Source organism: Micromonospora sp. CA-240977, from assembly GCF_050942285.1.
GTDB lineage: Bacteria > Actinomycetota > Actinomycetes > Mycobacteriales > Micromonosporaceae > Micromonospora.
Genome location: NZ_CP192055.1, coordinates 2216323 through 2273680, shown reverse-complemented (window position 1 = coordinate 2273680; position 57358 = coordinate 2216323). Strand labels below are relative to the sequence as shown.

Genomic DNA, 57358 nt, shown 5'->3' with positions numbered 1-57358 from the left:
ACACCGAGCGGGGCGGCGAGCAGCAGGTAGGCCAGGCTGGTCCCCACCGCGAGCAGTGGGAACCAGCGCAGACCGAGGTCCTCGCGGCGTTGCAGCAGCAGGTAGACGAAACCGTCGCCGATGGTGGCCAGCCCGAGCATCGCCGCGGCCAGCACGAGCCGGCGGGCCGGTCCCGCGCGGAGCAGGCCGAACGCCTCCCGGACGGAGACCGTCGGGTCGTCCGGGCCGTTCGTCGTCTGGTCGGCTGGACGTTCCCGGACGAAGAGCACGAGCACGACGACGGCCAGCGCGGCGACGCAGAAGCTGGTGACGAAGACCGCGTCGTACGACTGCCCGACGACCAACAGGACCGCGAACGCGGCGAGCGGTCCGAGGAACGCGCCGACGCTGTCCATGGCCCGGTGCACCCCGAACGCCCGGCCCAGCGCCTCGGGCGGCGTGGAGAGCGTGATCAGCGCGTCCCGCGGGGCGCTGCGCACACCCTTGCCGAGGCGGTCGACGGCGATGACGGCGCCGATCGCCGGTATGGACCGGCCGGCGAGCAGCAGGCCGAGCTTCGCGACCGCCGAGAGGGTGTAGCCGATGCCGGCGATCAGCTTGCGCCGCCGGAACCGGTCGGCGGCGAACCCACCGACGACCCGCAGGAGCGCGGTGGCACCGGTGTGGACGCCGTCGAGCACGCCGAAGGCCACCGGGCTGAGCTGTAGGCCCAGCACCAGATAGAGCGGGAGGACGGCGGCCACCATCTCGGCGGAGATGTCGGTGATCAGGCTGACCGTGCCGAGTGCGACGACGTTGCCGCTGACCAGCGCGAGCCGTCGACGTCGTGGCTCGGATCCGGGTGGGTCGGCGACCGGCCGGGAAACGGTCGAGAGGTACACGAGCATCTCCTCGGGTCGACAACTGCCGGTCAGCCATCGTCCGTACTCGTCGCGAAGGGCACAACGGACCGCGCGTGGCGGCCGGGCCAGGTGCGGGTGAACGTGCCGCGAACATCGAGGTGTTCGCCTGCCGGGACGCGGTGTTCATCCGCTTGTCGCCCGCCGGCTCATCGACCTTCCTACATTCCTTGGGCTTCACCCCCGCAGCAGAGGAGTCCTGGATGGACATTCGATTCCCCCGTCCGACGATCACGACGGGAGCGGTGCTGGTGCTCGTCGCCGCGACCGCCGCCGTCGTCGTGACCGGCGCCGACGCGGCGTCGGCGGCGAGCGTGACCTTCACGCCGGTCGCGGACACCTACGTCCAGAGTGACGCGGCCTCCACCAACTACGGCACGTCCACGCAGATCGTGGCCGACAACTCGCCCGTACGGCGCTCGTTCCTGCGCTTCACGGTGAGCGGTGTCAGTGGCACGGTGACCGGCGCCAAGCTGCGACTGCGCACCATCAGTGGCAACAGTGGCAGCGACGCCGGTGGCACGTTCCGCCGGATGTCCAACACGACGTGGTCGGAGACCGGCACCACCTGGAACAACCAGCCGGCCATCGACGGGGCCACGCTCGGCACCCTCGGCGCGGTCAGCGGCGACACCTGGTACGAGGTCGACGTCACGGCCGCCGTCACCGGCAACGGGACGTACAGCTTCGGCGCGACCTCCGCCAGCGGCGACGGCGCCTACTACGACACGCGGGAGAGCGGCGCGGACGCCCCGCAACTGGTGGTCAGCACCGGCACGACCACCACGCCACCCCCGTCCGGGGACCCGGTGTTCGTGGGGGCTGGCGACATCGCCGACTCCGGCTCCGGTGACAGCGCCACCGCGACGCTGCTCGACAGCATCCCGGGGACGGTCTTCACCACCGGCGACAACGTCTACGACAGCGGCACCGCGTCACAGTTCAGCAGCTACTACGAGCCCACCTGGGGTCGGCACAAGTCCCGCACCCGCCCGTCGCCGGGCAACCACGACTACAACACGTCGGGCGCGACCGGTTACTACAACTACTTCGGTACGTCCGCCGGCCCGAGCGGACGCGGCTACTACTCGTTCGACCTCGGCAACTGGCACGTCGTGTCGTTGAACTCGAACATCAGCATGTCGGCCGGCTCCACCCAGGAGCAGTGGTTGCGGGCGGACCTGGCCGCCAGCGGCAAGCCGTGCACGCTCGCCTACTGGCACCACCCGCTGTTCACGTCCAGCTCCAACCACGCGCCGTCGACGTCCACGCGTCCGCTGTACCAGGCGCTCTACGACTACAACGCCGACGTCGTGGTGTGGGGACACAACCACGTGTACGAGCGCTTCGCGCCGATGAACCCGTCCGGCGGCGCCGACACCAGCCGGGGTTTGCGCAGCTTCGTCGCCGGCATGGGCGGCGCGGGCCACTACGGCTTCGGCACCATCCAGCCCAACAGCGAGGCGCGCAACAGCTCGGCCTGGGGAGTCCTGAAGTTCACCCTGCACTCCGGCAGCTACGACTGGCAGTTCGTGCCGGTGGCCGGGCAGACCTACAACGACAGCGGCACCGGTACCTGCCACTGAGCGAGTGGTCCCGCTGCGCCCTCCCCGGCGCAGCGGGACCCCATCAGCACGGCTTTGCCCAGGCACCTGCCGATCGCCGTCAGGAAACCGCAGAAAACATCGAGCCGCTCCTGCCCCTGGAGCTCCCGCAGATCGACATCGAAGTCGATCTCATTTGCCGCATAGAACCGGAAGATCGCCAGGACATCCGGCGACGGCCAGACCCGAAGTTCCGGGCACTCGGCGCCAGCCGAGCGGGTCAACACGGCCGTCGCTGCGGGCAGCGGCAGCACCGCCGCGCCTTCGGAGTACTGGAACGGCCAACCCTGAGCGACGACGAGATCGAGGACCGACTGCCAGTCCTCCAGCGACGCGCCAGGCACGCAGACGTCCGGCAACGACCCCATCAACCCGGGATCGAAGAACCACCTGACGTCATCCCACAGCAGATCAGGCACCACGCCATCCTGCCCTCCCCATACCCCGACGCCGACCCGACACCTTGACGAACCCATAGGCCCCCCGGCCCCGCGACTGCCCAGCCCCGCGACTGGCCGGCCCCGCGACTGCCCGGCACTGGGCTGCGCTAGGCCGCAGGGCTGCGGGAGGCGCTCGCCGCGACAAGCCTCGGTTGTCTGTTCGGTTCCCTGTAGAGCTGCCCCAGATCTGGGGCACCGCCGCGAGTCCGGGCCACGAACACCACTCCCAAGCCTCACCGCAGCCCCGGGACGCAAGCACCACCACAGCCCTCGACGCAAGCACCACCGCACCCGACGCAAGCACCACCGCACCCGACGCAAGCACCACCGCAGCCCCAGGCACAGGCACAATCGCAGCCGGGCAATCCGGCGCTGGTCACCACCACAGCCGGACATCCAGCGCTGACCACCACCACAGCCGGGCGTCCGGCGCTGGTCACCATCGCAGCCGGACGTCCGGCGCTGGTCACCATCGCAGCCGGACATCCGGCGCTCGTCACCACCGCAGCCGGACATCCGGCGCTGGTCACCATCGCAGCCGGACATCCGGCGCTCGTCACCACCGCAGCCGGACATCCGCCGCTGGTCACCACCGCAGCCGGACATCCAGCGCTGATCACCACCGCAGGCCGTGGCCCATATCTGGGGCAGCTCTACAGTGCGCCAGACAGGTGGGTCCGACTCCGGCCAGGCTGCTCAGGCATCGGCATCGGCAACGGCAACGGCAACGGCAACGACGTCGGCAACGACGTCGGCCGACGTCGGCAACGGCACGGCGACGGCACGACATCGGCGCGGCGAGCCCCTGCCGCGCTCGCGACGGGCGGCGCGTGGCCGACCCTGTGGGGCTGGCATGCCGCGCACCGACACGTGCCCCTGTCCGCAGGGCGGGCAGGGGCACGCATACGTACCGTCGGGGCGTCAGCGGGCCGTGCCCGCCCGGCGCTTGTTGTAGACGTCGAAGGCGACCGCGACGAGCAGGACGAGGCCCTTCACCACCGACTGGGTCGACTGGTCGATGCCCATCAGCTGCATGCCGTTGCTCATCACCGCCATGATCAGACCACCGACCATCGCGCCCACCACGGTGCCCACCCCACCGGTGACCGCCGCACCGCCGATGAAGGCCGCGGCGATCGCGTCCAGCTCGAACATGTTGCCGGCGGCGGGCTGAGCGCCGTTCGACCGCGAGGAGTAGATGACACCGGCCACCGCCGCCAGGAAGCCCATGTTGACGAACATCCAGAAGTTGACGGTACGGACCTTCACCCCGGACAGCGCCGCCGCCGACAGGTTGCCGCCGATCGCGTAGACCTGGCGACCGAAGACGGTACGCCGGGTGAGCAGGCCGTAGACCAGCACCAGAACCGCCAGGATGATCAGCACGATCGGCAGGCCGCGGGCGTGCGCCAACTGCCACGCGAAGTACATGATGACCGCGCCGACCACCACGACCCGGGCGACGAACAGCGGGAACGACTCGACGGGCTGCTGGTAGCGGATGCGCGCCACGCGGGTGCGGAAGCCACTCACCGCGTACCCGGCCACGGCCACGGCGCCGATCAGCAGCGTGAAGGCGTCATAGCCCTGCCCGCCGAGCAGCCCGTTCAGGAAGCCCGCCGCCACCTTCTGGTATTCCGCCGGGAACGGCGACAGCGAGATGTTGTCGAGCACCCGCAGGGTCAGACCCCGGAACAGCAGCATGCCGGCCAGGGTCACGATGAAGGCCGGAATGCCGGCGTACGCCACCCAGAAGCCGTGCCAAGCGCCGACCGCGACGCCGACCGCGAGCGCGGCCACGACGCCGACCCACCAGGGATAGCCCTGCTGGATCACCAGGACGGCGGACACCGCGCCGGTCAGCGCGACGACCGATCCGACCGACAGGTCGATGTGCCCGCCGATGATCAGGATGACCATCCCGATCGCGAGCACCAGGATGTACGAGTACTGAAGGACGATGTTGGTGATGTTGCCGGGGCTCAGCAACACCCCGTCGGTCAGGATCGCGAAGAACGCGACGATGACGACCAGGGCGACGTAGATCCCGCTCTGCCGCAGGTTGTTCAACACCAGCGCCCGCAGGTCGTTCGTGCCGCTGTGCAGAGCGGCGGCGGGTGTGCTGTCCGAGGGTGTCGGGCTCTCCGTCGGGGGGGTCTTGATGCTGGTCACGCCACGAGCTCCTTGTCCTTGGTCATCAGCTCCATGAGGCTCTCCTGAGTCGCCTCGGCCACCGGCATCTCACCGGTGATCCGGCCGGCGGCGAGGGTGTAGATGCGGTCGCACATCCCGAGCAACTCCGGCAGCTCCGAGGAGATGACGATCACCGCCTTGCCGGCGGCCACCAGCCGGTTGATGATCGTGTAGATCTCGTACTTGGCACCGACGTCGATGCCCCGGGTGGGTTCGTCCAGGATCAGCACATCCGGGTCGGTGAACAGCCACTTCGACAGGACGACCTTCTGCTGGTTGCCGCCGGAGAGCTTACCGACCACCGCCATGACGCTTGTCGTGCGGATGTTCATCTCCCGCCGGCTGTCCTCGGCAACCTTGATCTCCTCGTTGCCGTTCACCCAGCCCAGGCGGGACAGCCGGTCCAACGCGGCGGCGGACACGTTGCGGCGGACGTCGTCGATGAGGTTGAGCCCGTACCGCTTGCGGTCCTCGGTGACGTAGGCGATGCCGTTGTCGATCGCCTCGGCGACGGTGCGCGCCTGCACCTCCTTACCGCGTACGAAGAGCCGGCCCCGGATGTCACGTCCGTACGACCGACCGAACACGCTCATCGCCAGCTCGGTGCGGCCCGCGCCCATCAGGCCCGCGATGCCGACGACCTCGCCGGCGCGGACGGACAGGGCGACGTCCTCGACGACCATCCGGTCCTGCACCGGGTGCCGCACCGTCCAGTCCTCGATCCGGAGGACCTCCTCGCCGGGGGACGACTCGCGGTCGGGGTAGAAGCTGTCCAGGTCACGCCCGACCATGCCCCGGATGATCCGCTGCTGGGTCACCTCGTCGGACCTCATGTCGAGGGTCTCCACCGCGCGCCCGTCCCGGATGACTGTGGTCGAGTCGGCGATGGCGGTGATCTCGTTGAGCTTGTGCGAGATCATGATGCAGGTGATGCCCTGGTCGCGGAGTGCCCGCAACAGGTCGAGCAGGTGAGCCGAGTCGATGTCGTTGAGGGCGGCCGTCGGCTCGTCCAGGATGAGCAGGCGCACCTTCTTCGACAGCGCCTTGGCGATCTCCACCAACTGCTGCTTGCCGACGCCGAGCTGGATGACCGGGGTGACGGGGTTCTCGTGCAGCCCGACGGACGCCAGCAGCTTGGCCGCTTCGGCGTTGGCCAGGTTCCAGTCGATCAGCCCGAGGCGGCTGCGCCGCTCACTGCCAAGGAAGATGTTCTCCGCGATCGACAGGTACGGCACCAGGGCAAGCTCCTGGTGGATGATGACGATGCCGTTGGCCTCGCTGTCCCGGATGCCACGGAACTGCATCGGTTTGCCGTCGAAGAGGATCTCGCCGTCGTACGAGCCGGAGGGGTAGACGCCGGACAGCACCTTCATCAGGGTGGACTTGCCGGCGCCGTTCTCACCGCAGATGGCGTGGATCTCCCCGCGGCGCACTGCGAGGGTGACGTCCTCCAGCGCGGTCACGCCGGGGAAGGTCTTGGTGATGCGACGCATCTCGAGGATGGTGTCGTCCATTGTCACTGTCCTCCGTCAGGTCTGGACACGGTACGCCCAGACGTCGGGCCCGGCGGCGACCGCCGGGCCCGACGATTGGCTTACTTCTTGGCCTGACCGGCGGCGACCTCTTCCGCCGTCCAGTAGCCGGAGTCGATCAGCGCGGTCTTGATGTCGTCCTTGTAGACCGTCACGATCGGGAGCAGGTACGCCGGGACGACCTTGACACCATTGTTGTACGTCTTGGTGTCGTTGGCCTGCGGCTCCTTCTTCTGCAGGAACGCCTCGGCGGCGTTCACGGCCTGGTCGGCCAGCAGGCGGGTGTCCTTGAAGACCGTGGAACTCTGCACACCGTCGTTGATCAGCTTGATCGACGCGATCTCCGCGTCCTGGCCGGTCACCACCGGGAGCTTCTTGGCCGCGGTGCCGTAGCCGGCGTTCTGCAGGGCGGTGATGATGCCCCGGGAGATGCCGTCGTACGGCGACAGCACGCCGTCGACCTTCGAGCCGTCGTTGTAGCTGGAGGTGAGCAGGTTCTCCATCCGCTTCTGCGCGGTCTCCTGCTGCCAGCGCAGAGTCGCCACCTGCTCGGGCGTGGTCTGCTTGGACTTGACGACAAGCGTGCCGTCGTCGACGAACGGCTTCAACGTGTCCATCGCGCCGCCGAAGAAGTACTGCGTGTTGTTGTCGTCAAGCGAACCGGCGAAGAGCTCGACGTTCAGCGGGCCCTTGGCCGTGCCCTTCGAGCCGTCCTTGTTCAGCAGGCCGAGACCGACGAGCAGTGCGGTGCCCTGGGCGACGCCAACCTTGTAGTTGTCGAAGCTGACGTAGAAGTCGACGTCCTTGCTGCCGCGGATCAGCCGGTCGTAGGAGATGACCGGGATCTTCGCGGAGGCGGCGGCCTGCAGCTGGCTGCTGAGGGCGGTGCCGTCGATCGCCGCGATGATCAGGACGTCGGCGCCCTGGGTGATCATCTGGTCGACCTGCTGCGACTGGGTGGGAATGTCGTCGCCGGCGTACTGGAGGTCGACCTTGTAGCCCTTCGCCTCGAGCTTCGACTTCACCGCGTTGCCGTCGGCGATCCACCGCTCCGAGGTCTGGGTCGGCATCGACACACCGATGGTGAGGTCGCCAGGCTTGGCGTCGCTCTTGTCGTCGCCGCTGCCCGCACCCCCGCCACTGCACGCCGCCATACTCAGCGTCAGCATCACGCCGCCGAGAGCAACCAGGAATCTCCTGCCCACGGGCTTCTCCTCTCTGGACTCCCCCGTCGAGTGCCGGGGCCAACTGTCACCTTTCGGGGTAGTGTTAGCGCTCACATACGGCACGTCAACACTTGATCCGAAATACCGGTGTCACGGTCTCGTAACGGAGATGTCCTGGCGCTCAAGGCCAGGGGTCGGAGCGGCCCGGACCTGGGCTGACGGCGGCGAACGACGACGTCGCCGACGGCCCCCAGCCAGGACCGCAGAACGGGCGACGGCCGGCTGACGCGACGGTGCCCGCGGACGAGGGGTGTCGTCCGCGGGCACCTGGTGAGCGGTCGGATCAGGTGGGCTGCCGCGACCTGGTCGGTCGACGGACCCGGTCGGTTATCGCTGCGTCCACCGTTGGTTCGCCGCTCCGGTGCAGGTCCAGAGGAGCACCGTGGTGCCGTTGGCCGTGCCGTTGTTGTTGACGTCGAGGCAGAGGCCGGACGGCGCGTTGCTGATCGTGCCGTTGGTGTTGATGGTCCACTGCTGGTTGGTTCCGCCGTTGCAGTCCCAGATCTGCGCCTTGGTGCCGGCGGTGGCGTTCAGGGGCGCGTCCAGGCACTTGCCGAGCGACTGCAGAGTCTGACCGCTGATGGTCCAGCGCTGGTTGGCGGCGCCGTTGCAGTCCCAGATCACCGGCTGGGTGCCGTTTGTGGTGTTGCTCGCCGGCACGTCGAGGCAGCGGCCGGAGGCGGCACTGGCGAACGCGGTCGACGTGGTCGGCGGCGGGGTGGTCGGCGGCGGGGTCGTCGGCGGGGTCGTTCCGCCACCGCTGACCCGGTAGACCACAGTGCCGTGCGCCGGAACGCTGGCGCTGATGGTGCCGCTGCTGGAGCTGGTGGCGCCGGACCACGCCTCCGTCAGCGTGAACGAGCTACCGGACTTGCCGGCGGCGGCGGCCGTCGTCGAGATCGTCGTCGTCGAGCCACCCTGGTTGAACAGGGCGACGGCGACGTCGCCGTTGGCCAGCCGCTTGGCGAGCACCCGGCGGGTGCCGTCGAAGGAGACCTGGGTCCCCTGCAATCCGAGCGAGTCCTGGTTGATCCCGATCAGGTTGGCGTTCTTCAGGATGGTCTGCGTCGCGGAGTTCATGTTCCGGACGTCGTTGCCGGCGATCAGTGGAGACGCCATCATCGCCCACATCGCGAAGTGGCTACGCATCTCCGTGTCGTTCATACCGCCGCGACCGACTTCCATCATGTCGGGGTCGTTGAAGCCGCCCGGCCGCGCGTACGAGGCCAGCGGAACGGTCACGTTGATGATGTTCTGGATGCCCATCGGGTAGCCGTTGGTCTGCCCGGTGTCCCACGCGTTGGTGATGTCCTCGGTGGTACGCCACATGTTGGCCACGTCGCCCCAGTTGCGCTGGGGGCCGGTCTTGGCGTGGATGCTGTTGGAGTTGATGCTGTAGACGATCGGTCGGCCGGTGGCGGCCAGCGCGTCACGCATCCGGGCGAAGGTGGTCACCTGGTCGCTGATGCTGCCCTCCGGGGAGCACCAGTCGTACTTGAGGAAGTCGACGCCCCAGGCGGCGAACTGGCGGGCGTCCTGCGCCTCGTGGCCGCGGCTGCCGGTGGCGCCGGGGTAGGAGTTGAAGTACTGCGCGCAGGTCTTGTCGACAGGCACCTGGTAGAGACCGAACTTCAGGCCCCGGGCGTGCAGGTAGTCGCCGAGCGCCTTCATCCCGCTGGGGAACCGGGTCGGGTCGCCCTGGAGGTTGCCGGAGCTGTCCCGGTTCGGGTTGAACCAGCAGTCGTCGACAACGACGTACTGGTAGCCGAGGTCCCGCATCCCGCTGCTGACGATCGCATCCGCCGACTGCCGGATCAGGGCTTCGCTGATGTTGCAACCGAACGAGTTCCACGAATTCCACCCCATGGGAGGAGTGCGTGCCACCCCGTTGTCCAGTGCCTGCGCCGCGGGGGCGCGGAGGCCGACCAGAGCGCCGGCGACCAGCACTCCGGCCGCTAGTACGCTCCCCCAGCGTCGACCTCGGGTGATGCGGTTCATCGAGCCTCCTTGTCGGTGGCGCCCGCCCGTGACTACGATCTGACTGGTGGGACGGAGGCTGGACGCCAATTCTTGTTAGCGTTAACAGAGACGTCCATCATGTTACGGTGAGATTTCACGAGGTTCAATACCTCCCCGCCAGTTGCATCGTTACCGGTCGATGGCAAATCACCCGGGCGGGATTGAGGCACGTCTTACCGACCGTGACGGCCCGTATTGCCACGAGGTGAGGTCGACGTCGAGCGCCGCCCCACCGGGAGCGCCGGGTGACGCTGGCGAGCGGTGGCCGGCGCCACGATCGGCGGCCGCCGGCTGGCCCGGCTGTCAGCGCTGCGGTGGCGCGACGCTCCCGCGGGCGACCAGGGTCGGGGCGATGGTCTGCCGCAGTGCCCCGCCGGTGCCCGACTCGATCTGGGTCAGCAGCATCTGCAGGCTCGCCCGCGCCACCGCGTCGAAGTCGGGGCGGACGGTGGTCAGCGGCGGGATGAAGTACGCGGCCTCCGGCACATCGTCGAAGCCGACCACGCTGATGTCGTGCGGCACCCGCCGGCCGAACTCGTGCAACGCCCGCAGCACGCCCAGCGCGAGATGGTCGTTGGCGGTGAAGACCGCCGTGACCTCCGGCATCCTCGCCAACATCTGCCCGCACTGGTAACCCGACGAGGCGGACCAGTCTCCCGGCATCAGCGGTGGCGGGTCCACCCCGGCCGCCAGCAGCGCCTCCCGCCAACCGTCTATGCGGCCGACGCTGTCGAACCAGTCGAACGGGCCGGAGACGTGCCAGACGGTGCGGTGGCCCGCGTCGAGCAGATGCTGGGTCGCCGCCCGGGCGCCGGCCACCTGGTCGACAGTCACCAATGGCACCGGCCGGCTCGGGTCACCGTCGACGGTGACCAACGGGACATCCTGCGGCAGGCGTTCCAGCGCCTCACCGGCCGACTCCACGGGCGCGATGACGACGATGCCGGCGACCCGGTGCGACAGGTGTCGCTCTACGGCGGCCGAGATGGAGCGGTGGTCGAGGTTTCGTACGCTGCCGACACTGACCGCGAAACCCTCTTCGGCGGCGGTCTGCTCCAACGCGGCCAACATCGATGCCGGACCGTAGAGCGTCGTGTTCTGCGCGACCACCCCGATGACCTGGGATCGACCGGTCACCAGGGCACGAGCGGCGCCGTTGGGGCGGTAGCCGAGCTCGGCGATCGCCGCCCGCACCCGAAGCCGGGTCTGCTCACGAACGTTGGGGTGCCCGTTGAGCACCCGCGACACCGTTTGGTGGGAGACACCGGCCAGACGAGCGACATCTGTCATCGCGGGACCGTGGACGGCCATTTCACTCTCCCCGCTACGTCTCCGGCCCGCGGCCCGTCGACGTCGACTGGAGCGGCCCGGCCCGATCCCCCTCGCTCAGCCACCACGCCGGTGCTGAATCCCAGGTGACCAGCGCTGAATCGCCGTTAGTCTACGCCAGCAACCGCCTCGAATACGGCATGGCTGTGGCCGGACTGTGGAACCTGCCGAAGCCGCACAACGCTTTTCCCACGCGGAGTACGCAGCCAACGAGCGTTGGGCGACGGGCCGCGGTGGTACGTCGACCCGCTCCACGCTCCTGGACAGAGCGTGGAGCAGGTCGACTGGAACATGACGTGGTGGCGCCGACTCCGCGTGCCGGGTGGGCAGACGCGTCGGCGCCACCGGTCAGACCGATCGCCGTGTGACTGGCGTCACGGTGTCGTCAGGTCGAATCGGCGGACCGTGACCGCGCCGCCGAGCGCCTGCGTTGCGTGGTTGAAGATGGCGAACCGGTAACCCATGAAGAACTGCCAGTTGTTCGCCAGGGTCAGGGCATTGCCGAACGAGGTGAAGTTGACCCCGTCCGTGCTGTACGAGAAGCGGGCCTGCCGGCCGGATCCGGGTCGGATGTCGGCGTTGGCCCGCAACCAGATCCGGCCACCGGAGACGGCGGTGCTCGCCACCTCACTGCCGGTGCTCGTGGTGTTCCAACTGCCGTCCATGGTGAGGCCGTTCTGCATCACCAGACGGGTGGATCCGTTGTCCCGCCGGACTCCGATCCACGCCGACGAGTTGCGCAGCACCGCCAAACCGGTGCGGTCACCGTCGCGCATCGTGGAGTAGTCCAGCTCGATGGTGGCCGTCGAGGTGGGGCCCTGGATCCGGTGGGTCAGCGTGTTACGCGCCTTGTACAGGTCGCCGGTGACGGTGGCGGTCTGCAGGTTCAGCCCGTTGTTCACCGACCACTTGCTGTTGTCGGGGTTGTGGTTCCACTCCCACTGGGGGCCGAGGGTGGTGCCGGCGAACGTGTCGGTGCCGGTGAGCGGCTTGACCGCACGCGGCGGCGCGGGCAGGTTCGGCTTCGGGTACGAGGTGCCCCACGTGCCGTTGACCGTCTGCAGCACCGGCCAACCGTCGCCGGTCCAGGTGATCGGGGCCATCGCCGGCATCCGACCACCGGGGTACGCGTCGACGAAGGACATGTAGTACCAGTCGCCGTTCTGGGTCTGCACCAGCCCACCCTGGTGCGGCACGCCGCCACCGGAGATCGGGCCGGGCAGGTTGAGCAGCACCTGGCGCTGCTCGTACGGGCCGAACGGACCGTTCGTCGACTTCAGGACGTACTGGCCGTTGGCCGGGCGGGTGAGCCAGATGTAGTAGGCGCCGTTGCGCTTGTAGAAGCGGGCGCCCTCCAGCGTGCCGATGCTCGACGGCGTGGTGTACACCTGCTGGGAGCGGACCTGGGACTTACCGTCCGCGGACAGCTGCGCGACGCTGATGGTGCTGTTGCCGTACGCCACGTACATGGTGTCGTTGTCGTCGATCAGCATCCCGGCGTCGTAGTAGCAGTTCGGGATGGTGGTGTGCTTGCTCCAGGTGCCGTCGACGGCGGACGCGGTGTAGATGTGGGTCTGCGCGAAGTCGATGCACCCGGCCCAGTAGTACGTCTTGTTGCTCGGCCGGTAGTTCAACGTCGACGCCCAGATCCCGTCGACGTACGCGTTGCCGCCGCTCATGTCGTACTTCGAGCCGAAGTCGAGCCGGGGTACGGAGTGCCCTGCGTACTCCCAGTTCACCAGGTCGTACGAGCGCAGCACCGGCGCGCCCGGCGAGTAGTGCATGGTGGATGCCGACATGTAGTAGACGTTGTCGACCCGGATGATGTCGACGTCGGCGAAGTCCTGCCAGACCACCGGGTTCGAGTACGTGCCGTTCGACGGGGGCGGCGTGGTGGGGGGTGGCGTCGTGGGGTCGGTCCCGCCGTCGACGCGGACGAGCTGCCACTGCTGGTTGGTGCCGTTCCAGTCGGCGTACTGCACGATGTTGCCACCGTCGGCGGTCGAGGCGCCCTGCACCTCCATCACCTTGTTGCTGTTGCGGTTGATCAGCCGGACGTAGCCGCCGTCCGAGTCGGCCAACCGGAACTGCTGGTTGGTGCCGTTGTTGTCGGACCACTGCACGATCGCCCCGCCGTCGGCGGTCGAGCGGCCCGAGACGTCCAGCACCTTGCCCGACAACCTCGACTTGAGCCGGTAGTAGCCGCCTCCGGAGTCGACGAACTGCCACTGCTGCTGGTTGCCGTTGTTACGGGTCCACTGGGTGATCCGCGCACCGTCGTTCGTGGCCATGTTGTACACGTCCACTGCCTTGCCACTGTTGCGGTTCACCAACACGTACCACGCGCTCGTGTCGACAGTTGCCGCTGACGCGGGCGACGAGGCGACGGCCGCGGCCGCGCCACCGACCACCAGCACCATCGCGGCGACGGCGAGTCTCGACAGCCACCCGCGCCGTCGTGGCGCACCCCGGGGAACCCGACCGATGGAAAGCATGATCCTCCTCTGCTGACGCGAACCGTGCGGTCTGGGTCGGCGTCCGCGGCACCGGGCGGGGTACCTAGCTGACCACGCCCGGCCATGTGATCGCTAACACCGATCGTCCGACCGTCGCGGTGACGAGGTGTCGAAACCGCGGGGTAGGACGCGCGCGCGGCCGGACCAGCCAACGACATCGACCATCTTGGCTATAGACTGTGAGCGATAACATGCTGTTCGTCAAGTCGTAACACAACCGCCCCCGTGGTCCTGCTGGCGCACGCGAACGGGTGGCCCACCCCGGCCCGCAGGCAGGGATGGACCACCCGTTTTCCGTACGCTTCGGACCGCGCGCGTCAGAAGCCGCGGGCCAGCCGGTAGTAGGCCTGGTTCCAGCGGATCTCGTCGGCGAAGCGGCGGGGGTTGGTGTCGGCGTCGATGACGACGAGCTCGGTACGGCTCATCTCGGCGAGGTCGTGCAACTCCTCCACACCGACCGCCTGCGACAGCACCGTGTGGTGCGGCGCCCCCGCGGTGATCCACGCCTCGGCCGAACCGGGCAGGTCGGGCCGCGGACGCCAGACGGCACGGGCCACCGGCAGCCGGCGCAACGGCTGCGGCGGCGCCACCACGTCGATCTCGTTGGCCACCAGCCGGAAACGCTCGCCCATGTCGGCCAGCCCCAGCACCACCGCCGGGCCGGGCGCGGCGTCGAACACCAGCCGGACCGGATCCTCCCGGCCGCCGATGCTCAGCGGGTGGATCTCCACGTTGGGTACGTCGGACGCGATGGTCGGACAGACCTCCAGCATGTGGGCGCCGAGCACCAACTCCTCGCCCGGGGTGAGGTCGTAGGTGTAGTCCTCCATGAACGACGTGCCGCCGTCCACGCCCACCGACATCGCCTTGAGCGTGTGCACCAGGACGGAGGTCTTCCAGTCGCCCTCACCACCGAAGCCGTAGCCGTCGGCCATCAACCGCTGCACGGCGATGCCTGGGAGCTGACGCAGACCGCCGAGGTCCTCGAAGTTGGTGGTGAAGGCCCGGAACCCACCCGCGTCCAGGAACGCGCGCATGCCCAACTCCAGGCGGGCCGCGTACCGCAACGAGTCGTGCCGATCGCCCCCGGCCAGCAGGTCGCCGACGATCCGGTAGGTGTCCTCGTACTCCTTGACCAGCTCGTCCACCTGCGCGTCGGTGACCTCGCCGACGACCTCGACCAGGTCGTTGACGCCGTAGGTGTTCACCGACACCCCGAACCGCAGCTCCGCCTCGACCTTGTCGCCCTCGGTCACCGCGACGTCGCGCATGTTGTCGCCGAAGCGGGCCAGCCGCAGCGACCGCATCGCCGACCAACCGAGCGCGGCGCGCGCCCACGCCCCGACCCGGGCCGACACCCGCGGGTCGCTGACGTGCCCGGCCACCGTCTTGCGGGCCACACCGAGACGGGTCTGGATGTACCCGAACTCACGGTCGCCGTGGGCGGCCTGGTTCAGGTTCATGAAGTCCATGTCGATGTCGTTCCACGGCAGCACCACGTTGGCCTGGGTGTGCAGGTGCAGCAGCGGCGTCTGCAACGCGTCCAGACCGGCGATCCACATCTTCGCCGGAGAGAAGGTGTGCATCCAGGCGATGACCCCGACCGCACCCTGGGCGGCGGCGTCCCGGCAGACCTGCAGAATCTCACCGCTGTTGGTCAGGACGGGCTTCCAGACCACCCGGGCGGGAATCTGCGGCGAGTCGTCGAGCGCGGCCGCGATCTGGCGGGACTGCTCGGCGACCTGCCGGAGCGTCTCCTCGCCGTACATGCCTTGGCTGCCGGTGAGGAACCAGATCTCGGGTTCGGTGTGTGGTGCCATGGGGTTGCCTTCCGCGAGAGGAACTGTCACTTGTAACGGATTCCGATGAGGCGCTGGAGGAGGATGAACGCGAAGAGCAGGCCGCCGATCACGATCTTGGTCCACCAGGAGTTGAGGCTCCCATCGAAGGTGATGAGGGTCTGAATCACGCCCAGGACCAGCACGCCCAGCACCGTTCCGAAGACGTAGCCCGCGCCCCCGGTGAGCACTGTGCCCCCGATGACGACGGCGGCGATGACGTCCAGCTCCATGCCGACGGCGATCAGGGGCGCCCCGGAGAGGGTGTAGAAGGACAGCAGGATGCCACCGATCGCGGAGCACAGGCCGCTGATCGTGTAGACGGCGATCCGGGTCCGCCCCACGGGCAGGCCCATCAGCAGGGCCGACTGGGGGTTGCCGCCGATGGCGTACACGTTGCGGCCCAACCGGGTGTAGGCAAGCACGTACGCGGCGACGGCGACCACGACGAAGGCGATCAGCACGCTGATCGACACGAAGTTGCCCCGCGGGTTACCGATCCGCTCCTGTGACATCGAGGTCCAGAACCCGTCGGTGATCGGGATGGACGAGCCGGAGATGAACGTGCACATGCCCCGGGCGAAGAACATCCCGGCGAGCGTGACGATGAACGGCTGGATCTCGAAGAAGTGGATGGCACAACCCATCAGCAGACCGAGCGTCGGGCCGATGAGCAGGGCGATGACGAGCACCAGCGCCGCCGGCATGCCGTCCTGTAGCAGCGCGGCCGACACCATCGCCGTCATGGCGACGACCGACCCGACCGACAGGTCGATGCCACCGGTGAGGATCACGAAGGTCATCCCCACCGCGACGACGAGCAGGAAGCCGTTGTCGATGAAGACGTTGAAGATGACCTGCACGTTGGAGAACGCCGTGTACTGCGACACCCCGATGCCGTACATGACAAGCAACAGGGCGAGCGTCGCCAGGACCGGTATCTGCTTCCTCGGCAGCCGGAACCGGGTCCGACCGGCGGTAAGCGTTCCAGTGGTCATGCCGGCACCTGCTCCTTCGGCTTGTCGGCGATGGCGGCGGGCGGCGACGCGCTGCGCCTGCGGCGAGCGAACCGGGCCCGGAAGGCCGGTGCCTGGATGAGGCAGACGGCGATGACGACGACCGCCTTGAACAGCAGCGAGGTCTGCGGCGAGATGTTCATGGCGTACACCGTGGTGGTCAGGGTCTGGATGATCAGCGCGCCGAGGATGGTGCCGCTCAGGAAGTATCGGCCGCCGGCGAGGGACGTGCCACCGATGACGACCGCGAGGATGGCGTCCAACTCCACCCAGAGGCCGACGGCGTTGCCGTCGGCGCTGGAGACATTGGCCGTCATCATGAAGCCGGCGACCGCCGCGCACACGGCGCTGACGACGTACGCGAGGAAGATGACGCGGCCGGAGCGGATGCCGGCGAGTCGGCTCGCCTCGGCGTTGCCGCCCACCGACTCGATGATCATGCCGAGTGCGGTGCGGCGGGTGAACGCGGCGACGAGCACTGCCGCGGCGAGGGCGATGAAGATGGCCAGCGGCAGGGTCAGCAGGTGGCCCAGCCCGATCGTGCGGAACGGCCCGGAGTTGATGGTGATGATCTGTCCCTGGGTGATCAGCTGGGCGAGGCCCCGGCCGGCCACCATCAGGATCAGGGTGGCGATGATCGGTTGGATCCCGATCACGGCCACCAGCACCCCGTTCCAGACGCCCAACACGAGCGCGACCCCCAACGCCATGGCGAGGGCGGTCAACACCACGGTGAGACTGTTCTGGTCGGGTTGCTTACTGATGTACATGCAGGCCATCGCGCCGCTGATCGCGCAGACCGAGCCCACCGACAGGTCGATGCCGCCGGTCGAGATGACCAGGGTCATGCCCAGCGCCACGAGGATCAGCGGCGCGCTCAGCCGCAGGATGTCGATCGGCGAGCCGTACAGGTGCCCGTCCTTGAGTTCGATGGACAGGAACCCGGGCCGGTAGATCGTGTTCGCGGCGAGCATGGCGACCAGCACGGCCGCGGGCCAGAACAGCCGGTGACCGGTGATCGTCCGGTAGCGGCTCACGGTGTCGCTCATCGGTCTGCCTCCTCGCGGTGGGATCCACTCGCGATGGTCTGCATGATGCGGTCGGCGGTGAGGCTCTCGTCGTTGGCGAGCTGCGCCACCATCTGCCGGTCCCGCATCACTGCCACCTTGTGGCTGAGGCGCAGCACCTCCTCCAACTCGGCGGAGATGAACAGCACCGCCATGCCACCGTCGGACAGTTGCGTCACGAGCTTCTGGATCTCGGTCTTCGCGCCGATGTCGATGCCCCGGGTCGGCTCGTCGAGGATCAACAGCCGTGGCTCGGTGATCAGCCACCGGGCCAGGAGCACCTTCTGCTGGTTGCCACCGGAGAGGTTGCGGACCGGCACCTCCGGGTCCGCGGGCCGGATGTTGAGTGCCTTGATGTACTTGTCGACAAGCTCGTCCTGCCGACGACGCGGAACGGGCCGCAGCCAGCCGCGGGCCGCCTGCATGGCGAGGATGATGTTCTCGCGGACCGACAGGTCGGCGACGATGCCCTCCGCGCGGCGGTTCTCCGAACAGAAGCCGACGCCGTGGTCGATGGCCTGCGCGGGGGTCCGCAGGCTGCTGGCCGTGCCGTCGACAGTGGCCTGACCGCCGTCGGTCCGGTCGGCGCCGAACAACAACCGCGCGACCTCGGTACGCCCGGAGCCCAGCAGGCCCGCCAGGCCCACCACCTCGCCGGCGTGGATGGTGAGGCTGAACGGCTCGACCGCACCCGCCCGGCCGAAGTTCGACACCGCCACCAGGGGGGTGCCCTCCTCCACCGCGGCCAGGTCCCGCCGGGAGTGCTCCTCGATGCCCTCGAGGACGTCGAGTTCCTTGCCGATCATCTTCTCGACAAGGGAGAGCTGGGGCAGCTCGGAGGTCAGGTACTCGCCGACGAGCCCACCGTTGCGCAGCACGGTGATGCGGTCCGCGATCTCGTAGACCTGGTCGAGGAAGTGGGTCACGAACAGGATCGCGATGCCCTCGTCGCGCAGTTGCCGCATGATGCGGAACAACTGCGCCACCTCGCCGGCGTCGAGGCTGGACGTCGGCTCGTCCAGGATCAGCACCCGGGCCTGGATGTCGATCGCGCGGGCGATGGCGACCATCTGCTGGATCGCCAACGAGTACGAGCCGAGCGGCGCGCTGACGTCGAGGTCGAGGTCGAGGCGGTCGAGCAGGGCTCGGGCGCGACGGCGGACCTCACCCCAGCGGACGGCGCCCAGCAGCCGGGGCTCACGACCGATGAAGATGTTCTCCGCCACCGAAAGGTTGGTGCAGAGGTTGACCTCCTGGAACACGGTGCTCACGCCGGCCGCGGTGGCCTGCATCGGCCCGGTGAAGGACACCGGTTCGCCGTCCAGGGTGATGGCGCCCTCGTCGGTGTCGTAGACGCCGGTCAGCACCTTGATGAGGGTCGACTTGCCGGCGCCGTTCTCGCCCATGAGGGCGTGCACCTCGCCGGGAAAAAGCCGGAAGTTGACGTCGTGGAGTGCGCGCACCCCGGGAAAGGACTTGCTGATCCCGGTCATCGTCAGGACCGGACGGCTATCCGTCATCCCATCAGACCTCTTCTGGGGGTTGTCGACGCGGATGGGCCGCTGCGCTCCCACCGCGCCCGCCCGGCCCTCCCTGCGGGAGGCTCGGGCGGGCGTGGCGCGGGTCATCGCGGGTCATGCCCGGTCCGTTCGGGTTTATGGGGCGACGAGGCGGGGCCGCCACGCGAGCGCGGCGGCCCCCCGACGTCGATCAGTACTTGCGGGTGGGCAGAGCCTCCTTGGCCTGCTCCTGGGTGAAGGTGGTCTCCTGGGTCTCGATCCGAGCCGGCACCGTCTCACCCGCGTGGACCTTCTTGGCCAGGTCCATCAGCTGCGGGCCGAGCAGCGGGCTGCACTCCGCGATGAAGTTGAACTTGCCGTCGGCGAGGGCCTGCATCCCATCCTTCACGGCGTCGACAGTGATGATGGTGATGTCCTTGCCCGGCACCTTGCCGGCGGCGGTGATCGCCTCGAGCGCACCCAGGCCCATGTCGTCGTTGTGCGCGAACAGCACGTCGATCTGCTTGTTGGCCTTGAGGAACTGCTCCATGACCTGCTTGCCACCGGCGCGGGTGAAGTCACCCGGCTGGGAGGCGATGATCTTCAGGTTCGGGTTGGCGGCGATCGCCTCGCCGAAGCCCTTCTTCCGGTCGTTCGCCGGGGCCGCACCGGTGTTGCCCTGCAGCTCGACGATGTTCACCGGGCCGGTGGCGGTCTTCTTCTGCTCGACCAGCCACTCACCGGCGAGCTTGCCCTCCTTGACGAAGTCCGAGCCAAGGAACGTCTTGTACAGCGACTTGTCGGCCGAGTCGACCGAGCGGTCGGTCAGGATGACCGGGATGTTGGCGTCCTTGGCCTCCTTGAGCACGGTGTCCCACCCGGACTCCACCACCGGCGAGAAGGCGATCACGTCAACCTTCTGCTGGATGTAGTTGCGGATCGCCTTGATCTGGTTTTCCTGCTTCTGCTGCGCGTCGTCGAACTTCAGCTCGATGCCCGCCGCGGTCGCGGATTCCTTGATCGAGGTGGTGTTCGCGGTACGCCAGCCGCTCTCCGCGCCGACCTGCGAGAAGCCCATCGTGATCTTGCCGTCGTCCTTGGTGCCGCCGCCGCCCGTGTCGCTGTTGCCGCAGGCCGCCATGCTGCCGACGAGCAGCACACTGGCGACGACCGTGGCAGCGCGCCACGGAGCGGAGTGCATTCGCATCTTTCGCATCGAATCTCCTTGGCTCGGTGTGGTGGGGAACCGCGCCAACCGCCGATGTGCAAGGAGCGGCGTACGCGGGTGTTGCGTGCTGCTACTTCGGGGTGGTGCAGACCGGCGGGTCGGGCTGGGCCGTGAAGGGTCAGGAACCTGCCGGTGGGACTTGTTGTCGACCGAGGAGGTGCTGGTGGCGGCCATCGAGGGCGTCGATGTCGGCCGGCCCGATCGGCGCCGCGGGTGAGCCGTGCCCGGCGAGCGTCTCGCGCGGCTCGCCGAGTGCGGTCACGCGACCACCTCCAGGGCGGACTCCTGCGTGGCAGCCTCGGTCTCGGCCGCCGCGTTGCGGATCGCCCGCAGGCGGAGCATCACGCCGTTGCCGCCGCGACCGAAGTGGTCGTGCAGCGTCCGGTACTCGGCGTACAGGGCGTCGTAGGCGCGCGCCCGGTCCGGATCCGGACGGTAGACGGCCTCGTGCACCCGACCCATCGCCTGCGACGCCTCGTGGATCGACGGGAACTCACCGGCGGCGACGGCGGCATGGATCGCCGACCCGAGCGCCGGCCCCTGCGCGGACGCGATGATGTTCAGCGGTCGCCGGGTCACGTCGGCGTAGATCTGCATCAGCAGCGCGTTGTTGGTGAGACCACCGGCGATCACCAGGTCGTTCACGGCCACCCCGGCCTCGACGAACGCCTCGATGATCATCCGCGTGCCGAAGGCGGTGGACTCCAGCAACGCCCGGTAGATGTCCTGCGGCCGGGTGGCCAGGGTCATTCCGACGATCATCCCGCTGAGGTCGTGGTTGACGAGCAGCGAGCGGTTGCCGTTCCACCAGTCCAGCGCGATCAGCCCGTGCGCGCCGACTGGTTGGCTCGCGGCCAGCTCGGTGAGCTGTTCGTGCGAGTCGATGCCGGCCGGGGCGGCGTGCTTGACGAACCAGCCGAAGATGTCGCCGACACCGCTCTGCCCAGCCTCGTAACCCCACGCGCCGGGGCTGATGCCGCCCTCCACGACACCGCACATCCCGGCCACCTCGGCGACCTGCGTGCCGTTGACGACGTGGCAGGTCGAGGTGCCCATGATCGCGACGAGTCGGCCGGGCTCCACGGCCTGCGCGGATGCCGCGGTGACGTGCGCGTCGACGTTGCCGACGGCCACCGCGATCCCCTCCGGCAGGCCGGTCCACGCGGCGGCCTCGGCGGTGAGCGCGCCGGCCCGGGCGCCGAGCGGCAGCAACGGACCGTCCAGCTTGGCCACGAAGTCGCCGAAGTCGGGGTTGAGCGCGGTCAGGAAGCCCTCGGACGGATAGTTGCCGTCCTGGAGGATGCCCTTGTATCCGGCGGTGCAGACGTTGCGGGTCTCGGTGCCGCAGAGCTGCCAGACGATCCAGTCGGCTGCCTCGACGAAGCGCTCGGCCCGGTCGTAGACCTCGGGATCCTCTTCCAGGATCTGCAGGCCCTTGGCGTACTGCCACTCGGCGGAGATCTTGCCGCCGTACCGGCCGATCCACGGCTCCGCCCGGTCGTGGGCCAGCGCGTTGATCCGGTCGGCGTGCGGCTGCGCGGCGTGGTGCTTCCACAGCTTGACCCAGGCGTGCGGCCGGTCGCGGAACTCGGGCGTCTCACACAGCGGGGTGCCGTCGGCAAGCGTCGGCAGCACCGTGCAGGCGGTGAAGTCGATGCCGATGCCGACCACCGCGGCGGGATCCACGCCCGCGGCGGACACCGCCGCCGGGACGGCGTACCGCAGCACGTCGCGGTAGTCGTCCGGGTTCTGCAGGGCCCAGTCCGGGGGCAGCGCTCGGCCTCCCGGAAGCGCGGTGCTGATCACGCCGTCGCCGTACTCGTGCACCGCGGTCCCCAATTCGGCACCATCACCGACACGGACCACCAGAGCTCGCCCGGACAGGGTGCCGAAGTCGACACCGACGACGTAGCGGTCGTCAGCTCCGTCCACACGGTTCATGTTCACCTCCACCGTTAACGGGGATAGTGTTAACGCTCACATCCAGCCTCGTCAAGACATCTAGGCGCAACAGCTCCGTAACGGAACGCGGAAGCCGGACCGACTCGGGCGCGTCGCCGGCGGACCGCCACAAAGCACGCGAATCCGGTGTCAGCCGCCGATCGGGCACTCGGGACGAGGGTCGGCGCCCGGACCGGGCGCCGGCCGGACACCCCTCGACGGGCCGGGCGACAGGTACGGCACCTCCCCCACCACGAGCCCCCCACCAGACGGCGGTGGCGGGCCGGCCCGGAATGATGTTGGCGATAACATCACCGATGCGCCGCGCTTCCGTGATCGGACCTATGGCACGGCCGCCGGTCGTCGCGATGGCTCATGGGCGAGCGCCCGTCGACGCGACAGGCTCATCTCGTGGCCCCGCGCCGGGCCGGTGTTATCGATAACATTCGACGTTTGGTGATGCCTGGACGCCGCCGGTGGGCCCGCCGGCCGGACGGACGGCGCGGCCGGGCCGAGGATCGATGTCGTGCCGCTACGCGCGGCCCGGCGCTGCCGACACGACCGGCGCGACCGGCGCGGACGGCGCGACCGGCGCGGACGGGTTGATCCACTCGCGTTCCTTGGAATCGGGGGGTCCGAGGAGCGGCAATGGGCCGACTTCACGAAACCCGAGTCGATCAAGCCGTCGCCACCACCGCCGGCCCGCGCCACCACCGCCGGCCCGCGCCGCGCACCGCCGGCCCGCGCCACCACCGCCGGCCCGCGCCGCGCGACCTGGACAGCCGGCGGCTCGGCCCCGTGGGCCGAGCCGCCGGCTGTCCGTCGCGATGGCGGGGACGTCGGGCGGGTGCCGGGATCAGGTGGCCCGACCGCGGTTGTACAGCGCCTTGGCCCAGAAGAAGCAGCCCACGCTGATGACGACGCACCAGACGACGGCGATGAGCCCGTTGGCGCCGATCCCGGTGCCGAGGAGCAGACCGCGGAGGGTCTCCATGACCGGCGTGAACGGCTGGTGGTCGGCGAAGAGCCGCACCGGCGCCGGCATGGAGTCGGTGGGGACGAACCCGCTGCCGAGGAACGGCAGGAGGATCAGCGGCATGGGGAGGTTGCTGGCCGTCTCGACACTGTCGCTCACCAGGCCGAGTGCGACAGACAGCCAGGTGAGGGCAAAGGTGATCATGGCGAGGACGCCGATCGCCGCGAGCCATTCGACCGGGTTGGCGGTGGGCCGGAACCCGACGAGCAGCGCCACGCCGGTGACGGCCGCGAGGCTGAGCAGGGTCTGGATCAGGCTGCCCAGCACGTGGCCGGTGAGCACCGACGGTCGGAAGATCGCCATCGTCCGGAACCGGGCGATGATGCCCTCGGTCATGTCCATCGCGACCGAGATGGCGGTGCCCTGCGCCGCGCTGACCACCGTGATGAGCAGGATGCCGGGGGTGACGTAGTTGGCGTACTGGGAGCGGTCGCCGGTCGGCCCGAGGCCGGCGCCGAGCGTGCCGCCGAAGACGTAGACGAAGAGCAGCAGGATGATGACCGGGATGCCGATGAGCAGGAAGGTCATCGACGGGTACCGCCGCATGTGCAGGAGGTTGCGCCGCAGCATGGTGCTCGAGTCGCGGACGGCGAGGGAGACGGTGCTCATCGCGCGGGGGCCCTTTCGTGGTCGGGTCGGCCGGCGCGGGAGTCGGGCTGACCGGTGAGGGTGAGGAAGACGTCGTCGAGGTCGGGGGTGTGCACGGAGAGCCCGGCCACGCTGATCGAGGCGCTGTCGAGTTGGTCGAGAAGCGAGCGCAGCGACCCGACCCCGCCGTCGCTCGGCACCTGGAGGGTGAGCGCCGCGTCATCCCGCCTGCCGGCCGCGAACGTCCGGGCCGCCGAGTCGAGCCCGTCCTGGTCGGCGAACTGCAACACCACGTGGCCGCCCGGGATGAGCCGCTTGAGCTCGCGCGGGGTGCCCTCGGCGATCAGCCGGCCATGGTCGAGGAACGCGACGCGGTCGGCGAGCTGGTCGGCCTCCTCCAGGTACTGGGTGGTGAGCAGGATGGTGACGCCCTCGGCGGCGAGCGCGCGGATGATGTGCCACATGGCCCGGCGGCTGCGGGGGTCGAGACCGGTGGTCGGCTCGTCGAGGAAGATCATCCGGGGCGTGCCGACCAGGGTCATCGCCAGGTCGAGCCGCCGCCGCATGCCGCCCGAGTACGTCGACACCGGCTTGCCGGCAGCCTCGGTCAGGTCGAACTGGTCGAGCAGCTCGGTGATCCGTCGCCGACCGACACCCTTGTCCAGGTGACACAGGTCGGCCATCAGGTTGAGGTTCTCCCGGCCGGTCAGCAGGTTGTCGACGGCGGAGAACTGACCGGTGACGCCGATCAGGTCGCGTACCGCGTCGGGCTCTCGGGTCAGGTCGTGGCCGAAGACGCGGGCGTTACCGCCGTCGGCGTTGATCAGGGTGGAGAGGATCTGCACCGTTGTGGTCTTGCCGGCGCCGTTGGGGCCGAGCAGTGCGAAGATCGTTCCCTCGGTGATCATCAGGTCGACGCCGTCCAGCACGACCTTGTCACCGTAGGACTTTCGCAGGTCGGTGGCGACGATCGCGGGCTTCGTGGAGCTGGTCATGGTCTCCTCTTTTGTGGTCGGGGTGCGGACGGGTCAGGCGCGGCGGATCATGATGTCGCCGTAGGAGGTGTGCGCCCGGACCTCGACCGTCTCGTCGGTCTGCGCCGGGCCGTCGGCCGTCTCCAGGGCGTTGTGCACGCGGCCGTGCTTCGAACTGACGTCGAGCCAGGCGGCGGTCCCGCGCCGGACGCCGACCTCGATGGCCCCGTACGAGGTGTTCAGCTCGATCGCCCCCCGGACGACCTCACCCAGCCGGACGTTGCCGTAGGCGGTGCGTGCCGTCACCGAGGCCAGCGGCGCGTCGAGGGTGATGTCGCCGTACGCGGTGTTGACCCGGACGTCGCCGCCACTGCGGCCGATCCAGCAGTCACCGGAGGAGTTCTTGATCTCGGCGGAGCCGTCGACCGCACCGATGCGCACCTTGCCGGACGAGACCTTCACCCGGGCCGAGCCCGCGACCCGCTCCACCACCACCTCGCCGTGGCTGCTGTCGATGTCCAACGGCCCGGTCTCGTCGAGCCGGATCCCGCTCCCGGTCTTGATCCGGCACTCGCCCAGCCGACCCTCGCAGCGGAACGCCGCCCAGGACGACTCGGCGTGCACTCGCGATCCGGCCGGCAGCTCGATCAGGACGTCGACCGACGGCCCCGAACCGAAGCCGTAGCGGCGCCAACTCTTCGACACCCGGATCAGTAGTTGCCCTGCGGCGTACTCGACGGTGGTCTGGTCGGCCGCGCTCACGTCGGCCTTGCTCGACGGGTCGCGGGGCCGCACCGTCACCATCGTGTCGGTGCGGTCGGTCGCCTTGATCCAGACATCTCCCACGGGCAGCTCGACCCGGACGGCGATGGGTTCTGGCGTGTCGAAAACAGGCATGGTGGTCTCCCGGAAGGGGGTCGGCGAATGTCGCCGCTGGTCAGCGGCGCGAAGACAACGGGGGTGCGGAGAGTTAGCGGGCCCAGCCGGTGACGTGCTGGCCGGAGCGCGGCTCCACCCGGCGGGGTGGGCGACGCTCCGTCTCGCCGGCGTTGACGGCCCCGGCGACGGCGCGCACCAGCCAGGCGTTGACCGAGAGGCCGGCCCGCCCGGCGGCCTCCTCGACGCTGGCCTTGAGGTGGTCGGGGAGTCGGAGGTTGATCCGCGAGGTGCCGCCCTCCTCCCCCTCGGGCGCGGGGGCCGGCGCGGACAGCGGCGGCGGGCCGCTGGCCGCACTCACCTCGTCGACCATGGGACTGGCCGGCGTCACCACGAAGTCCGGCTCGCGCCCCCGCAGCCGGACGTGCACCGAACCCGGCGCGAGGTCGCGGGTGATCTCGTCGGCGGCGTCGGACAGTGCCTCGAGCAACGTGAGGCGGGTCGCCGCCTCCAACTGGGCGAAGAGCCGCTCGGCAAGCATCCGGGCCTCGGGGTCGACCCCCTCCGCGGCCACGGCGAACTCGTCTCGCAGGTTCTCGACGTATGACCTCAGCTCCATGGCACCATCATGGCACCACTTTGGCTCAGAGTGCAACAGCCGTGGCTCAAGATGGTGCCGGCAGATCAGTCGCGCTGCGGGACGCCTGTCGCTTCCAGCTCGCCGAACATGCTCCGGACCAGGTGATTCGCGTCCTCCTGGGTCAGCCCGGTGGCCACCAGCAGGTCGCTGACCGTCGTCCGGATCTGCGCCACCACCACGGCACCGGAGAAGCCGACCCCCTCCCGGTAGGCATGGCCGGCCGCCCGGACCGCCCGCAACGCCTGCTCGCGTGCCCGGTTCGGCTCGACCGCGGCGGCGAACTGCCGCTTGAGCAACCGGACGGCCTCGGCGAGATCGGCCACCGCCCCCGGCAGCGAGTCCGGGACCGGTTCACCGTCCTCGATCAGCGTCACCGACCGACGGATCAGCGTTCCGCTGTTGCGCATCGCCCTGTCGATCGGCTCCGCCGCCTGCGCGTACCGGCTCACCGGGCCGCGCCGTTCGTGCCAGTGCAGCGGCGACAGGACGCTTGCCTCCCGCGCGCCCTGGGTCGCCTCGACGAACGCCTGCAACTGGCCCTTGTTCTGCCGCAGCTCACCTCGGGCGGTGCGGGCCCGGGCAGCGTCCCGCTCGGCCAGCGCGCTGGCGGTCGCGTCGAGTTGGTTGACGAGCAGATCCAACGCCGGCCGCGCGGCCCGGTTGAGCACCCGCAGCGGGTTCAGCGGCAACAGCACGGCGGTGACAAGCAGCGCCAGACCTCCCCCGACCAGCGCGTCCACGAACCGAGGGAACTCCAGATCACGGACGGACGGGCTGAGCGTGACGATCAGCACCGCCGTCGCCCCGGCCTGGACCACCACCGCCGCACTGCCCGCGAGGAACAACGCGACAACGATCGCGAGCACGACGATCAGGGCGAGCTGCCACCACCCGGTGCCGATCACCAGGAGCAGCAGGTCACCGATCAGCACCCCCACGGTGACCCCGATGATCAGCTCGACGGTACGACGGAGCCGTTGCCCGACGGACGCGGCGAGCGTCGACACCGCGGAGATCGGTGCGAAGACCGGCTGCGACACGTGCAACAGCTCGTGCGCCACGAACCACGCCAGCGCGGCGGCCAGACCCGCCTGCAGCGCCAGCCCGCCGATCGCCCGTACCCGACGCATCCGGTCGCGCAGCGTGAACATGGCGCGGTGCCAGAGCCGGACCACGATCGGAGCGCGGCTGTCCGCTCCGTGCCGACCGGCAGCGACCATGGCGGCACCTACCCCGCCAGCGCCCGCTCAATCCCCGCGCTGGTGGGTCGACACCCCCGCCGGAGAGTGCGCGGCGTCGACCGCGTCGGAGGTCGGGCCGGGGGCGACCGTTCCGGCGTAGGTGGGGCGCGCCGCGATTGAGGCCGCCCGACTCGGGTAGACCGCAGTCCGGGTGGCGACCCGGCACCGTGTTGGCAGGGCTGGCCTCGGGTGGATCGGGTGACATGGGGCTGCCGGGACGCCTCGGGGGGACCATCGGATGGATCAGCGCGGTTGAGCGGGCCAGACATCTCCGCCGGCATCGTGGAGCTGCGGGTGCACGGAGTCTCCGGCGCGAACGCCGAAGAGGTGCTGGACCTGCAACAGACCGCGCAGGTGGCGGGTGACCGCAGCGGAGGCTTCTACCGGCCGCGCCCCCGGTATTCGAACACGACGGGCCCGCACGGGGTGACGCTGGAGGCGTACCGCTGGGGCGATCTGCCCTCCGGGACCGTGGCCCGCGCCCTGGGGCTGGTCTTCCTGCTGCCGTTCATGCTTGTCAACGTGGCGATCTGGATGCGTCCCGCGAACGCCGGTTCGGAGGCGGTGGTCAGGTCGTTGTGCCGGGTGCTGGCGCTCACGCTCACCGTGTTCTACGTGCTCGCCATCGCCGGCGTCGCCCTGGATCTCGTCGGCTGGCAGTGTCTGAACTCGCCGAACTGCCTCGCCGGACGCAGTTGGCTGTCCTGGTTGAGCGGGCGGCCGGCCGGGCTGCGACTGGCGGTGCTCGCGCTGGTCCCGGCCACCGCGATCGGCCTGATCTGGCGCATCAGCAACCGCCCTGGGCGGACGTTCGAGGCGTTTCGCGCACCCGAGCAGGTCTCCGGGCATCGGCTCGGCGCGGTCGGTCAGTGGGGCGCCGAGCCGCTGGTCGGCCGGCTGCGCTCGATCCACGTCGCCGCCGCGTTCGCGACGCTGGACCTCACCCTGCTCCTGGCCCGGGTCGCCACCGGAGCCACCGCCACCGGCGTCGCGTTGACGGTGGCCACCGTGGTGGTCCTGGCCGCCTGCGTGGGATCGCTCTGCACTCCCCCGCTGATCGACCGGGCCGCCACCGATCGACGACTCGACGGGATCACCCAAGCGCTGCGGTCCACCTCCCTCGTCCTGACCGTTCTCGTGGTCGTCTACGTGCTGGCCAGCCCGCAACCGTGGGACGGACGCCACGAGCTGCCCGGCTACGACACGACAGTGGCCGGGCTGTTCGTGGCGCAGACGACGCTGCTGGCCGCCCTGGGCGTGGTGCTGCTCCGGCGCCGGGACCGGCGGCGGGGTGCGCCCCCACTGTTCGGGCTGGGTGGGCTCGCGATCGCGGCCGCCGGGATCAGCGTGGCGGTGGCGTACTCCGCCGAGCTGGTCTACCGGGCGGCGGACTTCCTCGACCGCGACGTGCCGACCGGTGCGGGCATCGCCGCCGGCCCACCCCGCGCGTACACGTGGGTGATCTTCGGCTTCCTGCGCGCGATCGTGATCACGCTGATCGTCGCCGGTCTGGTCATCGTGATCTCCCGCCGCGGCCGGCGTCGTGTCGCCGCGGCGATCGTCGCCCACGACTACCCGAACCCGCCGACGGAGGCGAGAACACGACTGCGACAGGTCCGCGACGCGATAGCCCGGGCCCGGTTCACCGAGAAACTGGTGCCACTGGCCGTGCTCTTCGGCTGCCTCGCCGGACTCGCCACGGCCACCACCACCATCGGCCTGCTGGGACAGTTCCCGAGCGACGTCGTCGAGCGAAGCGCCGGCTTGCCGGCGGACGCTGTCACCTTCGCCATCGCGTTCGGCAGCTGGCTGATCGCCGCGATCATCCTCGGTCTGATCATCGGCAGTGTCTTCGCCTACCGGACCGTCCCGTTCCGGCGACACGTCGGCGTCCTCTGGGACCTCGGCACGTTCTGGCCCCGGGCCGCCCACCCCTTCGCGCCGCCCTGCTACGCCGAACGCGCCGTACCGGAGCTGACCCGCCGGATCACGTACCTCGTCGAAAGCGGCAACGCCGTGCTGCTCACCGGGCACAGCCACGGTTCGGTCCTGCTCGCCGCGACGGTGCTCCAACTGCCGCCGGAGGTCGGCAGCCGGGTCGCCCTGCTCACCCACGGGTCACCGCTGCGTCGCCTCTACGCGCGGCTCTTCCCCGCCTACATCGACGAGGCGGCGCTGCACGACATCGGCCGCCGGGTCGGTTGGCGCTGGGTGAACCTGTGGCGCGACACCGACCCGATCGGCGGCTGGGTCTTCTCCGCCCACCGGTCACCCCGGGCTGCCCCGAGCAGCGACCCGGCGGACGCCGTGGACCGTCGACAGCGCGATCCCCGCGACGTGGTGACGCCGGCCAGCGACAGCGTTCCCCCACCCATCCACGGACACTGGCCGGACGAGGCGGACGAGTCGTTCATTGAGGCGGTACGGGAGTTGGCGCGGCGCCTCGCCGGGCCGGCGGACCCACCCGTCGCGCCCGGGTAGCGGGCCGGGTCACCCGGGCCGGGTCGTCCGGGAGCGCCAGTCGTCGAGACGCGTGGCGGCGATGCGGGCGCCGTCGGCGGGGACCAGCGAGCGTTCGCCCAGCGTGGCGCCGAAGTACCGGGCACCCGGGTCGGCCACCACCGACCGGGGATCCTGCTGGGACGCGAGGATGGATCGGCCCAGTTCGTCGAGGCGGAACTGCTCCGGCCCACCGACCTCGACCACCGCGTTCGTGGGCGCGCCGACCACGACCTCAGCCACCGCGTCCGCGACGTCGTCCGCCGCCATCGGCTGGATGAGGACCGGCGCGAGGTGCACGGTGTCGCCGTCCGTGGCGGCGTCGATGATCCCCTGGAGAAATTCGAAGAACTGCGTGGCGTGCACCACGGAGTACGGAATCCCGGCCGCGACGACGAGCTTCTCCTGGGCAACCTTCGCCCGCATGTACCCGCTGTCCGGGATCCGGTCGCAACCCACGATGGAGAGCGCCGCGTAGTGGCCCACCCCGGCCTCCGCCGCGGCGGCGAGGAGATTGCGGGTGGACGTCTCGAAGAACTCCAGCACGGCCGCGTCCTCGAACGACGGCGAGTTCGACACGTCGACCACGACATCCGCACCCGCGAGCGCCTCGGCCACACCCTCGCCGGTCAGTGTGTTGACGCCGGTCTTCGGCGACGCCGGCACCGCTTCGTGCCCCCGGGCACCGAGATTGTCCACGAGCTTGGAGCCGATGAGGCCGCTGCCACCGATGACGACGATCTTCATGGTCGAACACGTCCTGTCTGCGCTGGGTTGTCAGCCGCCGCCCACCAGTAAGACGGAAACCGTGCGCCGATGCAGGACAATCGCTGAAGTACGGATCCCCTCGTCCCCCTGGAGGTCGACGTGGCCGTGGTGTCCCATCCGGTGTTCGCCAGGGTGTACGAGAGGCTCAGCGTCGCCATGGACCGCGCCGGCACTGCGGAGTTCCGGCGGGACCTGGTCGCCGGCCTGTCCGGCCGGGTGATCGAGATCGGCGCGGGCAACGGCCGGATGTTCGCCCACTATCCGCCCTCGGTGACCGAGGTCGTCGCGGTCGAACCGGAACGCCGGCTGCGCGCCGCCGCCGAGCGGGCGGCACCGGACGCGCCGGTACCGGTCACGGTCGTCGACGGTCTGGCGGACGCCCTGCCCGCGGGTGACGGCGAGTTCGACGCGGCGGTCGTCTCGCTGGTGTTGTGCACAGTGCCGGATCAGGCGAGCGCCCTCGCGGAGGTCAGCCGGGTGCTGCGCCCCGGCGGCCAGTTGCGCTTCTTCGAGCACGTCGCCGCCGAGCGGCACAGCGGCCTGCACCGGGCCCAACGACTGCTCGACGCGACACTGTGGCCGAAGCTGTTCGCCGGCTGCCACACCAACCGCGACACGGTCGCCGCCATCGGCGCCGAAGGGTTCGTGATCGAGGAGTTGCGTCGGTTCCGTTTCCCGGCCACCAGCAACAGCCCGTCCGCACCCTGCGTGCACGGCCGGGCGATCAGGCCCGCGGCGGCACCCCAGCCCTGACCGCACGCGAACGGAAAATCGTTTGCCGCGGGCGACGGGCTGCACGAGAGTGACGGACATGACGTACTGACGGAACCACCCCCGCATCCGCCCCCGGTGACACCTCCCGGAGGGCGTGCCGTCGTCCGTTCCCGCGTCTGTGTGAGAAGTGAGCCTCCTTGCTCCAGCACCACTCCCCTCGGGAGTCCCTGCCCCCGTCCACCCCCGCCACCGTCACGGTGTTCGCCTCGGCCGCGAGCTGGATCGAGTCCGCCGCGCTCGCCCAGTGCCAGCAGGTTGCCGCCCTCGACGGCATGATCCACGTTGCGGCGATGCCGGACCTGCACCCCGGCAAGGGCGCGCCCATCGGCGCGGCCATGGCGTCGACAGTGCTCTACCCGTTCCTGGTGGGCTCCGACATCGGTTGCGGCATCGCCGTGTTCCCCATCAGGCTCAAGCGGGCCGTGCCGGAGCGCCTCGCCGCCCGGTTCCCCGACCTCGACCGCTCGCTGGACCCGGACCGGGACGCCGACGACCCGGCCTGGGCGGTCGTCCAGGGCGACGTCCCGGCCGGTCACCTGGACGGTCTCGGGACGGTCGGCCGCGGCAACCACTTCGTCGAGCTGGCGCGCGTCGACACCGTCCTCGACGCGCGCCACGCGAGTCGTCTCGGGCTCGACGCCGGCGATCTCGTGCTCATCGTGCACACCGGTTCCCGTGGTCTGGGCGAGCGGATCCTGCGGGCGCACACCGAGGCGCACGGCGCCGGCGCCGCTCCCGATCCCGCCGCCTACCTGACGATGCACGACGACGCCGTGCGTTGGGGTTCGCTCAACCGGCGGGTGCTGGCGGCCCGGGTCGCGTACGCGTTGGGCGCGGAGCCCACCGCACCGATCGTCGATCAGTGCCACAACCTGGTCGAGGTCCGGGACGGGGTCTACCTGCACCGCAAGGGCGCGGCGCCGGGCGACGGCCGCGACGTCCTGGTCGCCGGCACCCGAGGCACTGCCTCCTACCTGGTGGCCGCCCACGCGGGGCCGGAGGCCAACCACTCGGTGGCGCACGGCGCCGGCCGCAAGATGTCGCGCGCCGACGCCCTGCGGCGGGGCCGGGCCAAGCACACGGTCGAGGAGCTACGCCGTACGCCGGTGGGCTCGCTGGTGGTGTGCGGTGACCGCCAACTGCTGTTCGAGGAGGCGCCCACGGCGTACAAGCGCATCGAGCAGGTGATCGCCGATCTCGTCGAGCACCGGCTGGCCACCCCGGTGGTCAGCACGACTCCCCTGGTCACCTACAAGACGCCCGATCTCGGGTCCACCAGCCGAGCGCAGCGGCGGGGCCACCGCGACGGACGGGGCCGGTCGTGAGCGTGCTCCTGCTGCTGTCCGCCGGTCGTGGTCCGCGCGAGTGCGCCTGGGCACTGGCCCAGCTACTGCATCGGCTGACCGGAGCTGGCACCCGCCGGGGTCTGACGATCGACCAGGTTCAGGTGATGCCCGGTGATCGGCCCGGCACCTACCGCTCGGTGCTCATCCGGATCACCGGCCCGGACGCCGACGCGTTCGCCGCCTCGTGGACCGGAACGCTGTGCTGGCAGGCCCCGAGTCCGTACCGGGCGAGCACGGGTCGGAAGAACTGGTATGTCACAGCGCAGCCGCCGTCACCCGACGCGGCGCCGACGCCGTTCGCCGAGGCGGACGTCGACATCGTCGGCTGTCGTACCGGCGGTCCGGGTGGTCAGCACCGCAACAAGGCCAGCACGGCGGTCCGGGCGACGCACCGTCCTTCGGGCCTCGTCGTCGTGGTGGACGAGGAACGGCAGTTCAGCCTGAACCGCCGGGCCGCCCTGGAGCTGCTGCGGCAACGCGTCGAGCAGGGCGACGAGGCAGTCCGGCGGGCCGTCACCACCGCCCGGTGGCGGGTGCACGACGACCTCGTCCGGGGCGACCCGGTGCGGGTGGAACGTCCGGAGCCCCACCGACCGGGCCGCCGAGGGTAGCGATCCGGGTCAGACGTCCTTCACCGCGTCCGCGAACGCCTGCGGCGCCTCCTGGGGCAGGTTGTGCCCGATCCCGCCGCCGACGGTCCGGTGTTCGTACTGCCCGGCGAACTGCTTGCCGTAGACGCTGGGCTCCAGGTGCGGCGCGCCGTTGGCGTCGCCTTCCAGCGAGATGCTGGGCACCGTGATCTTCGGTTTCGCGGCCAGCCGCTTCTCCACCTCGTCGTACTGCGACTCGCCGGGGGCGAGGGCCAGCCGCCACCGGTAGTTGTGGATCACGATCTCCACGTGGTCGGGGTTGTCGAACGCTGCCGCGCTGCGGTCGAAGGTGGCATCGTCGAACGACCACTTCGGGGACGCGGTCTGCCAGATCAGCCTGGCGAAGTCGCGCCGGTTCCTGTCGTAGCCCTCCCGGCCGCGTTCGGTGGCGAAGTAGTACTGGTACCACCAGGCCAGTTCCGCCTTCGGGGGCAGCGGCACCTTGCCCGATGCCTGGCCGTCGATCAGGTAGCCGCTCACCGACACCAGCCCTCGGCAGCGCTCGGGCCACAGGGCGGCCACGACGTCGGCCGTACGCGCGCCCCAGTCGAACCCGGCCAGCTTCGCGGAGTCGATCTTCAGGGCGTCCATGAGTGCGATGAGGTCGAGCCCCATGGCTGCCGGTTCGCCGTTGCGCATCGTGTCGTCGGAGAGGAACCGGGTCGTGCCGTAGCCCCGCAGGTACGGCACGACGACCCGACAGCCGGCGTCGGTGAGCAGCGGCACGACGTCGACGAAGCTGTGGATGTCGTACGGCCAGCCGTGCAGGAGGATCACGGCGGGACCGTCGGACGGACCGGCGTCGACGTACCCGACGTTCAGGACCCCGGCGTCGACCTGTCGGACGTCCCCGAACGATGCCCCCGTGCCGGCCTTCGCCATTGAACCTCTCCTCGCGTCCCAGCCCGTCGGATGTGCTGGTCACGCCTCAATCTAGGAAGCCGCCGGGTGGGCGATCGGGGTTTGCCGGTGATCGGCCCCGGCCCGACCCGGACTGGCTAGGATGCACGTTGCGTCGCCCTGCGCGACTTCGACCGGGGAACGACCGTAGGGTGATGACATGGCTGAGCGACCTCTGACCCTGATGGCGGTGCACGCCCATCCCGATGACGAGGCGACCAGCACCGGTGGCGTCCTCGCCCGCTACGCCGCGGAGGGGATCACGACGGTGCTGGTGACCTGCACCGACGGGCGATGCGGTGACGGCCCGGGTGGGGTCAAGCCGGGCGATCCGAAGCACGACCCGGCCGCCGTGGTGGCCATGCGCCGGGCCGAGCTGGAGGCCAGCTGCGCGGTGTTGAAGGTCAGCCACCTGGAAACCCTCGGTTACGCCGACTCCGGGATGATGGGCTGGCCGACAAACGACCAGCCCGGCGCGTTCTGGACGACGCCGGTGGCGGAGGCGGCGGACCGCCTCGCCGAGCTGATCCGGCAGTACCAGCCGGACGTGATCGTCACGTACGACGAGAACGGCTTCTACGGCCACCCGGACCACATCCAGGCGCACCGGATCACCATGGCCGCCGTGGAGCAGACGGACATCCCGGCGAAGGTGTACTGGACCACCGTCCCGCGCACCGCGTTCGAGCAGTTCGGCCAGATCATGCGGGAGCTCGGCGTCGACTGGGATGAGCCGGACCCGGCGGCGGAGCCGATGCCGCAGCTCGGCCTGCCCGATGACGAGATCAGCACCTGGGTGGACACGAGCAGCTTCGGGGCGCAGAAGTTCGACGCCCTGGCCACCCACGCCAGTCAGACCGAGAACATCTTCTTCCTGCAACTGGGCCGGGAGCGGTTCACCGAGCTGATGGGGATGGAGACCTTCGTGCGGGTGCGTGACCGCACCGACGCGCCGACCCCCGAGGACGACCTCTTCGCCGGTCTGCGCTGACCGCACAGGTCAGCTCCCGTAGCGACGCCAGACATCGTCGGCCACCCGGTCGACGATGTCGGCGGCGCGGCTGCGGCACGCCGCCGGTCTCCGGAAGTTTCGCGGGCGTCTCCACGGTGCCCGCGCAGGTCATATGACGAATTTCCGGAAGTTTTCAGCGTTGACGCCCGGACATAGACGGCCTTAACGTTTCGAGCAGGTTTCCGGTCGCCGGCCGGAACTACCGGCCCCCTGCCCCGAGCCGGGGCGCCCGATCGCGAACCCCGCTCCCATCCGCCAACACCGGACCCGCACCTTCTTGATCGACTTCTGTCGATAAGTGGTCTGGAGAGGAAGGCACATGAAGCTGAGACAGTGGACCACCGTCGGCATGGTCGCCGCGGCGACCGTCGCGGCGCTGAACACGGTGCCCGCCACCGCGAGTCGGCCGTACGACCCCACGGCGCAGAGCCTCGGCGCCCTCGGCCTGCGCCACGGCCTCCAGGTCGGCACCGCGGTCAACATGGATGCCCTCAACGACGCCGCTGACCCGCAGTACCGCGCGTTGGCCTCCTCGGAGTTCACCTCGGTCACCGCCGAGAACGTGATGAAGTGGGAGGTCCTGGAGCCCACCCGCGGCACCTACAACTGGGCGGCGGCCGACCAGCTCGTCGATTTCGCCAAGCGCAACCGGCAGAGCGTCCGCGGGCACGTGCTGGTCTGGCACAACCAACTGCCCGCCTGGCTGACAAGTGGTGTCGCCGACGGCTCCATCAGCAAGCAGGAGCTGCGCGAGCTGCTGCGCAAGCACATCACCACGGTCGTCAACCGGTACAAGGGCAAGATCTGGCAGTGGGACGTGGTCAACGAGGCGGTCAGCGACCCCTGGGACACCCCGTCGACACTGCACTACAAGGGCTTCTGGGCGGAGAACCTCGGGCCCGGCTACATCGCCGACGCGTTCCGCTGGGCGCGGGCGGCCGACCCCAAGGCCCTGCTGTTCTACAACGACTACAACATCGAGGCGTTCGGTTCCGGCAACCCGGCCGACGACAAGACCCAGTTCGTCTACGACATGACAAAGGGCCTACTGGCCCAGGGCGTGCCGATCGACGGCGTCGGCTCCCAGGGCCACCTGGGCACCCAGTACGGCAACTTCGACACCCTCCAGGTGACCGCCGCGCTGAAGAAGTTCGGTGGGCTCGGCGTCGCCACCGCGTTCACCGAGGTCGACGTCCGCAGTCAGATGACCGCGGGCGTCCAGGCCGGCAACGCGGAGGAGATCAACCCCCGGTTGCAGGCGTCGGCGGCCAACTTCAGCGTCCTGATGAAGGCGTGCCTCGCCGTGCGCAGTTGCCTGTCGTACACGGTCTGGGGTTTCAGCGACAACCACTCCTGGGTGCCCGGCTGGTTCGACGACCCGCCGGAGGGCCTGGCCACGATCTACGACGAGAACTACCAGCCCAAGCGGGCGTACCAGGAGCTGAAGTCGGACCTGATCCTCGCTGGCCCGCCGTACGTCCTGCCGCGCAGCACACCCCGACCCCGCCGCTGACCCTCGGTCGCGGCCTACTCGACGGCGTGTCCGTCGACGTACGGCCGTGTGGGGCGCGGCGGAGCCCCACACGGCCGGTACGTCACCACGGTCGTCGACGTTCGACTCACGTTCAGCTGTTCCGCGTCGCCATACGGACGCCGTTGGAGTATTGATGCCGGTTCTACCTGCTTATTGATGGTGTTGGTGTAACCATAGTGGGCGTGGGAACTGCGAAAACTGCCATGCCTGCGATCTCGCCGCTCACCGGCGATCCAATCAAGCGGGCCGATGCCGAACGGCTAGCGGGGGTGCTGAAGGCCTTCGCCGATCCGGCGCGACTGCGGCTGCTCAGCCTGATCCAGTCCGCGCCGGAAGGTGAGGCGTCCGTCAGCGACCTCACCGGGGCGCTCAACCTGTCCCAGCCGACAGTGAGTCACCACCTGCGGATCCTCACCGAGGCTGGCCTACTCGAACGCGACAAGCGGGGGGTGTGGGCCTACTACCGCCTGGTGCCCTCGGCGATCGCCCAGATCGCCGACCTGTTGACGCCGCCCCGGAAGCGGGCGACGAAGAAGAGCCGCTGACGCCTCACATCCGCTCCGGGGTTCGGATGCCGAGCAGGTGCAGCCCCTGCCGCAGCGTCCGGGCCGTCAGCTCGGCGAGCAGCAGGCGGCTCTCCCGCAGTTCGTCCGGTGCCCGCAGCACCGGGCAGCGCTCGTAGAACGCGTTGAACGCGGTGGCGAGCCGGTGCAGGTAACCGGCGAGGTGATGGAACTCGAGGCTCCGCTCCACCTCGCCCACAACGGCGGCGAAGCCGAGCAGCTCGACCGCGAGCGCCCGCTCCGCCGGCAGCGTGAGCACGAGGGGCGTGTCCGGCCGCGCGGTTGTCCCGGCGCGCCGGAACACCGACCGGATCCGGGCGTACACATACTGGAGGTACGGCGCGGTGTTGCCGTCCAGGGCGAGCATCCGCTCCCAGTCCAGGACATAGTCCTTGGTCCGATCAGTTGACAGGTCGGCGTACTTGACCGCGCCGATCCCCACCGCGCGACCGATCTCGGCGGCAGCTTCGGCATCCAGCTCCGGATTTCTCCGCCGGGCCAGGTCCGTGGCTCGGGTCACCGCCTCCTCCAGCAGCCCGGCCAGCTTCACCGACTCGCCAGCCCGGCTGCGCAGCATCCGCCCGTCGCCGCCGAGGATCGACCCGAAACCCAGATGTTCGGCCCGGGCCGGCGGAGACAGCCAACCGGCCGCCCGGGCGACCGCGAACACCATCGCGAAGTGCTGCCGCTGCGGCAGCCCGACGACGTACAACAGCCGGTTCGCGCCCAGTTCACCGACACGCTGCCGCAGCGCGGCCAGATCGGTGGCCGGATAGCCGTACCCCCCGTCGCTCTTGCGGACGATGAGCGGCACCGGCTCGCCGTCCCGGCCGCTGAACCCGACCGGGAAGACACAGTCGGCCCCACCGCTGGGCACCAGCATGCCCAACCGGCCCAGGTCGTCGACGACCCCCGCGAGCAGATCGTTGTAGGCGCTCTCGCCCCGGAAGTCGCCCTCGGACAACGTCACGTCGAGCAGGTCGTAGACGGTCAGGAAGTACCGCTCGGACTGCGCCACGAGCAGCCGCCACAACCGCAGCGTCCGCTCGTCGCCGCCCTGCAACGCGACCACCCGCAGCCGCGAGCGTTCCCGGAACGTCTCGTCGGCGTCGAACTTCACCCGCGCCGCCCGATAGAAGCCGTCCAGGTCACCCATCGACAACTCGTGCGCCGCACCGGACTCGCCGAGGTCGGCCAGGTGCTCGATCAGCATGCCGAACGGTGTCCCCCAGTCACCCAGGTGGTTGACCCGCACCACCCGGTGCCCCAGCCAGTCCAGCAGCCGCACCGCCGCGTCGCCGATGACAGTGGAGCGAAGATGCCCGACGTGCATCTCCTTCGCCACGTTCGGAGCCGAATAGTCGACCACCACGGTCTGCGGGGCCGCCGTCACCGGCACGCCGAGCCGGGCGTCACCGGCCAGCCCGGAGACCATGTCGGCAAGTGCCGGGTCGGCGACGGTGAGGTTGAGGAACCCTGGCCCGGAGACCACCGCCGACACGCAGACGTCGTCGAGCACCGCGTGTTCCAGCACCTCGGCGGCGATGTCGCGCGGCGGACGGCCGAGCCGCCGGGCCAGCGCGAGCGCCGCGTCGGATTGGAAATCCGCCCGCGGAGAGCGCCGCACGAGCGGATCAACCGGTCCGCCGGCCACCGCGGAGAACGCCGGTGCCAGCCGGTCGGACAACAACCTTTCAAGATCCATGAGTACGCCGATCTCACTCGGACCCGCGCTGTCAGGCGGGCCTCTGACGACAGGAGATGCGGGCGGACCGAGGACGACCAGCGCACGACCGGCGGCTCGATCCGCCGGTCGCAGGAAACAGGTCAGCGCAGGCGGGCGACGGATCGCCGGCGTCGCCGCGCACCGACCTGGACGTCATCCGACGCTCCGGTGCACTGGGCGATCACGCTGGTCATGCGGGCAGCTTAGCGGGCCGGCGGGTGTGTCGACATCCCGATTACCACCGCCCGGATGAGCGTCCGGCGGCCACGAATCGTCGTTTGGGACGGTACGCCACCGGGAACTGCCTCGACATCGACGAAGGGTGATCATGAGCCGACACACACCGCTACCGCCCGCCCGTACGCGACGCGTGCTCGCGCTGATCCCGTTGCTGGGCACCATGACACTTGCCACCGCCTGCACCACCACCGCGAACCCGCCCGGGTCGACCCCGTCGAGTGCGGCGTCGACATCCGCAGCGGTGGACCCGACGGGCCAGCCCTCGCCGAGCGTGAGCGCGAGCGGCCAGGCGGTCATCCCGACGTCAGCGTTCGTCGAATTACCGCCCGAGCTGCGGAAGTCTCCGCGTCGCACGGTGCCGGTCGAGGAGGCCCTGCCGAAGCTCTGCGGTAACGAGTTCGGCACCGGGGGCCGCCAGGTCACCGCCGCCGCGGCGATGACAGTCACCTACAAGGGGGCCGACGACGGTCCCTCCTACACGCCCCAGGGGATGGTCCACCAGACCATCTTCACCTTCGCCGGCACCGGGGCCACTGACTACCTGGCCCGGCTGCGCACCGACCTGGAGGCGTGTCCCTCCTACCAGCAGTCCGGGAACCGGGCGACAGTCAAGACCGAGGCTCTGCCCGGCGTCGGCGACGAGGCGCTGCTGCTGACCCGGACGTGGCCCAACACGAACCCGAACGGAGAACACACGGGCGGCAACGGGTCCAGCCAGATCGCGGTGGCCCGCGTCGACACTGTGGTGACGGTGTTCAACGACCAGGGGTGGGAGGGCTCCAGCGGCAATCCCGCGGTTGTGGACCGGGTCGTGCGTGACGGCGTGCGAGCCATCGACGCCTGGCAGGGATAGTCCCACCACGGCCGCCGGCGCGGGGTCGATCCCCCAGGTCTTCGGCGCGTCCCGCACCGGGACACGTTCGATCGTCGCGATGCCCGCGCCGGAGGCCTGCCGCCAGACCGACGGGTAGCTCCCCCGGTGCGATGATCCGGCCCGTGACTGCCTCGCCCTCCGACCCCCTCGACCTTCGCGGCGTGCGACGTGCCTACGACACCGTCGCCGAGGACTACGCCACCTGCCTGCCGGACACCCGCGCCGAAGCCCCACTCGACCTCGCCATGGTCGACGCGTTCGCCGAGGCGGTGACGGCGGGCGGCGACACTCGAGTCCTCGACGCCGGGTGCGGCCCGGGGCGGATGAGCAGGTACCTCACCGATCGTGGGTGCCTGGTGCAGGGAGTCGACCTGTCGCCGGGCATGATCGTCAAAGCGCGACGTGACCACCCCGACCTGATGTTCGCCGTGGGCTCGTTGACCGCCCTTCCCTACCCGGACTCCCAGTTCGCCGGCGTCCTGCTGTGGTACTCCACAATTCACACACCTCCCGCCGGGCAGGCACGCGTCTTCGCCGAGGCGGCTCGGGTCCTTCGGCCCACGGGCCACCTGCTCGTCGGCTTTCAGGCCGGCGAAGGTACGCGCGACCTGTCCGGCCCCTACCGCCGCCGCTTCGGCCACGAGATCCACCTGACGCGGCACCGGTACACGGCGGACCAGGTCGCCGCCGAGATCGAGGCCGCCGGCCTGCGGGAGGAGTGCCGCCTGGTGCGGCGGGCTCGGGGCACCGAGCGGGACGATCAGGCGTTCCTGCTGGCCACGACCCGGCAAGTCAGCGGTTGACGGCCACGGTCCGGCCGAGGTCGACGTTCACCACCGGGACGATCGCGCCGACGACGCGGAACCCACGCCGGGGCCGTTCGCCGATCGGATAGCTGTCCGGCGGCCGGGGGCGGCGGGTGTACGTCGGATGCCCGGAGAGACGACTGTGACGGTACGCCGACCCGGACGCGTACCTCCCGGGTTGTGGGCCGATCGGCAACTCCGGCATGACGACTCGGGTGCGCTGCGCTACCTACGCTGCCACCGGTAGCCGTCACACCGTCGAAGGGAACCGTGATGTCCGTCCGTCTTCTGCTTGTCGCCGCCGTAGCCGCTCCGCCCGCCGGGATCGAGTTGGCCGCCCACGCCTCGGTCCAGCCGACCGCCGCCACGGTTCTCACAATGAGCTCCGGACGACTCGGCGCGAGCGTGGGCGTCCTGTTGGGGCTCGCAGGCGTGGTCATCGGTGGACTGGCCCTGGCCCGCCCCACCAGTCGGGTCGGCACCGGCTCCGGGCTCGGCGGGGCCGTCCTCGCCCTGGCGGCGGGGCTGGTCGGGGTGGCGCTCGGTGGGCTGGTGGTGGCCACCTCCGACGGCGGCGTCGGTACGGGTAACGGGCTCGGCGGGGCCTTCGTGGCCCTGGCGGTCGGGCTGGTCGGTGTGGTCCTCGGTGGACTGGCTCTGGTCCGGGCCCGCCGCAGTGCCCGACTGGCCGCCTGAGGTCGTGCTCAGGAGCGGGTGAGCCAACCGGGCACGGCCAGACCGGACTCGTAGGCGAGGATCACCAGCTGGGCGCGGTCCCGGACCTGTGTCTTGGTCATGATCCGGCTGACATGCGTCTTGGCGGTGGCCGGGCTCAGCACCAACCGCGCGGCGATCTCGTCGTTCGACAGGCCCGCGGCGACCAGGGCGAGCACCTCGCGCTCCCGGGTGGTGAGCACACTCAGTCGCGGCCCGGGGTCCGGATGTGCGGCCCGCGCGCTGAACTCGGCGATCAACCGGCGGGTGATCGACGGCGCGATCAGCGCGTCGCCACGGGCGACCACACGCACCCCGTGGATCAGCTCGGCCGGCTCGGTGTCCTTGACCAGGAAGCCGCTCGCGCCGGCGCGCAGCGCACCGTAGACGTAGTCGTCCAGGTCGAACGTGGTCAGGATGATCACGCGGGCCGCGCAGGTCGCGACGATCTGCCGAGTGGCGGCGAGGCCATCCAGGACGGGCATCCGGATGTCCATGAGGACGACCTCCGGACGCAGCTGAGCGGCGAGCCGCACCGCCTCGGCGCCGTCGGCGGCCTCGCCGACCACCTCGATGCCATCCTCGCCGTCCAGGATCGATCGGAAGCCGGCGCGGACCAGAGTCTGGTCGTCGGCGAGCAGCAGCCGGATCATGCCGGCTCCCCCGCCGTCGTCGGACCCGACCGCAGCGGCAGTCGGGCGCGGACCCGGAAGCCGCCGTCCGGCTGTGCGCCAGTGGTCAGTGAGCCGCCGAGCGCGCCGGCGCGCTCCCGCATGCCGATGATCCCGCTGCCCGGCGCGCCGGGGGTGGCGGTGCCGTCGTCCTCCACCTCCACCAGCACGTCATCACGGTCGGGTCGCACCCGGACCACCGCGGCGGTGGCGCCCGCGTGCCGGGCCACGTTGGTGAGGGCCTCCTGGACGATCCGGTACACCGCCAGGTCGACCTCCGGGGGCAGCGACCTGATCTCGGCAAGTTCGGTGCTGATCGTCAGTTCGGGTCGTCCGGCCGTCCGGATCAGATCGCCGAGGCGATCGAGGCCGGGGCCCGGCCCGGTCGGCGCCTCGCCCTCCCGCCGCAGTACGCCGAGCGTCGTCCGCAACTCCCGCAACGTGTCCTTGCTGGTCTGCTTGATCGCGGTGAGCGCCTGCTCGGAGCGGGCCGGGTCCGGCCGGTGCAACGCGGCACTGGCCTGCACGTTGATCAGCGAGAGGTGGTGGCCGAGGGCATCGTGCAACTCGCGGGCGATGCGCAACCGCTCCTCCGTGGCCCGCCGCCGGGCCTCCTCCTCCATCCGCTGCTCGGCGACGACAGCGCGGGCCTGCGCTTCGGCGAGGTAGGCCCGGCGGTTGCGGGTCACGCCGACGATCACCGCGACGAGCCAACCGGCGTGCAGCAGCGTCGCCCCGTTCATGGTGTCCGGGGATCGGTTGTCGCTGTCCGCGGCGGCGAAGGCGATCACCGAGGCGAGACCGAGACCGATGGCGATCCAGAGATGTCCCTCGTCGACAACTGTGTAGAGCGCCACGACGAAGACCAGCATGATCGGGCCGGGCGTGTGCAGCAACGCCCCGTACGCGCCGACGGCGGCCAGCGCCACCACACCCACCGGCACCGGATGACGGCGGCGTACGCACAGCGCGGCGGAGGAAGCGAGCACCACAAACAGGGCGGTCCACTCGGCGGCGGTGTCGATGCCGCGCGACTGCACCACCAGGCCGACGAGGGCGATCAGCCCGACGGCGAGCACCACTGCGACATCCGCCGTCCGGCCACGCCATCGCGCCCCTGACATACGCCGAAGCCTAGCCTCCGGCCGGCCGGCGGACGAACGCCCGAACCGTCGGACGTCGCCGGTGGACGTACCCCTCGTCCTGGCGTCGCTTCTCACCGGGAGGGGGCGGCGTCCTGGTGCGGAAGCGGCGGCCGCCCGGTCAGGTTGGCGTCGTAGCCGGCGGCTTGGAGGGCGAACAGCTCGGCGTATCGACCGCCGGTGGCGACAAGATCGTCGTGGGTGCCGGCCTCGACCAGCCGGCCGTGGTGCAGGACGAAGATCCGGTCGGCGTGGCGGACGTTCGCGAGCCGGTGCGTGATGAGGATCGTGGTGGCTCGGCCTCGGCGGTCGCGGATGGCCTGGAACAGCGCGTCCTCGGCCCGGGGGTCGAGGGCGGAGGACGGCTCATCCATGATCAGCAGTTCGGCGTCGCGCAGGAACCCGCGAGCCGCGGTGATGCGTTGCCACTGCCCACCGGAGAGGTCCTGGCCTCTCGCGAAGGTCCGGTCGAGCAGCGTCTCGTACCCGTGCGGAAGCTCGTTGATCATGTCATGGGCGACCGCGCGGGCGGCGGCGGCCTCGATGAGGTCCTGCCGGGCCTCGGTGTCGACGTCGCCGATGGCGATGTTCGTCGCCGCGGTGAACGGCCACTTGTGGTATTCCTGCGTCACCACCGCGATCCGGGCCCGCAGCCCGGCGACGTCCCAGTCCGCCAACGGTCGACCGTTCCATTCGATGCCGCCCTCGGAGGGCGCCCGCAGGCCGGCGATCATCGCGGCGAGGGTCGTCTTGCCCGACCCGTTCTCCCCGACGAACGCGACAGTCTGGCCGGCGGTGATCCGCAACGTGACGCCGTCGACGGCCGGGGTGTCCCGGTCGGGATAGCGCAGGCTGACCTCGCTGACTGTCAACTCCCGCAGCCGTTGCGGACTGGCCGCGGCCGACTGTCGCGTGGCGTCCGGCAGGTAGGCGTCGGCACGGGTCATGAAGCCGGTGTAGTCGCCGAAGTGCTGACCCTCGGTGTAGACGTGATCGACCTGGAAGGTGGCGATGGCCAGGGACCGCTGCGCGGACTGGACCGCGATGACACAGGTCGCCGCGGCGGCGAGCGGGATCTGCCCGTCCAGGAGCAGCAGGCCGAGCAGGACGTAGACGGTGCCGGTGGCGAGGCCGCCGATGATCGCCCCGACCGTGGTGGTCGTGGTGACCCGACGGGCCAGGGCGAGCTGGATGTCGGTCTCCACCTGCATCACCCGGTCGTACTGGTCAAGGAGAAAACCGCGCAGCCCGTACGACCGCAACTCCGGGGCCGAGGCCCGTTCGGCCATCAGCTTGTGCAGCAGCCACAGTCGACGCCGGCGCACCGATCCGGCGGTGTAGGTCTGGTACCGCAGGTGCCCGGCCCGCAACGACGCCCACGCGTTGGGCACCGTGGCCACCAGCAGGGCCAGCAGCAGCAGCGGGTGGATGATGACGACGGCCGCCGCCACGGCGAGCAGCCCGGCCAGCCCGGCGAGCAGGTTCATCGACGCCTGCACCAGCCCGATCGTCGACTCGGTGCCCCGCGATGCGCGTTCCATGTCATCGGCGAACGCGTCGGCGTCGAACGCCTCCAGCCGTACCGCGGTGGACACCTCGAACAGTCCCCGCTCCACCTCGCGGCTCACCCGCGGCGTCAACCCGTTCTGCGCGTACCCCGTGGCGATGCCCATCCCCGCGCGCAGCGCGACCGCCGCCGCCAGCACGGCCAGGGCGGGCATCGCGGCCCGCACCTTGTCGGCGGTCGGCCCACCCGCGAACAACTCCACAAGTACCCGCTGCGTGGCCAGCAGGCCGAAGGCCGCCATCACCCCCGCGCCGAGCGTCGCCGCGGCCACCACGCCGGTACGGAGTCGGTCCGCGCGCCAGCTGATGCCCAGAGCTGTCCGTACGAGCCTGGGCAGCTCAGCGAAGACGGCGAAGACACCGGCCTCGGCCCGCGCCCGCACCCCCGTCTCCCACCACATCTCCCGCAGCTCGGGCAACACCGACTCGGTGCTGGCCGGGCCGGGACGGTCCGCCCGGGTGCGGTGGGCCGCTGCGGCGGCGGTCTCGGTCATGGTCGTACCTCCCGGGGCGCGCAGCCGTAGCCAGCTCCACCTGGACAGCGGATTGGCGGGTTCCTGGAGGATTGGACCACCCGACTGTCGCTTTCGGCAATCGCCTGAACACTGTCGGTCATGACATTCCCCGGCTTCCGTCGGCCCTCTCGCACCGTCGGACCCTCATGCCACGATGCGGCTCACCTCACGACAGGGAGTCGGCGACATGGCCACGGCGATTGTTCGAGACGAGACAGCCACCGGCAAGGCGATCGACACGTGGCCGATGACCGGCCTTCCGGATCGCATCTCCGCACGGGAGCTGGTCCGGTTACGGGTTCGCGAGGAGGTCGCCCGATTCAACGCGCACCGGCCCGACCACTTCCGAGGGTTGATCCAGCCGACCGACGCGGAAGCGACGCTGAACGGCTACCGGGTCGCCCACGGCAGGCGGCTCGACTGGGAGCGGCAGGCGGACGCCGCCTGCGCCGCCTTCGAGCGCAACGGTTTCGTGCTGCTCGTCGGCGACCGCCAGATCGAAGACCTCGACGAGGAGATCGACCTGACCGCCGATCCGGACGTGGCCTTCGTCCGACTCGTCGCACTGGTCGGCGGCTGACATGGACGACTGGACGGCGGCCCTGCCCGCGCTGACCGACACGGATCGACGACAGGTGGAGGCCGGGCTCACCGAGGCCGATGCCCGGATCAGGGCCGTGCTGCACGTCGCGAGCACCTACCACTGGGGATCGTCGGTGACCGAGGTGCCGGAGTGGAAAGCCGTCGCGTCGTGGCCGGTCGAGCAACGCCGTAGCGCCGCGCTGGCCATGCACCTGGAATCGTGCACGGGTTCGATACCCACCGCACTCAACGACGTGGTGCGGAGCCTGGCCGACGGTGACCTGCCCTGGACCCGGTCCGACCTCGTGTGGTGCCTCGACGTGGCCGGGCGGGGCTGGGGATACGAGGACGGCGCCCACCTGGAGCTGCCGGCCACGATCGCCGCACGCCTGACACCGGCCGAGTTGGTCGACCTGGTACCGACCCTCGATGCCCTCATGAGTGAGCTGGTCCACGACCAGTTCATCGCGGTGGAGGCACGGCGGCGTGCGGTCCGGTTGATCGGCCAGGCGATCGACCGCGCCACCGGCACTGGCCTGCCGACCGGGCTGTTCCACAACGGAGACGAATTCGGTCCGCTCGTGCGTGCCGAGATGGTCGCCGCCCTCGGCGCGCCGGGCGTGCCGGAGTTGCTGACGCACTGCGCCACGCTGGGCCGGCCGGCAGCGCCTGTGACATGGCAGCGGCGCCTCGACGAACTCCTCGCCGGCACACCGGGCGCTGCCGAGGTCGTCCGGTCGGTCCTGGAAGCATTCGTCGCCTACTGCGGGCCTCTGCACGACGATGCGGACCTGGTTGTTCGCGGGCTGGTCTGGGCGCTGTCCCGGCAGCCCGACGAGCGGGCGACCGACCTGCTGGCACGGGTCACCGCCGCTGCGGCAGCAGCCCCGCGCGAGGCGTCCGGCTTCCCCCACGCCCAGAAGACCGCTCTGGCGGCCATAGCGCTGCTCGCCGGGCGCACCGGCGAGGTGCCGGTACGCACGCTTGCGAAATTGGCGGTCACGGTCCGAAACAAGGCGGTGCAGAGCCGGGTCCAGGGCGCACTGGCCCGCGTCGGCGCCCTGCGCGGGTGGTCCATGAGCGAGGTGCTGGAACTCGCCGTCGACGACCACGGGCTCGGCCCCGACGGCCGGCTGTGCACGGGGATCGGGCCGTACGAGGCGACAATCGAGGCCACGGGAGACAAGGCGCGACTGGCCTTCACCCGGGACGGCAATCCGCTCAGGGGCGTCCCGGCCCCGATCCGGGACGCGTACGGCCACGAGCTTCGGCAGTTGCGCGACCTCGTCAAACGCGTGGGCGCTTCGTTGGCCGCCGAGCGCCAGCGGGCGGAAGGGCTGCTGTCAGAGGAGCGCACCTGGTCGTACTCGGACTGGTCGTCCCGATACCTCGAACACCCGATCACCGCTGCCTACGGACGGCGCTTGGTGTGGGAGACCAGCACCGACGGCCAGCGATGGACGGCAGGTCTGCCCCGACACGACAGCGACGGATGGACGATCGCCGATCGGCAGGGCCGGGCCATTCCCGACAACCTGGTGAGACTCTGGCACCCGGCCCGCGCGACGACGGACGAGGTGCTCGCCTGGCGCGAGCACGTCCTCGCCATCGGCCTGACGCAGCCGTTCAAGCAGGCATTCCGAGAGGTCTATCTGCTCACGCCCGCCGAGGAGCGGACGCACGCCTATTCCAATCGGTTCGCCGCGCACATCCTGCGCTACCGGCAGGCGAACGCCCTCATGCGCGCGCGGGGCTGGCAGGCCGGATACCTCGGCACCTGGGACGGCGGCTACGAGAGCGAAGCCACCAAACCCTTCGGCGGTGGTACGTGGCGGGCGTCGTTCCACCACCAACTGGTCGAGAACGCCGACGAACGCCGCTACGACGTCGAGTTCTGCTCCACCGACCAGGTTCGTTTCGCCCGCCGCGACGGCGTGGCCTGGCAACCGACGCCGGTCGTCGACGTGCCGCCGCTGGTCTTCAGCGAGGCCATGCGTGACGTGGACCTGTTCGTCGGCGTCACGTCGATCGCCACCGATCCGGAGTGGGCCGACCGCGGCGAGGACCGCTTCCACGCCTATTGGCGCAGCACGGCCAGCGCGGCGCTGAGCCAGTCGGCCGAGGTGCGCCGGGACGCGTTGGCTCGACTGCTGCCGCGCCTGACCATCGCCGACAGGCTGCACCTGGGCGACCGCTACCTGCAGGTCCGCGGCAACGTCCGCGACTATCGGATCCACCTCGGGTCGGGCAACATCCTGATGGCACCTGACGACGTCTACCTGTGCGTCGTCGCGGGGCGCGACCGCACCGGTCGGCTACACCTGCCGTTCGATGACGACCCCATGCTGTCGACGATCCTGTCCAAGGCGATCATGCTCGCCGCGGACGACACGATCACGGACCCCACGGTGTTCCGGCAGCTCGCCAGATGACGTGATCAGCCCTCGTCCGGCGCGTCGAGGCGCGCTCGCAGCGCCGCCGCGATCTCGCCGGCCGCGGCGATCTGCTCCGGTGTGAGGGCGTCGACGAAGAGTTCACGAATGGCGCGCAGGTGGGGAAATGTCGCGTTGCCGAACGCCTCGGCTCCGGCCGCGGTGAGCAGCACCTCCGCCCCCCGGGGGACGGTCGGGCACTCCTGGCGGCGGATGAGGCCGCGTCGTTCCATCCGCCCCAGGTGGTGGGAGAGTCGGCTCCGCTCCCAGCCGATGTGCGCCGCGAGCGCGGACGAGCGCATCGACTGGTCCGACGCCTCGCTGAGCGCGAGCAGTACGGCGTAGTCGCCGGTCGAGAGGGCGGAGTCACCCTGGAGGCGGGATTCGAGCCGGGAACTCAGCGCCGCCGTCGTCTCGATGAAGGCCCGCCAGATCCGCAGCTCCTCCGCCGTCGGCAGCTGGCGTCCTCCCCGCCGGGCAGGTGTGGTCTCCGTCATCTCATTCTCCCGGGAATTGACGTGTCAATCGCCAAGTTAGCATCATTGACACGTCAACCGGTAGGTCCGTTCCGCGGGTCGCCGACGGGGAGCCGAGGAGGACACGATGACAGCTACAGGTTTCGAACTGGGGCTCAACTCGTTCGGGGAGGTGGCCACCGACGGCGACCGGGTCCTGAGCGACGCCGAGACCGTGCGGCTCCTCGTGGACGAGGCACGACTCGCCGAGTCGGTCGGACTCGACGTGTTCAGCCTCGGTGAGCACTACCGGGAGGGCCACAACGACTCGGCGACACCGGTGTTGCTCGCGGCAGCGGCGACGGCGACCGAGCGGATTCGCCTCGGCACCTCGGTCACCGTGCTCAGCACGAACGACCCGGTACGCCTCTACCACGAGTTCGCCACCCTCGACGCCGTGTCGAACGGCCGTGCCCAACTGGTCCTCGGACGCGCGTCGGCGACCGAGTCGTTTCCGCTGTTCGGCTACGACCTTGCCGACTACGAGCGGTTGTTCGAGGAGAAGCTGGACCTCTTCCTGCGGCTACAACGCGACGAAACGGTCACCTGGTCCGGAACGGTGCGCAGCCCGCTGACCGGGCAGCGCCTGCACCCCCGGATGCGGCCCGGCGGCATCCCCACCTGGATCGGCGTGGGGGGCAGCCCGAACTCGGTGGTCCGCGCCGCCCGGCACGGTCTCCCGCTCATGCTGGCGATCATCGGTGGGCGACCCCAGCGGTTCGCCGGCCACGTCGACCTCTACACCAAAGCGCTCGACCAGTTCGGGCATACCCCGCAGCCAATCGGGCAGCACTCACTCGGCCTTGTCGCAGACACCGACGAGGAGGCGGTGGAGACGTGGTGGCGATACTGGCAGCCGGTCGCGGCGGCGCTCGCCGCGGAACGCGGCTTCTACAAACCGGACCGCGCGCGCTACGAGGCGGAAATCGACAACGGAGCGCTCTTCGTCGGGTCGCCCGAGACGGTGGCGCAGAAGATCGCCACGGTCGCCCGCGACCTGCGGCTGAACCGCTTCGACCTGAAGTACGACATCATGCACCTGCCCCGCGAGGCACGCGCGCGCACCATCCAACTGCTGGGCAGTGAGGTCGCGCCGCGGGTCCGGGAGCTGCTGGCGAAGGAGCCCACCCATGTCTGATCTCTTGTTCGGCCTCGACACGTTCGGCGACGTACCGCAGGACGACGCCGGCAAGCTCGTCTCCCACGCCGCGGCGATCCGCCAGGTCGTCGACGAGGCGGTGCTCGCCGACCAGCTCGGCGTCGACGTCATCGCGTTGGGCGAGCACCACCGGCCGGAGTACTCGGTGTCGACGCCGGAGACGGTGCTGGCGGGCATCGCCACCCGTACCTCACGGATCCGGCTGGCCTCCGGGGTGACAGTGCTGAGTTCGGACGACCCGGTCCGGGTGTTCCAGCGCTTCGCCACAGTCGACGCGCTGTCCAACGGCCGGGCCGAGGTCATTCTCGGTCGCGGCTCGTTCACCGAGTCGTTCCCCCTCTTCGGCTACGACCTGCGCGACTACGACACGCTGTTCGAGGAGAAGATCGAGCTGTTCGTGAAGCTGCTCGACGAGAAGCCGGTGACCTGGAGCGGCACCCTGCGGGCCCCGCTGGAGAACGCCGACGTCTTTCCCAAGACCGAGTCGGGTCACCTGGACACCTGGGTCGGCGTCGGTGGCTCACCGCAGTCGGTCGTCCGCACCGCCCAGTACGGCCTCCCGCTCATGCTCGCCATCATCGGTGGCGCCCCCGAGCGGTTCGCGCCCTACATCGACCTGTACCGCCGGGCGGCCGACCAGCTCGGCACCACCGCGCACCCGGTCGGGATGCACTCGCCCGGCTTCATCGCCGACACCGACGAGGAGGCCAAGGAGATCTACTGGCCGCACTACCGGGTCATGCGGGACCGGATCGGCAAGCTGCGGGGGTGGCCGCCGATCCGCCGCCAGGAGTTCGACTCCGAGGTGGAGAGCGGTTCCCTCTACATCGGCTCACCCGAGACGGTGGCCCGCCGGATGGCCCGCGCGATCAGCAGCCTCGGTGTCGGCCGGTTCGACCTCATCTACTCGGCCGGGGCGCAGCCAGCGAGCGCCCGGATGCGCGCCGTGGAGCTGTACGGCTCCAAGGTGATCCCCATGGTCCGCGAGTTGCTTGCCTGATCAGCACGTCAGAACCGAAAGGACGACATGAACGAGAACGACCGGAGCCGGCCTGCGACCCTCGGTGTCCTCGGGGCCGGCAAGGTGGGAACGGTGCTCGCCCGGCTCGCCGTCGCGGCCGGCTACCGGGTGTTGGTAGCCGGCTCCGGCGACCCGGCGAAGATCGCGCTCACCGTCGAGGTGCTCGCTCCAGGGGCGGCGGCCACCACGGCGGTCGACGCGGTGGCCGCCGCTGACATCGTCATCCTCGCCCTGCCGCTGGGGAAATACCGCAGTGTTCCCGCCGAGGCACTGCGCGGCAAGCTCGTCGTCGACGCGATGAACTACTGGTGGGAGATCGACGGCATCCGCGACGACCTCACCGACGCGCGTACCTCGTCGAGCGAGATCGTCCAGGCGTTCCTGTCCGGGTCCCGGGTCGTGAAGGCGTTCAACCACATGGGCTACCACGATCTCGAGGACGGGGCGCGGCCGACCGGAACGCCGGACCGCAAGGCCATCGCGATCGCCGGCGACGACGCCACTGATCTCGCCACGGTCGCCACCCTGGTGGACGCGCTGGGCTTCGATCCGGTCGTCGCCGGCCCCCTGGCCGAGGGGGTACGACTCGAACCAGGCAGCGAGCTGTTCGGCGCGAATGTGAGCGCCGACGAGGTGCGTGCCATGCTCGACCGCTTTCCCGAGTCGGAGCGGGGACGGACCATCGCCGCGGCCCGCGCCTCGGCGCCGGACGCGGCGGTCTAGGCCGGCGCACAGCCTCCCGCAGCGGCCCGCTCGGCGGGGCCGAACCGATCAGGAATCAAGAAGCCCCCGAGGTGCCGTCCGGCCTAACCTTTTCCCAGGTCGCCGGCATCCTGCCGGGCCTGGACGAGAGGGAGCCCGACAATGTCCGCGAACACCGCCACGACCACCTCCGACGGCTTCAGCGCGGAGGAGCGGGCCGCGATGAAGGAGCGTGCCGCCGAACTGCGCGCCGAGGGCAAGAAGGGTGCCAAGAAGGCCGACGGGTTGGACGCGCTCCTCGACCGGATCGCACAGATGGCGCCGGACGATCGTGCGCTCGCCGAGCGCGTCCACGTGGCGGTGACCGCCGCCGCCCCCGAGCTGTCGCCGAAGACCTGGTACGGGATGCCCGCCTACGCGAACGCCGACGGCAAGATCGTCGTCTTCTTCCAGGACTCCGGCAAGTTCAACTACCGGTACTCGACACTGGGCTTCCAGGACGCCGCCAACCTCGACGACGGCGACCTGTGGCCGGTGGCGTACGCGCTGCAGAAGTGGAGCCCGGCCGTGGAGAAGAGGGTCGTCGAGCTGGTGCGGGCGGCAGTCTCCTGACCGTCGCCCGCCCGGTGCCGGGCGGCCGACAGAACGCCGAGCGGGTCACCGTCCCCGACCGCCGGGCACCTATGGTTCGTACATGTCGATCACCGATCACGCGCTGGCCATCGCGGCGGCGGAGGCCGGAGCCGCTGTCGTCCGCTCGCAGTACGGCTCGTCGCTGGCACGCTTCATGAAGACCGCTGACGACTTCGCCACCACCGCGGACGTCGAGGCGGAGAAGGCCATCCTCGACGTCCTGCGCGCCGGACGCCCGCACGACGGCGTGCTCGCGGAGGAGAGCGGGCGCACCGGCGCCGGCGAGAACGGACGTACGTGGTTGGTCGACCCGTTGTGTGGAACGGTGAACTACGCCGTGCGGAACATGCTGACCTCGGTCAACGTCGCCCTGCGGGCGGAGGCACGGGTCCGCGTGGCCGCCTCGGCGGACCCGTTCGCCAGTGAGGTCTTCTGGACCGACGGCATCGCCGCGTATGCCCGGCGTGGTGGCGTCGACGAGCCGCTCACCCCGTCGGCCGAGTCGCGACTTGTCGACGTCAATCTCGACCCGCCGTTTCCCCACCGGCACGCCTTCCTGGCCGCCCGGATGCTCGCTGACGACGGGTTCATCGAACAGTTCCGCCCACGCGTCGTCTCCACCACGCTGGCCGTGGCCTGGGTGGCCGCCGGTCGCCGCGCCGGCTACGTGACGGACGGCGAGCGGCTGTGCGACAGCGTCCACTTCGCGGCCGGCATCGCCCTCGGTCAGGCTGCCGGTTGTGTGGTCACCGGGATCGATGGCAGGCCGGTTCACCCCGATGGGAAGGGTCTTGTCGTCGCCGCCGACGAGCGGACGCACGCGGCCCTGCTGACCCTCATCCGCCGGCAGGGTTGACCGTCCTCGGTATTCGGTTCTAAAAGCGGCGGTCGGGCCGGCCTACGACCGCACGTCCAGCCATGCGCCGCGGATGGCGTAGCGGGCCGAGCTCGACCCGCCCTTGACATGAAGCTGAGTTCAGGTTCTAGCGTGCCCATGTCGATCACGTTGCGGCCCGGAAGGCGGACGGGCGGCGGAGCTGTCCGGCCGGACGTTCGTCACCTCCGCACTGCTGTCGGAAGGACTCTGATGCACCTGCCACGCCTACGTCGCCCACGCACCGTCGCGAGCGCACACTGCGATCTCCCCTGCGGCGTCTACGACCCGGCCCAGGCCCGGATCGAGGCCGAGTCGATCAGGGCGATCGCCGAGAAGTACCAGGCCAGCACCGATCCGGAGTTCCGGACTCGGTCGTTGATCATCAAGGAACAGCGCGCCGAACTGGTCAAGCACCACCTCTGGGTGCTGTGGACCGACTACTTCAAGGCACCGCACTTCGAGAGGTACCCCGAGCTGCACGGTCTGTTCAACGAGGCCACCAAGCTGGCCGGTGCCGGCGGCGCGAAGGGCAGCGCCGATCCGGCGGTCGCGGAGCAGCTGCTCGGGAAGATCGAGGAGATCTCGAAGATCTTCTGGGAGACCAAGCAGAGCTGACCAACCGCCGGGGGTGTTCGGTCCACTGTGGAAGCCTCTGCATCGACAACCCACCGAACGCCTGAGGTGGCTCGCTGCGCGGGCGGAAGCGACAGGGTCTGCCGCTCCTGTCCGCGCCGGCTGTCAGACGAGCAATTCCGCACCCTGGCTTGCGCTGCGGTCGGCAGCCGGCGTGACCGTCGGTCACCTGCCTGGGGGGCGGATGCGGTAGTGAGCGATATACCTCAGAGTCATATTCATACCTCTGAGGTATATCGCTCACCAGCGTCCTGAGTCGGGATGTCTAGCTGGCGTACGCCTCGAACTCGCCGACCCGCGGCGTACCACTCGAGCTGTTGATCTTGAAATTGATCTTGCTGAGCGCGGTTGAGGGGAAGGTGATGGCGCCCGCCCCGCTACCGGAGGCCAGGACGGCCCCGTTGTCGTTGTTGACGAGCTGCCAGGCCCCGATGGAGCCCTGGGTCCCCGACGGCTCACGGATGACCACCCGGGACACCCGGGTCGCGGAGCCCCACTTGATCGAGATCGTGCCCGTCGATCCGGACGGCGACCAGTAGGTGCTGATCACGCCGTCGCGCACGTTGCCGTAGCTGGTTCCGCTGGCCTTGCTGGAGCCGTCGGCGCCAGCGCCGAGGCTCAGGTTGGTTCCGCCGGTCGGGGGCGGGGTGGTCGTCGGAGGAGGCGTGGTGGGCGGGGCCGACGTCGGCGGGGGCGTGGTCGGCGGCGGACTCTGTGGAGAGCAACTGCCGTTCGACACCCGCAGACCCGTGTTGGCGCCCACCGTCTGCCGGACGATGTCCGGCACGCAGCTCGCCCCGTCGAGGCTGTACGGATAAGGGATGCTGACGGTGGTGGTGGACGTCAGGTTGGGGCCGGCGGGATAGGTGTCGCTGCCAGCGCTGGACCAGGTCACGTTGTCGAGGATGTTGCCGCTGACCTGCCAGTAACCGCGTTCGCTGGTGTAGAAGGTGCCGAGGACATCCTTGGAGTCGCGGAAGTAGTTGTTCTCCACCTTCGCCTTCGCCCCGGCCCGGGAGTTGATGCCCGACTCGTGCAGGCTCACGTAGTGGTTGTTGTAGATGTGGGCCGTACCGCCGCGCAGCAGCGGCGTCCGGGAGTCGATGTTCTCGTACAGGTTGTGGTGGTAGGTGATGAACCCGTTCGAGAGATCACTCTCGCTGGACCCGACGAGGCCGCCGCGACCGGAGTTGCGCAGGACGCTGTAGGACAGGGTCACGTACTGGGTGTTGTCCTTCATGTCGAAGAGCCCGTCGTACCCCTCCGACTCCCCGCCCGACGCCTCCAGGGTGACGTGGTCGACCCAGACGTTGCGGACCGTGCTCTCCATGCCGATGGCGTCTCCACCGTTGGAAATGGGCGAGCCGGATTTCTTGACGTTCCGGACTGTGACGTTCTGGATGATGATGTTGCTGGAGTCGCGGACGTGGATGCCGAGCTGGTCGAACAGCGCTCCGCCACCGACCCCGATGATGGTGACGTTGCTGATCTGCTTGAGCTCGATCACACCGTCCGCGGTGTTGCAGCTCGATCCCGACACCTTGCTGGTGTTGCCATGGTTGATGGTCCCGGTGACCTCGATGGTGATCGGGGTGCTGCTGCTGGGGCGCCCGCACAGCGCCGCGTGGATCGCGGTGCCCGTGGTGGCCCGTACCGTCTGGCCGCCCGCGCCGCCGGTGGTTCCGCCGTTCTGGGTGGCGTAGCCGGTGGCACTGCCAACCGCCGCCGACGCCTGGGGCGTCGGCAGAGCCACCCCGACCGCGATCCCCACGGCCCCCGTGGCCAGTGCTGCCTGAAGTCGCAACGCGACTGGTCGTCTCATCTCGCCTCGCTTCACATTCGTGTGACCCTCGCGACGCCAAGCGACGACCGTCGCGACCGGCCGCACCACGCGCGTCTTTGACATTGGCGGCGGTCAATCACTGCGCCGCCTTCGACACCCACGAGACCCTGGTGAGCGCGGTGGAGCGTCGCACATCAACCACCCTCTGGCGGCATGCACGAAATGCGATCATCCGGTCTCACGACTGAAACATCGATGTGACGCAATGGTAGGAAAGCGTTTTCCCTCAAGGCAAGGGTTGGCGTTTGCAGGTTTGTTGCAGAGCCCACGGGAGGCGCCGTCCGAGGGGGTCAGGGCAATACAGCCGCCCACCTCCGGCCTGTCGGGCGGTCGGTATTGACACGGCAAGGCCCGACGTCGATGCTCTGCTAAATCAGTTTAGCGACCGTCTCCGTCCCTCCACGACATCGCTGGCTGAGCGCACCACCACCGAGAAAGGACTCGCATGAGACTCCGACACGGACTGCTTCCGCTCGCCGCCACCCTCGTGCTGGCCAGCGCCTCCGGCACGGCGTACGGCAGCGCGAGCGGCAAGCCTGGCACCGCGGACGCCATCCGCAGCATCACCCCGATCACCACCGTCTACACCTACGGCCAGAAGGTCTCGGCGGTCGCGATCGAGTACGGGGCGACGGTCGATCCCCGTACCCTCGACACCGACACGTTCTCGGTGCGCGACACCGTCTACAACTTCCGGTTCAACCCCATCGAAGACCTGCCGAAGCTCGCCGACCGGACCGTCACCCACACGTACACCAACGGGGTGCCCGGCACGCGGACCGACCACCGGTCGGCACCGGGCCGGTACGTCATCGTCGAACTCGACAGCGCCGACACCGGTGGCTCGACTGTCATCGTCTCCAAGTGCCCGACCTTCCTCTGCACCGTGAAGGTCAACCCCGAGTTGCCCACCCGTGTGGTGCAACGCAAGGACGTGCACGCCCAACCCGGCCGAGGGT

48 protein-coding genes (2 of these 48 running past the window's edge) are annotated in these 57358 nt (G+C 69.9%); 20 read left to right on the top strand and 28 right to left on the bottom strand.

What is annotated here, in order from left to right:
• Nucleotides 1-881, bottom strand: partial view of an MFS transporter gene (locus ACQPWW_RS10555; protein WP_433131536.1) — the 5' portion only. It extends 400 nt beyond the left edge of the window; 881 of the gene's 1281 nt are visible here — the first part of the coding sequence; its start codon is at nucleotides 879-881; its stop codon lies off the left edge, out of view.
• A gap of 221 nt (nucleotides 882-1102) precedes the next feature.
• Between ACQPWW_RS10555 and ACQPWW_RS10550 the strand changes: the two genes are divergently transcribed.
• Nucleotides 1103-2485, top strand: coding sequence for a CBM96 family carbohydrate-binding protein (locus ACQPWW_RS10550; protein WP_433131534.1), 1383 nt, complete (start codon nucleotides 1103-1105; stop codon nucleotides 2483-2485).
• On the opposite strand, the gene ACQPWW_RS10545 is transcribed toward ACQPWW_RS10550, so the two are convergent.
• From ACQPWW_RS10545 to ACQPWW_RS10460, 18 genes are all read right to left on the bottom strand, one after another.
• Complete coding sequence (locus ACQPWW_RS10545) at nucleotides 2452-2922, bottom strand: hypothetical protein (protein WP_433131532.1); 471 nt, start codon at nucleotides 2920-2922, stop codon at nucleotides 2452-2454. The two genes, ACQPWW_RS10550 and ACQPWW_RS10545, sit on opposite strands and share 34 nt — an antisense overlap.
• Nucleotides 2923-3864: 942 nt before the next feature.
• On the bottom strand, nucleotides 3865-5115 hold the full coding sequence (mmsB, locus tag ACQPWW_RS10540; protein WP_433131530.1) for a multiple monosaccharide ABC transporter permease: 1251 nt from the start codon (nucleotides 5113-5115) through the stop codon (nucleotides 3865-3867).
• Nucleotides 5112-6650 (bottom strand): multiple monosaccharide ABC transporter ATP-binding protein, encoded by a 1539-nt coding sequence (gene mmsA, locus ACQPWW_RS10535; protein WP_433131528.1) that lies wholly within the window; start codon nucleotides 6648-6650, stop codon nucleotides 5112-5114. The genes mmsB and mmsA overlap by 4 nt, the downstream gene beginning before the upstream one ends.
• Nucleotides 6651-6730: 80 nt before the next feature.
• Nucleotides 6731-7873: a multiple monosaccharide ABC transporter substrate-binding protein gene (gene chvE / locus ACQPWW_RS10530; protein ID WP_433131526.1), complete on the bottom strand. Its 1143-nt coding sequence runs from the start codon at nucleotides 7871-7873 to the stop codon at nucleotides 6731-6733.
• A gap of 348 nt (nucleotides 7874-8221) precedes the next feature.
• Nucleotides 8222-9892, bottom strand: a complete 1671-nt coding sequence (locus ACQPWW_RS10525; protein WP_433131524.1) for a glycoside hydrolase family 27 protein — start codon at nucleotides 9890-9892, stop codon at nucleotides 8222-8224.
• Nucleotides 9893-10216: 324 nt separating this feature from the next.
• Complete coding sequence (locus ACQPWW_RS10520; RefSeq protein WP_433131521.1) at nucleotides 10217-11203, bottom strand: LacI family DNA-binding transcriptional regulator; 987 nt, start codon at nucleotides 11201-11203, stop codon at nucleotides 10217-10219.
• A gap of 413 nt (nucleotides 11204-11616) precedes the next feature.
• Entirely contained in the window at nucleotides 11617-13737 is a 2121-nt protein-coding gene (locus ACQPWW_RS10515; RefSeq protein ID WP_433131519.1) for a family 43 glycosylhydrolase, read from the bottom strand.
• Between the two features lie 338 nt (nucleotides 13738-14075).
• Nucleotides 14076-15578 carry an L-arabinose isomerase gene (araA, locus tag ACQPWW_RS10510; protein WP_433131517.1) on the bottom strand — a complete coding sequence of 501 codons (1503 nt, stop codon included), beginning with the start codon at nucleotides 15576-15578 and terminating at the stop codon, nucleotides 14076-14078.
• Nucleotides 15579-15604: 26 nt separating this feature from the next.
• Nucleotides 15605-16594, bottom strand: a complete 990-nt coding sequence (gene yjfF / locus ACQPWW_RS10505; RefSeq protein WP_433131515.1) for a galactofuranose ABC transporter, permease protein YjfF — start codon at nucleotides 16592-16594, stop codon at nucleotides 15605-15607.
• The gene (locus ACQPWW_RS10500) at nucleotides 16591-17661 is read right to left on the bottom strand and encodes an ABC transporter permease (protein ID WP_433131513.1); all 1071 of its coding nucleotides are present in this window, start codon (nucleotides 17659-17661) and stop codon (nucleotides 16591-16593) included. Before ACQPWW_RS10500 ends, yjfF begins: the two co-directional genes overlap by 4 nt.
• On the bottom strand, nucleotides 17658-19199 hold the full coding sequence (locus ACQPWW_RS10495; RefSeq protein WP_433131511.1) for a sugar ABC transporter ATP-binding protein: 1542 nt from the start codon (nucleotides 19197-19199) through the stop codon (nucleotides 17658-17660). Before ACQPWW_RS10495 ends, ACQPWW_RS10500 begins: the two co-directional genes overlap by 4 nt.
• Before the next feature lie 190 nt (nucleotides 19200-19389).
• The gene (locus ACQPWW_RS10490) at nucleotides 19390-20385 is read right to left on the bottom strand and encodes an ABC transporter substrate-binding protein (RefSeq protein WP_433134258.1); all 996 of its coding nucleotides are present in this window, start codon (nucleotides 20383-20385) and stop codon (nucleotides 19390-19392) included.
• 279 nt (nucleotides 20386-20664) lie between these two features.
• A complete protein-coding gene (araB, locus tag ACQPWW_RS10485; protein ID WP_433131509.1) occupies nucleotides 20665-22347 on the bottom strand; it encodes a ribulokinase in 1683 nt (560 codons plus the stop codon).
• Nucleotides 22348-23203: 856 nt separating this feature from the next.
• Nucleotides 23204-23992 (bottom strand): ABC transporter permease, encoded by a 789-nt coding sequence (locus ACQPWW_RS10480; protein ID WP_433131507.1) that lies wholly within the window; start codon nucleotides 23990-23992, stop codon nucleotides 23204-23206.
• Entirely contained in the window at nucleotides 23989-24966 is a 978-nt protein-coding gene (locus tag ACQPWW_RS10475) for an ATP-binding cassette domain-containing protein (protein WP_433131505.1), read from the bottom strand. Before ACQPWW_RS10475 ends, ACQPWW_RS10480 begins: the two co-directional genes overlap by 4 nt.
• A gap of 33 nt (nucleotides 24967-24999) precedes the next feature.
• Nucleotides 25000-25842: a DUF4097 family beta strand repeat-containing protein gene (locus ACQPWW_RS10470; RefSeq protein ID WP_433131503.1), complete on the bottom strand. Its 843-nt coding sequence runs from the start codon at nucleotides 25840-25842 to the stop codon at nucleotides 25000-25002.
• 73 nt (nucleotides 25843-25915) lie between these two features.
• A complete protein-coding gene (locus ACQPWW_RS10465; RefSeq protein WP_433131501.1) occupies nucleotides 25916-26440 on the bottom strand; it encodes a hypothetical protein in 525 nt (174 codons plus the stop codon).
• A gap of 65 nt (nucleotides 26441-26505) precedes the next feature.
• Nucleotides 26506-27681 carry an FUSC family protein gene (locus ACQPWW_RS10460; RefSeq protein WP_433131499.1) on the bottom strand — a complete coding sequence of 392 codons (1176 nt, stop codon included), beginning with the start codon at nucleotides 27679-27681 and terminating at the stop codon, nucleotides 26506-26508.
• 273 nt (nucleotides 27682-27954) lie between these two features.
• On the opposite strand from ACQPWW_RS10460, the gene ACQPWW_RS10455 reads away from it, so the two are divergent.
• Nucleotides 27955-30183, top strand: a complete 2229-nt coding sequence (locus tag ACQPWW_RS10455) for a hypothetical protein (RefSeq protein WP_433131497.1) — start codon at nucleotides 27955-27957, stop codon at nucleotides 30181-30183.
• A 9-nt stretch (nucleotides 30184-30192) separates the two neighbouring features.
• Here the strand turns inward: ACQPWW_RS10455 and ACQPWW_RS10450 are convergent, their stop codons facing one another.
• Nucleotides 30193-30948 carry an SDR family oxidoreductase gene (locus ACQPWW_RS10450; protein ID WP_433131495.1) on the bottom strand — a complete coding sequence of 252 codons (756 nt, stop codon included), beginning with the start codon at nucleotides 30946-30948 and terminating at the stop codon, nucleotides 30193-30195.
• Between the two features lie 120 nt (nucleotides 30949-31068).
• On the opposite strand from ACQPWW_RS10450, the gene ACQPWW_RS10445 reads away from it, so the two are divergent.
• From ACQPWW_RS10445 to prfH, 3 genes are all read left to right on the top strand, one after another.
• A complete protein-coding gene (locus ACQPWW_RS10445) occupies nucleotides 31069-31722 on the top strand; it encodes a class I SAM-dependent methyltransferase (protein ID WP_433131493.1) in 654 nt (217 codons plus the stop codon).
• A 158-nt stretch (nucleotides 31723-31880) separates the two neighbouring features.
• On the top strand, nucleotides 31881-33068 hold the full coding sequence (locus ACQPWW_RS10440) for an RNA ligase RtcB family protein (protein WP_433131491.1): 1188 nt from the start codon (nucleotides 31881-31883) through the stop codon (nucleotides 33066-33068).
• The gene (gene prfH, locus ACQPWW_RS10435) at nucleotides 33065-33700 is read left to right on the top strand and encodes a peptide chain release factor H (protein WP_433131489.1); all 636 of its coding nucleotides are present in this window, start codon (nucleotides 33065-33067) and stop codon (nucleotides 33698-33700) included. Before ACQPWW_RS10440 ends, prfH begins: the two co-directional genes overlap by 4 nt.
• Before the next feature lie 9 nt (nucleotides 33701-33709).
• Here prfH and ACQPWW_RS10430 read toward each other — a convergent pair whose 3' ends face one another.
• Nucleotides 33710-34621 carry an alpha/beta fold hydrolase gene (locus ACQPWW_RS10430; RefSeq protein ID WP_433131487.1) on the bottom strand — a complete coding sequence of 304 codons (912 nt, stop codon included), beginning with the start codon at nucleotides 34619-34621 and terminating at the stop codon, nucleotides 33710-33712.
• A gap of 178 nt (nucleotides 34622-34799) precedes the next feature.
• Between ACQPWW_RS10430 and ACQPWW_RS10425 the strand changes: the two genes are divergently transcribed.
• The 3 genes from ACQPWW_RS10425 to ACQPWW_RS10415 all read left to right on the top strand — a co-directional run bounded on the left by ACQPWW_RS10425 (nucleotide 34800) and on the right by ACQPWW_RS10415 (nucleotide 37730).
• Entirely contained in the window at nucleotides 34800-35630 is an 831-nt protein-coding gene (locus tag ACQPWW_RS10425; RefSeq protein WP_433131485.1) for a PIG-L family deacetylase, read from the top strand.
• Between the two features lie 340 nt (nucleotides 35631-35970).
• Complete coding sequence (locus tag ACQPWW_RS10420) at nucleotides 35971-37164, top strand: endo-1,4-beta-xylanase (RefSeq protein WP_433131483.1); 1194 nt, start codon at nucleotides 35971-35973, stop codon at nucleotides 37162-37164.
• Nucleotides 37165-37388: 224 nt separating this feature from the next.
• Nucleotides 37389-37730, top strand: a complete 342-nt coding sequence (locus ACQPWW_RS10415) for an ArsR/SmtB family transcription factor (protein WP_433131481.1) — start codon at nucleotides 37389-37391, stop codon at nucleotides 37728-37730.
• A 4-nt stretch (nucleotides 37731-37734) separates the two neighbouring features.
• Here ACQPWW_RS10415 and argS read toward each other — a convergent pair whose 3' ends face one another.
• Nucleotides 37735-39453, bottom strand: a complete 1719-nt coding sequence (argS, locus tag ACQPWW_RS10410) for an arginine--tRNA ligase (RefSeq protein ID WP_433131479.1) — start codon at nucleotides 39451-39453, stop codon at nucleotides 37735-37737.
• A gap of 349 nt (nucleotides 39454-39802) precedes the next feature.
• On the opposite strand from argS, the gene ACQPWW_RS10405 reads away from it, so the two are divergent.
• Nucleotides 39803-40567: a hypothetical protein gene (locus ACQPWW_RS10405; protein ID WP_433131477.1), complete on the top strand. Its 765-nt coding sequence runs from the start codon at nucleotides 39803-39805 to the stop codon at nucleotides 40565-40567.
• Nucleotides 40568-40710: 143 nt separating this feature from the next.
• A complete protein-coding gene (locus ACQPWW_RS10400; RefSeq protein WP_433131474.1) occupies nucleotides 40711-41391 on the top strand; it encodes a class I SAM-dependent DNA methyltransferase in 681 nt (226 codons plus the stop codon).
• On the opposite strand, the gene ACQPWW_RS10395 is transcribed toward ACQPWW_RS10400, so the two are convergent.
• Nucleotides 41381-41599, bottom strand: a complete 219-nt coding sequence (locus ACQPWW_RS10395) for a hypothetical protein (protein ID WP_433131472.1) — start codon at nucleotides 41597-41599, stop codon at nucleotides 41381-41383. The two genes, ACQPWW_RS10400 and ACQPWW_RS10395, sit on opposite strands and share 11 nt — an antisense overlap.
• Nucleotides 41600-41667: 68 nt before the next feature.
• Here ACQPWW_RS10395 and ACQPWW_RS10390 point away from each other — a divergent pair, with 68 nt between their 5' ends.
• Nucleotides 41668-42090 carry a DUF6223 family protein gene (locus ACQPWW_RS10390; RefSeq protein WP_433131470.1) on the top strand — a complete coding sequence of 141 codons (423 nt, stop codon included), beginning with the start codon at nucleotides 41668-41670 and terminating at the stop codon, nucleotides 42088-42090.
• Nucleotides 42091-42098: 8 nt separating this feature from the next.
• On the opposite strand, the gene ACQPWW_RS10385 is transcribed toward ACQPWW_RS10390, so the two are convergent.
• The 3 genes from ACQPWW_RS10385 to ACQPWW_RS10375 form a co-directional block, all read right to left on the bottom strand.
• A complete protein-coding gene (locus tag ACQPWW_RS10385; RefSeq protein ID WP_433131468.1) occupies nucleotides 42099-42761 on the bottom strand; it encodes a response regulator in 663 nt (220 codons plus the stop codon).
• On the bottom strand, nucleotides 42758-43903 hold the full coding sequence (locus ACQPWW_RS10380; RefSeq protein WP_433131466.1) for a sensor histidine kinase: 1146 nt from the start codon (nucleotides 43901-43903) through the stop codon (nucleotides 42758-42760). Before ACQPWW_RS10380 ends, ACQPWW_RS10385 begins: the two co-directional genes overlap by 4 nt.
• Nucleotides 43904-43995: 92 nt before the next feature.
• On the bottom strand, nucleotides 43996-45888 hold the full coding sequence (locus tag ACQPWW_RS10375; RefSeq protein WP_433134256.1) for an ABC transporter ATP-binding protein: 1893 nt from the start codon (nucleotides 45886-45888) through the stop codon (nucleotides 43996-43998).
• 301 nt (nucleotides 45889-46189) lie between these two features.
• Between ACQPWW_RS10375 and ACQPWW_RS10370 the strand changes: the two genes are divergently transcribed.
• Entirely contained in the window at nucleotides 46190-46582 is a 393-nt protein-coding gene (locus tag ACQPWW_RS10370; protein WP_433131464.1) for a hypothetical protein, read from the top strand.
• A gap of 1 nt (nucleotide 46583) precedes the next feature.
• A complete protein-coding gene (locus ACQPWW_RS10365; RefSeq protein ID WP_433131462.1) occupies nucleotides 46584-49016 on the top strand; it encodes a DUF4132 domain-containing protein in 2433 nt (810 codons plus the stop codon).
• Between the two features lie 5 nt (nucleotides 49017-49021).
• On the opposite strand, the gene ACQPWW_RS10360 is transcribed toward ACQPWW_RS10365, so the two are convergent.
• Complete coding sequence (locus ACQPWW_RS10360) at nucleotides 49022-49513, bottom strand: MarR family winged helix-turn-helix transcriptional regulator (protein ID WP_433131460.1); 492 nt, start codon at nucleotides 49511-49513, stop codon at nucleotides 49022-49024.
• A 106-nt stretch (nucleotides 49514-49619) separates the two neighbouring features.
• Here ACQPWW_RS10360 and ACQPWW_RS10355 point away from each other — a divergent pair, with 106 nt between their 5' ends.
• The 6 genes from ACQPWW_RS10355 (at nucleotide 49620) to sodN (ending at nucleotide 54538) form a co-directional block, all read left to right on the top strand.
• Nucleotides 49620-50669, top strand: a complete 1050-nt coding sequence (locus tag ACQPWW_RS10355) for an LLM class flavin-dependent oxidoreductase (RefSeq protein WP_433131458.1) — start codon at nucleotides 49620-49622, stop codon at nucleotides 50667-50669.
• On the top strand, nucleotides 50662-51690 hold the full coding sequence (locus ACQPWW_RS10350; protein ID WP_433131456.1) for an LLM class flavin-dependent oxidoreductase: 1029 nt from the start codon (nucleotides 50662-50664) through the stop codon (nucleotides 51688-51690). Before ACQPWW_RS10355 ends, ACQPWW_RS10350 begins: the two co-directional genes overlap by 8 nt.
• Nucleotides 51691-51717: 27 nt before the next feature.
• The gene (locus ACQPWW_RS10345; RefSeq protein WP_433131454.1) at nucleotides 51718-52434 is read left to right on the top strand and encodes an NADPH-dependent F420 reductase; all 717 of its coding nucleotides are present in this window, start codon (nucleotides 51718-51720) and stop codon (nucleotides 52432-52434) included.
• Nucleotides 52435-52575: 141 nt separating this feature from the next.
• Nucleotides 52576-53025 (top strand): iron chaperone, encoded by a 450-nt coding sequence (locus ACQPWW_RS10340; protein WP_433131452.1) that lies wholly within the window; start codon nucleotides 52576-52578, stop codon nucleotides 53023-53025.
• 82 nt (nucleotides 53026-53107) lie between these two features.
• On the top strand, nucleotides 53108-53902 hold the full coding sequence (locus tag ACQPWW_RS10335; RefSeq protein ID WP_433131450.1) for an inositol monophosphatase family protein: 795 nt from the start codon (nucleotides 53108-53110) through the stop codon (nucleotides 53900-53902).
• Nucleotides 53903-54133: 231 nt separating this feature from the next.
• Entirely contained in the window at nucleotides 54134-54538 is a 405-nt protein-coding gene (gene sodN / locus ACQPWW_RS10330; RefSeq protein WP_433131448.1) for a superoxide dismutase, Ni, read from the top strand.
• A gap of 283 nt (nucleotides 54539-54821) precedes the next feature.
• Here the strand turns inward: sodN and ACQPWW_RS10325 are convergent, their stop codons facing one another.
• Nucleotides 54822-56378, bottom strand: a complete 1557-nt coding sequence (locus tag ACQPWW_RS10325; RefSeq protein ID WP_433131446.1) for a pectate lyase family protein — start codon at nucleotides 56376-56378, stop codon at nucleotides 54822-54824.
• Nucleotides 56379-56844: 466 nt separating this feature from the next.
• Between ACQPWW_RS10325 and ACQPWW_RS10320 the strand changes: the two genes are divergently transcribed.
• On the top strand, nucleotides 56845-57358 hold the start of the coding sequence (locus tag ACQPWW_RS10320; RefSeq protein ID WP_433131444.1) for a hypothetical protein. It continues 815 nt past the right edge of the window; the window shows 514 of its 1329 coding nt (coding positions 1-514); its start codon is at nucleotides 56845-56847; its stop codon lies off the right edge, out of view.

What these genes read in the sequence shown, in the direction of transcription:
- ACQPWW_RS10550 (WP_433131534.1), top strand. Translation starts at nt 1,103, where the DNA reads ATGGACATTCGATTCCCCCGTCCGACGATCACGACGGGAGCGGTGCTG.
- mmsA (WP_433131528.1), bottom strand. Translation starts at nt 6,650, where the DNA reads ATGGACGACACCATCCTCGAGATGCGTCGCATCACCAAGACCTTCCCC.
- ACQPWW_RS10525 (WP_433131524.1), bottom strand. Translation starts at nt 9,892, where the DNA reads ATGAACCGCATCACCCGAGGTCGACGCTGGGGGAGCGTACTAGCGGCC.
- ACQPWW_RS10520 (WP_433131521.1), bottom strand. Translation starts at nt 11,203, where the DNA reads ATGACAGATGTCGCTCGTCTGGCCGGTGTCTCCCACCAAACGGTGTCG.
- ACQPWW_RS10515 (WP_433131519.1), bottom strand. Translation starts at nt 13,737, where the DNA reads ATGCTTTCCATCGGTCGGGTTCCCCGGGGTGCGCCACGACGGCGCGGG.
- araA (WP_433131517.1), bottom strand. Translation starts at nt 15,578, where the DNA reads ATGGCACCACACACCGAACCCGAGATCTGGTTCCTCACCGGCAGCCAA.
- yjfF (WP_433131515.1), bottom strand. Translation starts at nt 16,594, where the DNA reads ATGACCACTGGAACGCTTACCGCCGGTCGGACCCGGTTCCGGCTGCCG.
- ACQPWW_RS10500 (WP_433131513.1), bottom strand. Translation starts at nt 17,661, where the DNA reads ATGAGCGACACCGTGAGCCGCTACCGGACGATCACCGGTCACCGGCTG.
- ACQPWW_RS10495 (WP_433131511.1), bottom strand. Translation starts at nt 19,199, where the DNA reads ATGACGGATAGCCGTCCGGTCCTGACGATGACCGGGATCAGCAAGTCC.
- ACQPWW_RS10490 (WP_433134258.1), bottom strand. Translation starts at nt 20,385, where the DNA reads ATGCGAATGCACTCCGCTCCGTGGCGCGCTGCCACGGTCGTCGCCAGT.
- araB (WP_433131509.1), bottom strand. Translation starts at nt 22,347, where the DNA reads ATGAACCGTGTGGACGGAGCTGACGACCGCTACGTCGTCGGTGTCGAC.
- ACQPWW_RS10480 (WP_433131507.1), bottom strand. Translation starts at nt 23,992, where the DNA reads ATGAGCACCGTCTCCCTCGCCGTCCGCGACTCGAGCACCATGCTGCGG.
- ACQPWW_RS10475 (WP_433131505.1), bottom strand. Translation starts at nt 24,966, where the DNA reads ATGACCAGCTCCACGAAGCCCGCGATCGTCGCCACCGACCTGCGAAAG.
- ACQPWW_RS10470 (WP_433131503.1), bottom strand. Translation starts at nt 25,842, where the DNA reads ATGCCTGTTTTCGACACGCCAGAACCCATCGCCGTCCGGGTCGAGCTG.
- ACQPWW_RS10465 (WP_433131501.1), bottom strand. Translation starts at nt 26,440, where the DNA reads ATGGAGCTGAGGTCATACGTCGAGAACCTGCGAGACGAGTTCGCCGTG.
- ACQPWW_RS10460 (WP_433131499.1), bottom strand. Translation starts at nt 27,681, where the DNA reads ATGGTCGCTGCCGGTCGGCACGGAGCGGACAGCCGCGCTCCGATCGTG.
- ACQPWW_RS10450 (WP_433131495.1), bottom strand. Translation starts at nt 30,948, where the DNA reads ATGAAGATCGTCGTCATCGGTGGCAGCGGCCTCATCGGCTCCAAGCTC.
- ACQPWW_RS10430 (WP_433131487.1), bottom strand. Translation starts at nt 34,621, where the DNA reads ATGGCGAAGGCCGGCACGGGGGCATCGTTCGGGGACGTCCGACAGGTC.
- ACQPWW_RS10425 (WP_433131485.1), top strand. Translation starts at nt 34,800, where the DNA reads ATGGCTGAGCGACCTCTGACCCTGATGGCGGTGCACGCCCATCCCGAT.
- ACQPWW_RS10420 (WP_433131483.1), top strand. Translation starts at nt 35,971, where the DNA reads ATGAAGCTGAGACAGTGGACCACCGTCGGCATGGTCGCCGCGGCGACC.
- ACQPWW_RS10415 (WP_433131481.1), top strand. Translation starts at nt 37,389, where the DNA reads ATGCCTGCGATCTCGCCGCTCACCGGCGATCCAATCAAGCGGGCCGAT.
- argS (WP_433131479.1), bottom strand. Translation starts at nt 39,453, where the DNA reads ATGGATCTTGAAAGGTTGTTGTCCGACCGGCTGGCACCGGCGTTCTCC.
- ACQPWW_RS10405 (WP_433131477.1), top strand. Translation starts at nt 39,803, where the DNA reads ATGAGCCGACACACACCGCTACCGCCCGCCCGTACGCGACGCGTGCTC.
- ACQPWW_RS10395 (WP_433131472.1), bottom strand. Translation starts at nt 41,599, where the DNA reads ATGCCGGAGTTGCCGATCGGCCCACAACCCGGGAGGTACGCGTCCGGG.
- ACQPWW_RS10390 (WP_433131470.1), top strand. Translation starts at nt 41,668, where the DNA reads ATGTCCGTCCGTCTTCTGCTTGTCGCCGCCGTAGCCGCTCCGCCCGCC.
- ACQPWW_RS10385 (WP_433131468.1), bottom strand. Translation starts at nt 42,761, where the DNA reads ATGATCCGGCTGCTGCTCGCCGACGACCAGACTCTGGTCCGCGCCGGC.
- ACQPWW_RS10380 (WP_433131466.1), bottom strand. Translation starts at nt 43,903, where the DNA reads ATGTCAGGGGCGCGATGGCGTGGCCGGACGGCGGATGTCGCAGTGGTG.
- ACQPWW_RS10375 (WP_433134256.1), bottom strand. Translation starts at nt 45,888, where the DNA reads ATGTGGTGGGAGACGGGGGTGCGGGCGCGGGCCGAGGCCGGTGTCTTC.
- ACQPWW_RS10370 (WP_433131464.1), top strand. Translation starts at nt 46,190, where the DNA reads ATGGCCACGGCGATTGTTCGAGACGAGACAGCCACCGGCAAGGCGATC.
- ACQPWW_RS10365 (WP_433131462.1), top strand. Translation starts at nt 46,584, where the DNA reads ATGGACGACTGGACGGCGGCCCTGCCCGCGCTGACCGACACGGATCGA.
- ACQPWW_RS10360 (WP_433131460.1), bottom strand. Translation starts at nt 49,513, where the DNA reads ATGACGGAGACCACACCTGCCCGGCGGGGAGGACGCCAGCTGCCGACG.
- ACQPWW_RS10355 (WP_433131458.1), top strand. Translation starts at nt 49,620, where the DNA reads ATGACAGCTACAGGTTTCGAACTGGGGCTCAACTCGTTCGGGGAGGTG.
- ACQPWW_RS10350 (WP_433131456.1), top strand. Translation starts at nt 50,662, where the DNA reads ATGTCTGATCTCTTGTTCGGCCTCGACACGTTCGGCGACGTACCGCAG.
- ACQPWW_RS10345 (WP_433131454.1), top strand. Translation starts at nt 51,718, where the DNA reads ATGAACGAGAACGACCGGAGCCGGCCTGCGACCCTCGGTGTCCTCGGG.
- ACQPWW_RS10340 (WP_433131452.1), top strand. Translation starts at nt 52,576, where the DNA reads ATGTCCGCGAACACCGCCACGACCACCTCCGACGGCTTCAGCGCGGAG.
- ACQPWW_RS10335 (WP_433131450.1), top strand. Translation starts at nt 53,108, where the DNA reads ATGTCGATCACCGATCACGCGCTGGCCATCGCGGCGGCGGAGGCCGGA.
- sodN (WP_433131448.1), top strand. Translation starts at nt 54,134, where the DNA reads ATGCACCTGCCACGCCTACGTCGCCCACGCACCGTCGCGAGCGCACAC.
- ACQPWW_RS10325 (WP_433131446.1), bottom strand. Translation starts at nt 56,378, where the DNA reads ATGAGACGACCAGTCGCGTTGCGACTTCAGGCAGCACTGGCCACGGGG.